Source organism: Ruminiclostridium cellobioparum subsp. termitidis CT1112 (genome assembly GCF_000350485.1).
GTDB classification, from domain to species: domain Bacteria; phylum Bacillota; class Clostridia; order Acetivibrionales; family DSM-1351; genus Ruminiclostridium; species Ruminiclostridium termitidis.
Genome location: NZ_AORV01000031.1, coordinates 57,672 through 115,342 on the forward strand (window position 1 = coordinate 57,672; position 57,671 = coordinate 115,342).

39 protein-coding genes and 1 pseudogene (2 of these 40 cut by a window edge) are annotated in these 57,671 nt (G+C 43.4%); 2 read left to right on the forward strand and 38 right to left on the reverse strand.

Going from position 1 to position 57,671, the window contains the following annotated elements; genetic code table 11:
• From CTER_RS10860 to CTER_RS10990, 27 genes are all read right to left on the reverse strand, one after another.
• Positions 1-366, reverse strand: partial view of a D-alanine--D-alanine ligase family protein gene (locus CTER_RS10860; protein WP_004625522.1) — the 5' portion only. The gene continues 798 nt to the left of window position 1, outside the view; 366 of the gene's 1,164 nt are visible here — the first part of the coding sequence; its start codon is at positions 364-366; its stop codon lies off the left edge, out of view.
• Between the two features lie 257 nt (positions 367-623).
• Entirely contained in the window at positions 624-1,130 is a 507-nt protein-coding gene (locus tag CTER_RS10865; protein WP_004625580.1) for a ferritin family protein, read from the reverse strand.
• Positions 1,131-1,550: 420 nt separating this feature from the next.
• Positions 1,551-2,348 carry a M23 family metallopeptidase gene (locus CTER_RS10870; RefSeq protein ID WP_004625546.1) on the reverse strand — a complete coding sequence of 266 codons (798 nt, stop codon included), beginning with the start codon at positions 2,346-2,348 and terminating at the stop codon, positions 1,551-1,553.
• Between the two features lie 87 nt (positions 2,349-2,435).
• The gene (gene spoIID / locus CTER_RS10875; protein WP_004625560.1) at positions 2,436-3,449 is read right to left on the reverse strand and encodes a stage II sporulation protein D; all 1,014 of its coding nucleotides are present in this window, start codon (positions 3,447-3,449) and stop codon (positions 2,436-2,438) included.
• A gap of 141 nt (positions 3,450-3,590) precedes the next feature.
• Positions 3,591-5,309 (reverse strand): dihydroxy-acid dehydratase, encoded by a 1,719-nt coding sequence (gene ilvD / locus CTER_RS10880; protein WP_004625635.1) that lies wholly within the window; start codon positions 5,307-5,309, stop codon positions 3,591-3,593.
• Positions 5,310-5,346: 37 nt separating this feature from the next.
• Entirely contained in the window at positions 5,347-6,354 is a 1,008-nt protein-coding gene (locus tag CTER_RS10885) for a glycoside hydrolase family 130 protein (RefSeq protein WP_004625615.1), read from the reverse strand.
• A gap of 16 nt (positions 6,355-6,370) precedes the next feature.
• Positions 6,371-7,705 carry a GH1 family beta-glucosidase gene (locus CTER_RS10890; protein ID WP_004625490.1) on the reverse strand — a complete coding sequence of 445 codons (1,335 nt, stop codon included), beginning with the start codon at positions 7,703-7,705 and terminating at the stop codon, positions 6,371-6,373.
• Positions 7,706-7,767: 62 nt separating this feature from the next.
• Positions 7,768-8,631, reverse strand: a complete 864-nt coding sequence (locus CTER_RS10895) for a carbohydrate ABC transporter permease (RefSeq protein ID WP_004625476.1) — start codon at positions 8,629-8,631, stop codon at positions 7,768-7,770.
• 11 nt (positions 8,632-8,642) lie between these two features.
• Positions 8,643-9,521, reverse strand: coding sequence for a carbohydrate ABC transporter permease (locus tag CTER_RS10900; protein WP_004625657.1), 879 nt, complete (start codon positions 9,519-9,521; stop codon positions 8,643-8,645).
• A gap of 66 nt (positions 9,522-9,587) precedes the next feature.
• On the reverse strand, positions 9,588-10,949 hold the full coding sequence (locus CTER_RS10905) for an extracellular solute-binding protein (RefSeq protein ID WP_004625548.1): 1,362 nt from the start codon (positions 10,947-10,949) through the stop codon (positions 9,588-9,590).
• A 204-nt stretch (positions 10,950-11,153) separates the two neighbouring features.
• Positions 11,154-12,218, reverse strand: a complete 1,065-nt coding sequence (locus tag CTER_RS10910) for a response regulator transcription factor (protein ID WP_004625525.1) — start codon at positions 12,216-12,218, stop codon at positions 11,154-11,156.
• Positions 12,218-13,981, reverse strand: a complete 1,764-nt coding sequence (locus CTER_RS10915) for a sensor histidine kinase (protein ID WP_040760872.1) — start codon at positions 13,979-13,981, stop codon at positions 12,218-12,220. Before CTER_RS10915 ends, CTER_RS10910 begins: the two co-directional genes overlap by 1 nt.
• A 118-nt stretch (positions 13,982-14,099) precedes the next feature.
• Positions 14,100-15,362 (reverse strand): UDP-N-acetylglucosamine 1-carboxyvinyltransferase, encoded by a 1,263-nt coding sequence (gene murA, locus CTER_RS10920; protein WP_004625523.1) that lies wholly within the window; start codon positions 15,360-15,362, stop codon positions 14,100-14,102.
• Between the two features lie 42 nt (positions 15,363-15,404).
• On the reverse strand, positions 15,405-16,157 hold the full coding sequence (locus CTER_RS10925) for a YwmB family TATA-box binding protein (protein ID WP_004625633.1): 753 nt from the start codon (positions 16,155-16,157) through the stop codon (positions 15,405-15,407).
• A 126-nt stretch (positions 16,158-16,283) separates the two neighbouring features.
• Positions 16,284-20,348: an S-layer homology domain-containing protein gene (locus CTER_RS10930; protein WP_004625478.1), complete on the reverse strand. Its 4,065-nt coding sequence runs from the start codon at positions 20,346-20,348 to the stop codon at positions 16,284-16,286.
• Between the two features lie 68 nt (positions 20,349-20,416).
• Positions 20,417-25,333, reverse strand: coding sequence for an S-layer homology domain-containing protein (locus CTER_RS10935; RefSeq protein ID WP_004625570.1), 4,917 nt, complete (start codon positions 25,331-25,333; stop codon positions 20,417-20,419).
• A gap of 166 nt (positions 25,334-25,499) precedes the next feature.
• Entirely contained in the window at positions 25,500-35,879 is a 10,380-nt protein-coding gene (locus CTER_RS10940) for a BslA/BslB family hydrophobin (RefSeq protein WP_004625505.1), read from the reverse strand.
• A 40-nt stretch (positions 35,880-35,919) separates the two neighbouring features.
• The gene (locus CTER_RS10945) at positions 35,920-38,283 is read right to left on the reverse strand and encodes an S-layer homology domain-containing protein (RefSeq protein ID WP_004625584.1); all 2,364 of its coding nucleotides are present in this window, start codon (positions 38,281-38,283) and stop codon (positions 35,920-35,922) included.
• Positions 38,284-38,482: 199 nt separating this feature from the next.
• Positions 38,483-38,884, reverse strand: coding sequence for an ATP synthase F1 subunit epsilon (atpC, locus tag CTER_RS10950; RefSeq protein WP_004625535.1), 402 nt, complete (start codon positions 38,882-38,884; stop codon positions 38,483-38,485).
• A gap of 283 nt (positions 38,885-39,167) precedes the next feature.
• Complete coding sequence (atpD, locus tag CTER_RS10955) at positions 39,168-40,577, reverse strand: F0F1 ATP synthase subunit beta (protein ID WP_004625590.1); 1,410 nt, start codon at positions 40,575-40,577, stop codon at positions 39,168-39,170.
• Positions 40,578-40,719: 142 nt separating this feature from the next.
• On the reverse strand, positions 40,720-41,604 hold the full coding sequence (gene atpG / locus CTER_RS10960; RefSeq protein WP_004625562.1) for an ATP synthase F1 subunit gamma: 885 nt from the start codon (positions 41,602-41,604) through the stop codon (positions 40,720-40,722).
• 98 nt (positions 41,605-41,702) lie between these two features.
• Positions 41,703-43,211, reverse strand: a complete 1,509-nt coding sequence (gene atpA, locus CTER_RS10965; protein ID WP_004625640.1) for a F0F1 ATP synthase subunit alpha — start codon at positions 43,209-43,211, stop codon at positions 41,703-41,705.
• A 33-nt stretch (positions 43,212-43,244) separates the two neighbouring features.
• On the reverse strand, positions 43,245-43,772 hold the full coding sequence (locus tag CTER_RS10970) for a F0F1 ATP synthase subunit delta (RefSeq protein WP_004625553.1): 528 nt from the start codon (positions 43,770-43,772) through the stop codon (positions 43,245-43,247).
• Entirely contained in the window at positions 43,772-44,257 is a 486-nt protein-coding gene (gene atpF, locus CTER_RS10975; RefSeq protein WP_004625606.1) for a F0F1 ATP synthase subunit B, read from the reverse strand. Before atpF ends, CTER_RS10970 begins: the two co-directional genes overlap by 1 nt.
• Before the next feature lie 495 nt (positions 44,258-44,752).
• Complete coding sequence (gene atpE / locus CTER_RS10980; protein WP_004625527.1) at positions 44,753-44,980, reverse strand: ATP synthase F0 subunit C; 228 nt, start codon at positions 44,978-44,980, stop codon at positions 44,753-44,755.
• Between the two features lie 15 nt (positions 44,981-44,995).
• Positions 44,996-45,718, reverse strand: a complete 723-nt coding sequence (locus tag CTER_RS10985) for a F0F1 ATP synthase subunit A (protein ID WP_004625532.1) — start codon at positions 45,716-45,718, stop codon at positions 44,996-44,998.
• A 1-nt stretch (position 45,719) separates the two neighbouring features.
• Positions 45,720-46,136 (reverse strand): hypothetical protein, encoded by a 417-nt coding sequence (locus CTER_RS10990; RefSeq protein ID WP_242834971.1) that lies wholly within the window; start codon positions 46,134-46,136, stop codon positions 45,720-45,722.
• A 222-nt stretch (positions 46,137-46,358) separates the two neighbouring features.
• On the opposite strand from CTER_RS10990, the gene CTER_RS10995 reads away from it, so the two are divergent.
• The gene (locus tag CTER_RS10995) at positions 46,359-47,174 is read left to right on the forward strand and encodes a motility protein A (protein ID WP_004625613.1); all 816 of its coding nucleotides are present in this window, start codon (positions 46,359-46,361) and stop codon (positions 47,172-47,174) included.
• Between the two features lie 2 nt (positions 47,175-47,176).
• Complete coding sequence (locus tag CTER_RS11000; protein ID WP_004625668.1) at positions 47,177-47,956, forward strand: OmpA/MotB family protein; 780 nt, start codon at positions 47,177-47,179, stop codon at positions 47,954-47,956.
• Positions 47,957-48,025: 69 nt separating this feature from the next.
• Here CTER_RS11000 and CTER_RS11005 read toward each other — a convergent pair whose 3' ends face one another.
• From CTER_RS11005 to prfA, 11 genes and pseudogenes are all read right to left on the reverse strand, one after another.
• On the reverse strand, positions 48,026-48,532 hold the full coding sequence (locus CTER_RS11005) for a ferritin family protein (RefSeq protein ID WP_040760875.1): 507 nt from the start codon (positions 48,530-48,532) through the stop codon (positions 48,026-48,028).
• 35 nt (positions 48,533-48,567) lie between these two features.
• Complete coding sequence (locus CTER_RS11010) at positions 48,568-50,361, reverse strand: methyl-accepting chemotaxis protein (protein WP_004625540.1); 1,794 nt, start codon at positions 50,359-50,361, stop codon at positions 48,568-48,570.
• A 171-nt stretch (positions 50,362-50,532) separates the two neighbouring features.
• Positions 50,533-51,684, reverse strand: a complete 1,152-nt coding sequence (gene wecB / locus CTER_RS28800; protein ID WP_278245923.1) for a non-hydrolyzing UDP-N-acetylglucosamine 2-epimerase — start codon at positions 51,682-51,684, stop codon at positions 50,533-50,535.
• A gap of 408 nt (positions 51,685-52,092) precedes the next feature.
• Positions 52,093-52,821: pseudogene (locus CTER_RS29165) on the reverse strand (glycosyltransferase family 4 protein); the annotation flags it as partial.
• Between the two features lie 183 nt (positions 52,822-53,004).
• Entirely contained in the window at positions 53,005-53,442 is a 438-nt protein-coding gene (locus CTER_RS11020; protein WP_004625561.1) for a deoxycytidylate deaminase, read from the reverse strand.
• Positions 53,443-53,489: 47 nt separating this feature from the next.
• A complete protein-coding gene (upp, locus tag CTER_RS11025; RefSeq protein WP_004625622.1) occupies positions 53,490-54,119 on the reverse strand; it encodes a uracil phosphoribosyltransferase in 630 nt (209 codons plus the stop codon).
• A gap of 11 nt (positions 54,120-54,130) precedes the next feature.
• Positions 54,131-54,580 (reverse strand): ribose 5-phosphate isomerase B, encoded by a 450-nt coding sequence (gene rpiB / locus CTER_RS11030; RefSeq protein WP_004625472.1) that lies wholly within the window; start codon positions 54,578-54,580, stop codon positions 54,131-54,133.
• Positions 54,581-54,789: 209 nt separating this feature from the next.
• Entirely contained in the window at positions 54,790-55,293 is a 504-nt protein-coding gene (locus CTER_RS11035) for a low molecular weight protein arginine phosphatase (protein ID WP_004625582.1), read from the reverse strand.
• A 65-nt stretch (positions 55,294-55,358) separates the two neighbouring features.
• The gene (locus CTER_RS11040) at positions 55,359-56,417 is read right to left on the reverse strand and encodes an L-threonylcarbamoyladenylate synthase (protein ID WP_004625484.1); all 1,059 of its coding nucleotides are present in this window, start codon (positions 56,415-56,417) and stop codon (positions 55,359-55,361) included.
• A 91-nt stretch (positions 56,418-56,508) separates the two neighbouring features.
• On the reverse strand, positions 56,509-57,252 hold the full coding sequence (locus tag CTER_RS11045) for a ZIP family metal transporter (RefSeq protein WP_004625547.1): 744 nt from the start codon (positions 57,250-57,252) through the stop codon (positions 56,509-56,511).
• Positions 57,253-57,332: 80 nt separating this feature from the next.
• Positions 57,333-57,671, reverse strand: the final stretch of a protein-coding gene (prfA, locus tag CTER_RS11050; protein ID WP_004625578.1) for a peptide chain release factor 1. The gene runs 741 nt beyond the window's last position; 339 of the gene's 1,080 nt are visible here — the last part of the coding sequence; the start codon falls outside the window, past its right edge; the stop codon is at positions 57,333-57,335.

Consider the following 57,671-nt stretch of genomic DNA (forward strand, 5'->3'; position numbering starts at 1 on the left):
AGGAAATACAACATCTATCGGCTCGGCCGAGCTTTCGGTAAAAATAGCTCTTGCCGTATTGCTGACGGTTATATCATTGAAATTCCGGGATGCAGTATCAGCCTGCTGATTTTGAGCCGCTAAAAGCAGGGCATTTTGCTTCTTCTCCTTAAGGTCGGCCTGCGCAAGCTGCAGCCATTCGCCGCTTCCGATTTTGTTTGCGGGCCCGTCATATGTAAGCCACTGTCCCTCTTTTGTAATGCCGATCATAATAACATCATATTTTGATTTATCTATATTCTCAATTACCGACTGAGCCGAGACTCTGGATACCTCATGCTCCGAAGATTGTCCTCCGAATATTACAGCTACTCTTTTCTTTGCCATAATTACCTCCGCACGCATGTGAAGCCAAGTGTTTGACTTCATGTTTTTATTGGTATCTGCCAACTTACAGATGCCATTTAAATTATATTTAACATTTTACTATTTAAGTACCAATAATACAAGAAAATACAGCGCTCAAAGCAAAAAGAGCCGTTCCGGCTCTTTTTGCGATAAATCCCTATTTTATATTTATATATTAATAACACCCTACGGGTATCATTCATGAACCATGGACATTATTGCTCCGGAAAACAGGCTTATTTAAATATGAATCCGGCAACATCTTTCCAGCTCTGCTTGAGAAGCTTTTCATACCTCACCTTGAACATGACCTCATGCTTCTTTTCCCAGTCTGCAAGTTCGAGGAGAAATCTCTTGGCCTCTTCATCCTCCACCTGGCCTGCCGCATTAAAATAAAACAGTGCAAAATCACTTTCCATCAGGTAGGCCATTCTTATTATTGCCAGGTCGGACAAAGCATTTTTATCAGAAATAAGTTCAGAGTTGTCAGGTATTATTGCGACATTTTTTTCTCTTGAAGTGTCATCAACTACCCAGGACATTACTATGGGAGGAGGCGTTACCTTGAGCAGGTCATAAATACTGCTCAGTACCGCATAATGGGTTTTTTCCATTTCGGCCAACTCCTCAAAGAGTTTTTTATGTTCAGCCGACTGAACCCTCTCCATATTGTAACTGTAAAATTCCTCCGCATCATTTTCCATTCTCATGGCATATTCAATAATCTCTTTTAATTTGCTCATAATTGGCTCTCCTTCTGTATGTAATCAAGAATATTTTGTGGCAGCGCCCCCGGAAGTACAATCTATATAAAATATACCCTGCAGTTTATGCTTAAAACATTAATTTAACCCGTTGTGCCAATTAAAATTTTATTTTTGCTTTACAGATAGATTTAATCAGAATCAACTGGTACGCGAGTACAACTTCATGAAATAAGATGCACAGTTAAAAACAATTTTCGCAATTGTTTTGGGGCATCCTTATTTCATGAAGTTAGTACGGAAGTTACCATTTGATATAAAAAAATTACAGGGTAAAGCAAAAATTAAACTAACCGGCACAACGCGTTAATTTAACTGGTTAATTATTTTACTCACGAAAAGAACGGAGTCCTTTTAAGACTCCGTTCCAGTTTATGTCAGGAATATTTGTTTTTTTCGTTATTTAGCCTTGTCCGAAGTTGAAGCCGCCTTCAAATATGGCACAGGATCAACTGCCTTGCCATTTTTCAAAACTTCAAAATGCAGATGTGCGCCATCTTCACATTCACTTTGAATGGGATCACCTACAAGGCCTATTATTTCATTGGCCTTGACCTTAAGGCCGCAGCTTATATCCTCCAGGCCCTGCTTTGAAAGACCTGCGTATCTGGTCTTCAAACCGCTGGTGCCGTGAGTGATTTCTACGGTGATGCCACTTGTATTATCCTCAACCAGTGACACTGTTCCATCAGCTACAGCCCTGACCTTTGTCAGCTTGTCCACTTTAAAATCAAGACCTGTATGAGCTCTTATGTCCCCCAGTGTCTTTGACTCTGAAAAAGTATTTACGTCTCTGGTGTAGTCCTTCATAATCGACCCATCAACAGGACGGATAAATGTAATGGCTGCATTGGAAGCAGTACTTTTGCCCTTGGCAGGAGAACTCTTGGCCGGTTCTTTTGAAGTATTTGCCGACGGTGTCTGGTTGGCAGGTACTTGCTTGCCCGAAGTGTTGGCTGCAACTGCTTTAGCAGGATCTTCCTGGCTTGATTGATTTGCATTGGCATCATCCGGAATTATTTTTCCTTCGCTGCTGATGCCGGTATCAGGAGAGTTCATGTTTTGAGTAGTTACAAATATCGCCGTGGCTGCCACAATGACTATGCAAACTGCAAGAATTACATAAAATCCCTTATTATTAAAGAATTTTGACAGTTTGTTTTTCCAATTCTTTTCGTCTGGAATAAGTTTCTTCATAATTAATATTCCACCTCCATTAAATATTGTTTCCTTTATTGCCAACAATATACATAGAGGTGGAATGATTTATATAAATCATTTATATTAATTGTTATCATTTATATTATCGCCAAGTTTGTTAAGAGTTACTCCTTTATAATAATACTTCAGGATGTCGGAATAGGAGTATCCCTCCTTTGCCAGATAATCGGCTCCGCACTGGCTCATCCCCACGCCGTGCCCATAGCCCAGGGTGGTAATGTCTATTTTGCCGTCTGAAAGTTTTGACAGCTTGAAGTTTGCGGATTTCAGCTGAAATATTTTCCTGAAATCCGTTCCCTTGATTTTTATATTGCCAATCTCCATTTCCATAACACGGTCACCGGAAGAATACTTTTTTATTTTAATTGCAGAAAAAAGATCCTTGGTCTTTAGTTGGAAGTCAGGGTTGAATTCTTTCAGTTTTTTGACCATTTCCTCCTGGTCAAAAACCACCTGGGTTTTATACTCTGAAAAAGTGTCCTCACCGGGGCTTTCCACTCCCCTAAGGTAAGGTTCCGCCGTTCCATCCCATACATCTTCGGAATTTTCGGTATGCCCCCCGCTGTTGGAGTGGAAAAGAGGATTTATTACAACACCGTTGTATTCAATAATCTGTCCCGAGGTTTCACTTACTGCCTTACAAATCTTATTCCAGTATTTAAAGGCTGAGAACAGGCCCCACCGTTTCATTGCCGTTTCCTTGCTGATCCACGCCTGGCAGTGGGCCGGGTTTGTGCAAACATCGGCTCCGTTATGCGCCGTCTCAGAGGAACCATACAGCTTGGCGGCCCGTCCCATGGCATATGTCCTGGCCGCAACCGCCTGCGCTTTAAGTGCCTCCATTTCAAAAGAAGCCGGCATTTCGGCGGCAACCACCCCGATCAGGTAGTCTTCCAGATTCATTTTAACTATCTTTTTCTGGTCTGAAAGGTAAACATTTATGGTCAGCGGCTTATCGGTACTCTCCTTTGCTGTTTTCTCCTGCTCCTGGATTATGCTGAAATTGCGGACCATTAATAAAGGTATAAAAACAATTAATATAACCATGAAAATTATGTAAATACAAAGTTTCTTCATTTTACCTCCATGCCCCAAATATCAATTCCTCACATAAAACTAAGGACATGTTTTAGTATATTCATATATAAACATAATTTATGATTTACTCAGTCATTTTTATATGTATTTTTAATCCTTCCGGCATTTTCCCGTCGGCTGCTACTCCATATATCCGCCCTTCATAGGTGAAACCGCAAGCTTTGAATATATTTTCAATATGCCTGTTTTTTCCTTCAATACAGGGGGCCGCATGGTCCGTCTTCTTTCAGAAAGGCAGCCGTTTACCTCCTCAGCGGTTTTTTCCTCTCCGGCAATACCTACTATATCTATTCTTCTTGAGGGAATGTCAACTCGGATCAAATCTCCCTCCTGTACAAGAGATATAGGACCTCCCTCAACAGCTTCGGGGGAAACGTGGCCTATTGCCGGACCCCTGGTCGCACCTGAAAACCGTCCGTCGGTTATAAGGCATACCGAGCCTGACAATTGGTCATCACAGGCTATGGCTTCTGTGGTGTAAAACATTTCAGGCATCCCCGACCCCTTTGGCCCTTCATAGCGGATAATCACCACATCCCCGGGCTGTATCCTCTTCCGGACCACCGACTGGTAAGCCTCCTCTTCGCTGTCAAAGGGGCGGGCCCTTCCCGTGAAAACAAGCATCTCCTTTTTCAGGGCGGAGTGCTTGACTACCGCACCCTCTGGAGCAAGATTCCCCTTTAGGACTGCCACTGCTCCGTGTTCTGATATCGGAGAAGAGCTGCTTTTAATAACATCATTTCTATCAATCTTTCTTTCAGATAAATAGTCCTTGCACTTTTCATAATAGCCTTCTTTTTTCAGGCCCTCCAGGTTTTCGCCCAGAGTTTTGCCTGTTACCGTCATTACATCCAGATTGAGATGTTCTTTTATCTGCTCCATTACATAGGGTGTTCCTCCGGCATACCAATAGTATTCTGCAGGATGCACCCCGCTCGGACGGATATTGCACAAATGCGGGATTTGCCTGTGAATCCTGTCAAACATCCCGGCGTCTATTTCAATGCCAAGCTGATGGGCTATTGCAGGCAGATGCAGAAGTGTATTGGAAGAACCCGCTATGGCCGCATGTACCATTATGGCATTTTCAAAAGCTTCACAGGTCATTATCCTGTCCGGTGTCAAATTGCTGTTAACCAGATCAACAACGGCATTACCGGCAGCTTTGGACCAATTCCCAATTTCATCACCCCAAGCCGGGATAAGGGCGGCTCCCGGAAGTGCCATACCAAGGGCTTCAGCCATTATCTGCATTGTGCTTGCAGTGCCCATGAACTGGCAGGCTCCGCAGCTGGGGCACGCATTGTGCTTATAATATGTATACTCCTCCAGGGTTATCTCATTTCTTAAATATTTGGCATGATAGGCACCAATCTGCTCAAGTGTCAGGTTGTCCACCCCTGTTTTCATCACTCCTCCCGGAACAAAAACCGAGGGTATGTTGCAGCGCGCCATTGCCATCAAATGTCCTGGTACCGATTTGTCACAGGAGGATATGAATACTGCTCCGTCAAAGGGCGTAGCCTTCAGCTGAACCTCTATTGTGTAGGCTATCATTTCTCTTGATATAAGTGAGTAGTTCATGCCGTCATGTCCCTGCGCAATACCGTCGCAGATATCTGTCACGGTATACCGGGCGGCCTTGGCACCCCTTCGGTCAATTTCGGTTTTCACCGTATGGACAAGCTCTCCAAGATGTACACTTCCGGGGTGACTGTCCCCCCAGGAGCTGTTAACCATGATCTGCGCCTTTCCGAGATCCTCCGTACTCCAGCCCGCCCCCAGTTTCAAAGAGTCTATTTCAGCAGCTATTCCTCTCATTTCCTGACTTCGCAACATGTTCTTCTCTCCTATGCCGTATTGTATATTTATGACATTACCGCTGTTCCATAACAAAATCAATCAATTCCTCAGTTGGAACCGTAGCCAGACTGATGGCGGTATCCGTACATCCATAGTATATATGCAATATACCTTCCTTTTCAACAGTTGCCGTAGGAAAAATCACATCAGGTATATACAAGCCGAATTTCTCATAATACTCTTCCGGCTCCATAATGAAGCTCTTTGCCCTGGCTATGACCTTCCCGGGATTTTCAATATCCAGCAGCATTGCCCCTGCACGGTAGACATTATGGTCATCTACTCCGTGATACAAGGTCAGCCAGCCTTTATCGGTCCTGATGGGCGGAGCCGAGCCTCCGATTTTTTTGGATTCCCAGGACTGTTCCGGAACAGCAAGAAGTTTCGGTTCGGTCCAATCAACCAGGTTATCGGAATAGCAAATCCACATGCCGGCCTTTTCTGTTCCGAATTCTTCTCCTATATATTCCTCCGGCCTTCTCAGCAATGCAAATTTTCCGTTTATTTTTTCGGGGAACAGTATATTGTCCCTGTCATTAATTTCAAACGGCGTTGTATATGCCACCTGTTCAAAATGTATCATATCATCCGATACCATAATTCCCGAGCGGGTCATGAAGCTTTCCTTCCTTGACCAGCCGTCGGGATATTCGGGGCTGACTTCTATGGGCTTTCCCACTCCTGTGGGATAATAGCCGTAGGATGAAGGGCGTAATGCATATGTAAGATAAAACCTGCCCTCTATTTTTACTATTCTCGGGTCCTGAACACTTCCATACGGAAAGCCAAAGGTACCTGGTGTTATTATTGGTTCGTCGGTCACATGAGTAAAGTGTATGCCATCATCACTTTCCAGCAGACCTATATAACAGTGAAAAGGCATCAGAGACCCGGCTGCCCTTTCATACATGTAGAACCTGCCCTTTTCCAGTATTACAGCCGGATTGAAAACCGTGGCCTTTCTCCAGTCAAATATGCCGGGCCTCACTATGGGATTTTCCTTGCATCTTGTTATCTTCATCTGTTCATACCTGCCATTATTTAATATTTTTTAAAAATTCCTTATACCACAAAGAGCTTTTCTTCCATAATCTTTGCTGCGTCTTATAATCAACATGGAACAGGCCGAATCTTTTGCTGTATCCCCAGGCCCATTCGAAATTGTCCAGCAGGGACCAGGCATAATAGCCCTCTACTCTGCAGCCGTCCTTTTTAGCCTGCAGCATTGCAGCTATATGGTCCTTCAGATATTCAACCCTGTCATCGTCCTGGATAATGCCTTCTGAAACAACGTCATCAGCATAGGCTGCTCCGTTTTCAGTGACAAAGACCCGGGGATCATCATATTCATTTTTTAATCTTAAAAGCAATTCGTGCATGCCCTCCTGGTAAACCTCCCAGTTAAATGCCGTATAAGGTCTTCCCGCCGGCTTTACCTCCTCAAATCCTAATACAGGATCTGCATCCGAGCGCTTTACAACTTTTCTGAAGTAATAATTTACACCCAGAAAATCCCCGGGATTGCCGGCAATCACATGCATATCTCCGGTTTGTATGACAGGTGCGGCGCCGGCTTTGTTGTATATATCAAGAATGTCTTCAGGGTAAGCCCCTTTAAATATGGGATCCAAAAACCATCTGTTGTGGTATCCGTCAACAATCCTGGCGGTTTCGGCATCCTCCTGCAAGTCCGAGGCAGGGTGAACCGGATACAGATTTAAAGTGATTCCGATATCATCATCTTTTTTGCTGCTGCTCCTGAAGGCCTGAACGGTCTTTGCATGGGATAATATTAAATGATGGGACACCTGAACCGCTGTGGGAAGGTCGGTTATTCCAGGGGCATGCCTGCCCTGCCTGTGTCCTGCAAATGCTGCCACCCAGGGTTCATTGTGGGTAATCCACTTATTAACCGAACCGCCAAAGCTTTTAAACATCGCCTGGGCATATTCAACAAAATAATCCACTGTTTCCCGGTTTGCCCAACCGCCTGTTTTCTGGATCGCCTGCGGCAGATCCCAATGGTACAGGGTTATAATCGGTTCAATGTCATTTTTCAGCAATTCTTCAATCAGTTTTTTATAGAAGTCCATGCCTTTTTGATTGAGCTTTCCTCTTCCCTCCGGCATGATTCTCGCCCAGCCTGTGGAAAACCTGTAGGAGTTTATCCCCAGCTCCTTCATAAGGCCCACATCTTCCTTGAATTTATGATAATGGTCGCAGGCAATTTCTCCGGTATCTCCATTGTGTACCTTACCCGGTATTTTGCAAAATTCGTCCCAGATATTCAGGCCCTTACCATCCTCAAGATAAGCCCCTTCAATTTGATAAGCCGCTGTTGCCGCGCCCCACAAGAATCGTCTGTCTTCCATATCCGCCCTCCGATTTATCATTATATAAAATTAATTCCATTTCTGCTTGCCGCCAATACGGGTTATCCCTTCACAGCCCCCGCTGTCATACCGTCTATTACCTGCTTCTGCAATAAAAGGTATATTGCAATGACAGGGATTGAAGATATTACCAGCGCCGCCATAAGACCGGCATAATTACTGGTTTCTGCACCAAGAAAGTTGTATAGTCCCAATGGAAGTGTCTTTTTCTGTTCTACCGATATAAAAATAAGCGCAAAAGAAAATTCCTTCCAGTTATTTAAAAAGTTCAGTATAACTACCGAGGCAATTGCCGGCTTTGTCATAGGAAGTATTATTTTTAAAAACATCTTGTATATGGGGCTGCCGTCAATAATGGAAGCTTCCAGAATTTCATCGGGAAAAGCCCGCATGAAGCTCTCCATAATGAATATGGTTATGGGCAGGCCAAAAGCCGTATATGTTAAAATCAAGGACCAAAGGGAGTCCAGCAGCCGCAGAGTCCTCATCTGGATAAAAAGCGGTACAAGAATTGACTGCAGCGGTATCAGCATACCCACAATAAAAATGGAATAAACACCTTTTTGCATGCTGAACCTGAATTTGGACAGTATAAAGGCGGCAGCCGCGCCAATAAATACTGTAAAAATTATAGCAGTTACAGAGACAATAATGCTGTTTATAAAATATGTCCCTATATTTGCCTGCTTCCATGCATTTGCATAATTCTCAAAGTGCAATGTTGTAGGCAGTGCAAATGTGCTCATGGATATATCCTTATTGCTTTTCAGCGAGGTATAAAGCATCCAGATCAATGGATAAAGGGTAATAATGGATGCCATACCCAGCACAAAGCAGAGTGCTATTTTTGAAATCGATCTGTTTGAAGTGCCATGCTTCAAACTGATTTCGGTATTTTCATTCATGCCATATCCCCCTAATCCGATAAATTCCGGCTCATAAGACTTCTGCTGATAATTATCAGACCGAAGCTGATAACTGAGATTACCAGTGAAACAGCGCTGCCGTAGCCGTATTGATATATTGCAAAGGTTTTGTTATACATATATGTCGCCATAAGTTCGGTTGCGTTGGCAGGTCCCCCTCCTGTCATAACAAACACAAGATCAAAGGATCTCATGCTTCCTGAAATACAAAGTACAACCGCGGTCATCACAGTGGGCCAAAGCATCGGCAAAATAATATTTGTAAGCTTTTTAAGCTCACCTGCACCATCTATATCCGCAGCTTCCAGGATTTCTTCCGGAATATTTTGAATTGCGGCCAGGAATATAATCATGTAATAGCCGAAGCACTGCCACACAATCACGGCACATATACTGAGCATGGCCAGCTTTGGGTCTCCCAGCCAGTTTTGGGTAAGCTCCTCAAGACCTATAGCCTCCAATATGCTGTTGATAATACCAACCTGGGAGTTTAATATGGTTGACCATAAAAGACCTACAACTACTGTTGACAGCATCATGGGGATAAAAAATGCTGTTCTGAAAAATCCGGCACCCTTGATATTTCTGCTTAATATGACTGCCAGTATCAGACCGATTGGTACCTGACCGAAAATTGAGAAAAGTACTATAAAAATATTATTTTTAAACGATTGCCAGAATACTTCATCTGTTAATATGATTTTAAAGTTATTTAATCCGGTATAAATTGGCTCGCTTAATCCGTTCCAATCATAAAACCCATAAATAAAAGATCTCACTATGGGATATAAAACAAATATAAAATAGATCAACAGTGCAGGAAGCAGACCGGCTATGATGTATTTGACATTCTTTCTGATAATGTCCATTCGCTCACTCCTTTTACTGTGCAATGGAATAAGAGAATTAAATTCTCCTATTCCATTGCAGATAAACTACTTCACTGCTGCCTGCAGTTGTTCTGCTATCTGTTCAGGTGTCTTCTGATTTGACATAATAGCCTGTAAGCCATTATTAACTATATCGGCCTGTTCCGAATTCAGGGCCGAATCATACACAGTTACCAGCGGATGATCGCTGATCAGCTTTGTAAGCTTTGTATAAATAGGATCGGAAGTACTGCTGTCTATATCCACATCCTTGTAGCTGACAGGAATATTTGATTTGGCATAAAGCTTCTGGGCATCACTGTTTGTTGTAAACATGATAAGGTTTTCGACAGCCGCCTTTTGCTCGGGACTTGCCTTTGCATTTATAGCTATACCGGTGGCACTTACTCCGGACATAACATTAGCATCTCCCTTGCCGCCCTCAAAAGCGGGTAAAATTCCAAGTTCAATATTGGGCTTCATTTCAGGTGTAAGCTTTTCAATCAAGTCAGGAACCGCCCAGGAACCCTCTATCATCATAGCTGCATCTCCCCTGTAGAAATAATCCCTGGCCTGAACGTTGTCTATACTTGAAAAGTCTTTATTGAACGCGCCCATATCCGTTATTTCCTTGAAGGTAGTCAGTGCGGCTACAAACTCCGGATCAGTAAATTTGGCTCCATTTTTAGCAAGTACATTGTCAAGCCATTCACTGCCTGTATATCTGTTTGCCAGGCAGCTGATAATGGAGGATTGTGCGGGCCATTTTGCCTTGTTTCCGTGTGCTATTGGAATTACCTTATTTTCCTTGAAGGTGGTTATGGCCTTTTTAAGCTCGGCATAATTGGTGGGATATGTAAGATTGTATTTTTCAAATAACGCCTTGTTGTAGAAAACAATGGACGTTACCGATACACCCAAACCGGCCGAATAAGTCTTTCCATCCACTGTAAACTCTTCCAGCGCTCTGCCGATGAACTTATCCTTCCACTCAGTTTCTCTGCTCAGCAAGTCATTTATATCTGCCAGAAGACCGGCCTTTGAAAATTCTATGGTCATTGCATTGGGCCAAATTACAAAGGCATCGGGCAATTGTCCGGCAGCGGCCTGAGTCTTCAATTTTGTCTGATATTGATCTCTTGGGATCTGCTGTTCATCTATTTCATAATTTGTATATTTTGCTCTGAACTGTGTCATTATTTCCTTCATAAATTCGGTACGTTGGTCAGAGCCCACATAAGAATGCCAAAGAGTGAATTTTGCACTTTGGGCTTCATTATCATTTACAGCACTTTTTGTTTCTTCTGACTGTGCAGCACTTGCCGAATTTGAACTGCTGCCGGTATGGGCAGGCTTGGAAGCACCACAAGCTGCGAAGCTTAATAACATGATTACTGCCAATAGTAGACATAATACTCTTCTATTCATATTTCCTCCTAATAATAATTCAGTAATATTGTACAGAAATAGCGCCATTTCCAACTGCATTTTTATTATATATCTACAACCCGCTTTATAAAATCCATAATTCTTTGATTGTATCCGAAATTCTTAGAAGTTCCTTATAAAAAAAGGATTTGTTTCGAAACAAATCCTTTTACTGTAATTAATTGTCTAAAACTGCCTGAAACACTACTTTCCAAGCTTGTTATACTCTGTGGGCGATACTCCCACGAGCTTTTTGAATACGCTGCTGAAATATTTGTAGTCGCTGTAGCCAACCATATCTGACACCTCATATACTTTGTATATATTCTCTGAAAGCAGGCTTTTGGCTTTTTCAATCCGCACCTTGTTCAAATAATCGGTAAAGCTTTCCTTTCTTATCTTTTTAAATAGGTGACTGAAGTAATTTGAGTTCAGATATACATTTTGAGCAACCCTCTGGACTGACAAATCCTCATAATAATGGTTATCAATAAAATCAATTGCCTTTGATATGACCATTTTATAGTTTTCACCGTTATTATCGTCAAATAGAATAATGATTTTTTTGGTAAACTCCTGCATCCATTCACTCAATTCCTGAACTGATGTTATATTTAAAAGCTCGAGATAATGGCCGGGATACGATTCGTTCACCGTATTCTCAAGCTCTACCCCGTACTTCTCCAGCATCAGGCAAATGGTATTGACAATATCAACGCTCAATTTGTGATATTTTTCAATTGGCAGGTTCTTAATTGTCTCTTTTCCGAAAATACCGCTTATTGTACTTAATGCCGCCTGATTTTTTCCCGCACGGATTGCAACAATATATTTTTCAAGTTCATCCTCTATTTCCCTCTGGAAATAAAGTTTATCTTTATCAAAAGTCAGATCCTCCTGCAGCGAATCCCCGATTCTCTCCATCAGCTGTGTCAGTTCATCGGCGTCCACAGGTTTGACCAGATAGTCCACCACACCTGATTTAAGGGCCTTCTGAGCATATTGGAAATCATCATAGCCGCTGAGAATTACAACCTTGATATTCGGAATTTCCGCTTTAATAATTTCAAGAAGCTCAAGTCCGTTCATTTCAGGCATCATAATGTCGGTCAAAACCACCTGGGGCTTCTTCTCTCTGATTATCTCCAATGCAGCTTTCCCGTTTGCTGCCGCTCCAACCACCTCAATGCCCAGCTCTTTCCATGGCATTGTGTAAACCAGTCCATCCCGAACCATTTTTTCATCATCAACAATCAGAACCTTGATCATTATTTATGACCTCCCGAATCCAATTTGAAAATAACTTTTGGTATTGTTATAACAACTTTAGTACCCGAGGCTGTTTTACTGAAAATTTCAACTCCATAGTCCTGGCCAAAGTATAATTTAATACGTTTATGAACATTTCTGACACCATATCCCTTCTGGTCGCTTTCAAAATTTTCCTCGAAGATTTCCCGGATACGGTCCTCTTCCATTCCCTTTCCGTTATCTATTACCTCAAAGCATATGTTTTTACCCTGATCTCTTCCCAGAATTTCAACTCTTCCCCTGCCGCCCATTTCAGCAATTCCATGTACAAGAGCATTTTCCACAAAGGGCTGCAGTATCAGCTTTATGGTTGAATGCTCCAGAATGCTTTCATCCACATCTATACGGAACTCGGGTATTTCATCATATCTGTACTTTTGTATGGTTAAATAACTCTGTACATGCTCTACTTCCTTTTTTATGGTAGTTATCTCACTGCCCTTGTTCAAGCCAAGCTTGAAAAGCTTTGCCAGCGCACTGACTATTTCTCCCGTCCTGGGCGCATTCTCCAGTCTTGAGGTCCAATAGATAACGTCCAGTGTATTATACAGGAAATGAGGGTTAATCTGGGCCTGTAAGGTTTTTAATTCTGCTTCCTTTCTGGAAAGCTGTATTTTATATACCTCTTCTATCAATATTTTAAGCTTTCGGGTCATACTGTTAAAGCTTCTCCCCAGTGTGCCGATTTCATCTTTCCGGTCGGTATTTATAAGCACATCCAGATTTCCCTGCTCAACCTTCTTCATCAGGACCGTCATTTTTTTTATGGGTTTGGTAATTTTCATTGTCAGAAACGACAGGGCTATAAAGGCCAATGCTATAACCACGGCCACTATACTCAGTGTAACCTTCAGCGAAGTATTCAATTCCCTGGTGATCTCCTTGAAGGGTACAACACTTATATAAGTCATATCCTGTATGTTGGATTCATAATATGTAACAAGCATGTCCTGTCCGGAATATTTCTCCCTGTAGAAACCGTTCTCACCGGTAAATACCTTCTTAAACAGCTCTTCATTCCTTATGTTTTTATTAATCATTTCCACATTTGAGTGAGAAAGGATAACTCCGTCCTTGTTGGTAATAAAAACATATCCTGTTTCTCCGAGCTGTATATCTCTGTATATCCTGTTTATTTCACGTTCACTGAGATCTATTCTGATGATTCCCAGACGTTTTGTCAAATTATTTATGTCGTTGAGCTGCCTGTACAGGGATAAGACATATTTATCCCCGATCTGCTGGTACTTTCTCCGGTAAGTGTATGTCAATAAATTTTTTCCATCGGCAGGTATCTGACTTTCCCGCTCTTTGAGCTGGGGCTCCTTTTCAGCATGTGATATCCCCGCCGACTCAAATTTCAGGCCCTTGTCGGAGTATACGTTCACCGCCAGTATATATGATTTTGTATTTGTCAGATTGGCATAGGTTTCATCCAATTGGGCAATCAGCTCACCGATTTGGGGAAATTGCCCCACCTCGGTATTTGTTAACTTTTTTATATTTTTGTCAGAAATAATAAAAAGTGAGAGATCATCAACCCCGCCAAAAACAGTATACATATTTCGGTCCAACTGCTTTAAGGTTTCAACGGTAGATTGAGTCACTCTCTTTTCCACTGTATTCTTGGTGGATATATACGAAAAAAAACCAACGGATGTAACTATAATTATTATAACGATACCAAAATAGATCATTAGTTTGGATCCAAGACTTTTCATTGCAGCACCCCACGCGTATACTATTGTTCATCCGGCCCGTCATATTCAGTTATCATTTTTTTGTAATACCTTTATTATATATGATTATATATGCATTTTACACTTTCCGATATCTTTTTTATTCCTCCACCCTTTCAATTTTAGCTCCAAGTGCCTTAAGCTTTTGATCCAGCTTGCAATAGCCCCTGTCAATATGCTGTATCTCCCCGATCTCAGTCGCTCCGTCAGCTGCCAGCCCGGCCAATACCAACGCCGCACCCGCCCTCAGATCAGTGGCTTTTACCGTTGCACCTGTCAAACACTGCTTTCCCTCGATTACTGCCGTTCTTCCATCAATTTTGATACTTGCACCCATCCTTTTCAATTCACTTACATGCATGAACCTGTTTTCAAATATGGTTTCGGTCACAATGCTTGTCCCCTGCGAACAGCTCAGGAGTGAAGTCATCTGTGCCTGCATATCTGTGGGAAAGCCAGGATACGGAAGGGTCTTCACGTCAACAGGCTTCAGCGGGCCATTTCCCTTGATCCTTATTGACGTCAATTCCTCACTGATCTCCAGCCCTGTTTCCTTAAGCTTGGCAATTATTGGCTTGAGATGATCCGGTACCACGTTCTGAATTTCCACATCGCCATTGGTTATTGCCGCGGCTACCATAAATGTACCTGCTTCGATCCTGTCGGGAATTATAGTGTGTGTACAGCCCTGGAGCCTGTCAACCCCCATAATCCTGATGGTATCGGTGCCGGCGCCTTTTATGCATGCGCCCATTTCATTCAAATAGTTGGCAAGGTCAACTATCTCAGGTTCTATAGCAGCATTTTCAATACTGGTCTGCCCTTCTGCCAGCACAGCCGCCATCAGAATATTTTCGGTAGCGCCGACACTTGGAAAATCAAGATAGATTTTATTGCCTGTCAACTTTTTGATTCTTCTCGCTTCGATATAACCATGTCCCTGGGTTATTTCGGCACCTAGTGCCGTAAATCCCTTTAAATGCAAATCTACAGGCCTGGATCCGATGGCGCAGCCTCCCGGCAAAGCAACCCTGACATATCCCGTTTTGGCCAGCATGGGTCCCATTATTAAAAAAGAAGCCCTTAGTTTATTAACTAATTCATAGGGTGCGGTTGAATTAGTGATGTTTTTTGCGTAAAAGCTGATCGAATTGTTTCCGGGCTGTGTTTCAACCTCTGCCCCCAGTGATCTGATCAGCTCACACATCATTTTGACATCATATAAATCCGGGACTTCTTCAATAATACTTTCCGACTCACCTAACAGGGATGCAGCCATTATTGGAAGAACTGAATTTTTAGCACCATCTACTCTTACTTTGCCTTTTAAAGGTACACCTTCTCTTATAACATATTTAGCCAAGTGAGCTCTTCCCTTCTCTTTGATATTTTTGTATTGCTTCACTTAGTATTCGGTGTTCACCACAGGTGTTGCCACCCAAAGGTAAGTCTTGTTTTCGATTTTATTGTACCGGATGGCAAGACTCAGGTTAATGTTCTTCCCATCGATACTCAGCTTATCTTCAATCATAGGTGAGAAAGCCGATACGCTGATGATGTTTTCCTGCCTTGTGCTGTCAACCTTTTTTGCATCACTGTCGTCCAGAATTTTTCTGCAGATATTTTCCAGCTGCGAATCCTGCAAATTACCTTCATAGGTTCCGGTAATGCATGAGTTGACAACGGTTTTAAGCCCGTATTTACCAAAAACGCCTTCTATTTTATCCCTCAAACGCAACGCTGAACCATTGACTGTTTCAGTTGCATCTATAGTTATATATTTGTCTCCGTCACCGGATTTATTCCCTACAATACTTGCCATTGCAGATATTTTAACCCCATCTTTAGTTGTTCCTGACAATTCTCTTTTTATAAGAGTATCTGTACTGGCAGAATTCTTTGAATAATTGGCTATTTCAAGGGATTTAAACACATCTTCGCAAACAGCTGTCAGATCATCCAGATTTTTCATACTCTTATCTGCCCTTGAAAAAAAGTAAAGCTCATTTATTACCATTTTTGCTCCGGATGATTTAAAAGCATCTGAAATTGAAATTTTACCGGTTTCAGCACTCCTGGAATTGTTTATGTAATAAGTTGTTCCGATGATTGCAGCAGCCAGTACAAGTGCAATTAATACAAAAAGTGTCTTTTTCATAAGTCCTCCTGTCCATAAAAAAACAATAATTTTATTTGATAATAAAATTATTGCCTTTTTAAAAAGGTCATATACATTTTTAAAATGTCTATTTCCCGGGAGAACCGTGGATTCCGGCAATGCTGCCTATTCAATCTCACCTGCTAAAACAAGTGCTTTTTCCAGCATATACATAAACTCTCCTCTGGAAATATTTTCAGCAGGATTAAGTTTTGTTTCGGTCACATTAGGCACAAATCCATTTTCTACCGCAAAGGCCACCCTGTTCTGGATGGATTTGTCAACCTTTCCGTAGTCGCTATAGCTTGAAATTATATTAACATTTCCCTTGGTACGCGTGCCTGACTTGATTTCATACAGGACAGTTGCCATGCAGGCCGCTTCCTGTCTGGTCAGCATGCCGGTTGCCAGCTTGTTTGTGTTGACAAGCCCAAGTTTTGCTGCCGTCTGCATAAAGCCGCTGTCATACTTGTAATCATCTATTGTATCAAATAAAATTTTAACCGCATCTCCGGCAGTGATGGTTTTGTCTGGATTGAAGCTCCTGCCTGTCACACTCTTCAGCTTATGCTTATATGCCACATTTGTTATGGAACTTTCATACTTGCTTCCATAAATATCATCAAAAAGATTGCCGGTTCTATTGGCTATTGCAAACAATCCCGGTGTCCGGCTTTTAAAACTCATCACTCCGGCACTGTTATCGGTATCATAGTCTGCTGAGGTAACCTGCTGCTCCCAGTTGCTCAATACCGGATTGTAATAGTAACCGTAGGTTTTGCTCTCGGTATAATCCTTAACATTGGTATAAGGATACCTGATCACCAGCGGAATACTGAATTGTGAAACAGTTATGACATCTGCTCCTGTCTCCAGTTTCACACCGATCTGGGCCAGAGGCTGCTTTAACACCAGCTCGTTGGCGTTGGCAACAGGCTTCTGGGGAGTCAGGACAATATCCAGGATATATATCTGCTCTCTTTTTGTGTCGGTGGTTGATATATCCGATAGTATGCCCGCTTTGAAGTCATATGTTACTATTGTGGTCTTAAAAGCAACATTTTCCTTCAATTGTTCCAGATTGTCAAACACTCTTTTTGCCACCCAAACCGAAATCCGCGTAGCAGTTGCGGGCGGCTTGGAAAGGTCAACGGTATAATCCAGGACCCTGTCGGTCTTCATTCTCTCAATGAGCCTGTCGGCATTGACTCCTATGATCTTTACAGTCCATACGCCCCCGATGACGTTGGTTCCCTTCTCTACATAATCTCCTGTTATGACATGGTCCACATCCTGATCCGAGTCATAGTCATCCGAACTTGACCTGGTCCTCACATTAATGCTCTGTGTAGGCTGGGAACGCAGTTTCTTTACAGGATCATAGGCATATAATCTTGCAAAATATCTGTGGTTGGATATAAGTCCCTCAACCTTGAACTCCGCCACACTTCCGGCGGTGTATTCCTTGGCGTCGGTATAATCTATATCACTGGCAATTTCAAGGATATACTCCAAATTATCTTCTTTTATCCATTCGAAGATAATACTGTTTTTGGTGACTGCATCGGGTGTATTTTTAACGCCAAACCCCCTCGGCGTGGCCGGCGGCAGATCTTTCAGCGTCTTGACCAGCAGGGAGTCGCTCCAGACAGACTTTTCACTGAGGGAATGATCCGGGCTGAAGGATTCGGCCTGTATCCAGAAATAATACTGTGTGTCCGGCTTCAGGCCCGGTACACGCAAATAATTCAAACCTGAACTAATCAGCTCTTCAGTAGTAATTTCAATGGTATTGCCTGCTCTGTCAGGATTATCTACCGTTCCGTATTTAATGTAGTACTTGTTTCCTTCCTTGTAATCCCACACCAGATCTACAAAGGTGTCCGAAACGTAGTTATAGCTGAGTTCCGGAACAGTAGGCTTTTCAACCACCTGGGTATCCGACGGCAGGGTGGTAAATATAATTGGATTTGATACATCCGACAGCAGCATCTGCCCGGGATGCTCGGGATCCGGTCTTACAGCCCTCACCCAGATAACGTAGGTAGTATTCGGCTTGAGTGTATTTACAGGTATCACTATATTATGCTTTGATGTTACTGTGTTTGTGCCTGTAACACTATCCGGAGCGTTAAGCTCGGGAATTTCATATTGGTCAAGATTTTGCTGTGCAATTGGATTTGCAGGAACATTTCCAACCTTGTAGCCATCTATGGGATATTTGGTTGTGTCGGCAAGATTTGGTTCAATACCTTCGTAATATTCCTCACAGCCCACATATAGTGAAACGCCCTCTCCATACTCAACTTTACGGTAGTTTTTATTGTCCACCGGTGTATCCGGATCATAAGGATTATACTCTATAGTGCTGGAAGGATCATTATAATCCACTCTATCGGTCTTGACATAATACCATCTGCCGGTATCGGGCACTTTGTTATACTGCTCGTACCACCTGTTTTTCAGCTGTACGGTAACACTTTTGTCTGTGATCATCTTCTTATCGCTGTCAGGCTGCTTCTTTATTTCAAGAGGCGGATTGGACGGGATAAGGGGTGTGTCGATACCGCCCCCCGGCAATGTTATTACTACCTTTATGGCAGGCACCGAGGAATGTGTGACATTTTGAATTATTCCGTCCTTTTCCTCTGCAAAAGTTTTTTTTGCTACCAGCTTAAAATAATATGTATGGTTTGGTTTCAGTCCGGTTAATTTGTATTTATAACCAATTATCTGGTTGCCGTTTGTGGCATCCCTCACAAAATTTGTTTCACCCGGTTGAAAGGATTCCCTTATAAGTGTACCGGACGGCGGACTGTCTATAGTATCCGGATCTTCTATCAGCCAGATATCATAGAGTATGCGGTCGTCTATGGTGCCGTCGGCTTTTTTGGGAACCTCCCAGAGTATGGTTGCAGTGTCTTTGCCAAGCTCACCTTTGTGTGTAACAACCCCATCTGACACAATATCTTCGTAGGATATTACCACTTTGCCTGTCGAGTCCTTAATGCTTGGTACTATTACAGGCATGGGAGGTGTTGTGGGAACTTCCATTTCCAAAAGAGCAAATTTTTCAGACTCTATTTTTATTTTCAGTTCAGGCGGATAATAGGGCAGACCGTCCTTCGTAATATTCGCCCTTATCTGATAAAATCTGGCAGTGGAATTATCGGGCACCGTTATTACATGCATCGTACTTTCTTTTACCGCCAGAGTTGTTTGCTTGTTCTCGTCATCGAAACTGATTATTTCATATTCGACCTTTACATTGCTTTCGGCACCCGACAAACTGGTCAGAACAGGACTCCATTCCAGTTTCCATACGGTACCGGAATCATTTTTAAACATTTTTGTGGTCTTTACCAGTATATTGGTTGAAGTGGCATAAGTTTTTACCTGAGTGCTCTTAACTATGGTAGGGTCAGTAATGACCGGCACTATTTTAACGTAATAAACACGTCCGGAGTTTTTTACGTTCTGAACATATTCAAGAGTCCCGTCGGTCTGATTCAGAACGACCGGACCATTTTCACCGATAAGATCCTCGGTAATGCTGATTGGGAAGGTATTCTTGAATTCCTTGTCCTCCGAGACATACAGCTGATAGCTGATTCTCTTTCCATCAACCCAGACATCATCCCATATAACTTTTACTTTTCCTGTTCCGGCCGTAAAACATTGTACATTGATATCGGTCATGAATTTTACAGAATTGGAAGCGGCCGATTCGTCAGATTTCGCCACCTGGCTGTTTGGTATGTTTGTATTGATATATTCGTAGTAAGCCTTTGCGTTAGCCTTGTACACAGTTCCTGATTTAAGATTTTTCATCCTTATTGGTTTTGTTTCGGCAGCCAGACCTTTTTCCTGGGCATAAGCCGGTCTGGTAGGTCTATAGCCTTTAGGGGATTCCTCAAGATATATATTCAGATATTTCCCCAATATGTTTATACCGGCAGAACCTGAAGGGTTGGCCAGATTACCCCAGCCTATATCGGCATAAAAACCTGATTCCCCTCCGTCGGTGAGGCTGAAGCCTATGGCAGGTTCCGGTGTATTTGTAGGCGTTATGGCCAGTCCGGTTGGCGCGGGCTGAACCGGGATATCGGCGCCATATACGCCGTACATCCCGTATGATGTCAATATGAATGCAATTGATAATATTGCCGCCAGAATTCTTCTTGTTCTCATATAACTGTTAACCTCCAGCTGCAGCTGCAGCGATCAAAATAAACTATCCCTCAACAAGCTTTGATTTCTCAGCTTTCCAGCATCTTCTCAACCGCCATGGTAAATTCGGCCCTGCTTACAGTATTTGAAGGATTGAATTTGGAATTGGAATCCAAACTCATAATATCCATCTGCAGACATGCGTAGACAGGTATTGCATATTTGTCGGTGATGCCGCTGTCATCCTTTATAAGCTTATTATACGATACCTTTAGCAGACCGTAGTCAGCTCCGGTTTTCTGGCAGTACAGTTTTATTATGACTGCTGCGGTCTCCTGCTTTGTAATATTCCTGTTTAAATTTGTGGTATTGATAATCTTGTCAATACCATACACCTTTGCCTTATCCTTGACATTCTTCTGGCTGTCGACCCTCGACTCGGAAATCAGCTCATAAAACAGTACTGCTTCCCTGACGGTTACGGTAAGTTTCGTATTGAACGAATTGTCGGCCCCGGGAAATACCGATGCCAAATCATAGTTTGCGGCAAGCCTGGTGATATACTCCTTGGCGGGATTATCATCGGCTATGGCAGATACCACATCTTTTCCCGAGAATATCATGTATTTGCCGGTACCTGTTACAACATAATTCAAAAAGCCTGTTTCCCGCTTTATGTTCTGTGAAAGTTTCTGCCAGTTCCCGCTGCCGCTGTATAAAACATATGGATTGGCAAGGGTGCTTCCCTTGTACTCCATCTTTACCGCCATCGGTGAACTGAACTTTGTAATACTGTATTTCTGTATGAACAGGCCGTTGGAATATCCCGTACCGTTAATGGTATCCTCAATATAATATGAGAGCTCGCTTTTTATCTCGTCAATAAGCTGGAGCAGGTATTCGTTTACTTTCTGCTCGTCGCCCTTGGTTTTAGAGTTATTGGGATTTTTAAGTACATCCAGCTTTTTCTGTATGATTCCCGTTTTGTCATTATACAGCTTGTTTTTAATCATATCCTTTATTGCAGTACTGGTGGCACTGCTGGCAACCACCTGGGCCGAAAGGGAATTCATTTTCGAGGCTGCTGTGGCATCGGCCGGACCTGCCGGCTGTACACCCGTACTCTGAATATTGTCAAGCTGCAGGTAAACATCCTTTGAACGGTCCAGCTCAGCAGCTTTTTTAAACTCTTCCATGTTTTCCAGATCAAAGGTTTCAGGTCTGATGGTATACTCTATTTCCCTGGTCTTTATGATCACGCTCTTGTTTGTGCTCTTCATGGCGTTCAATACACTTTTGGCCAGATATATTTCATCACTGTTCACATAGCCGGGGCTTTGTGATATATCAATGGTAAAAGTATAGTTGCCCGGGGATTCCAGTATATTTACTATCCTCTCATCCTTGACATAAATTTTATTCATTGAACCGGTGGCCTTGTCCACTTCCCAGTACACGTTCTCTTCAAGCTTATCCAGCATATCCAGGAATTTGTCCGTGATATTGGTATTATCATCTTCATCGTCATAGTCATCCTGGTTGAACTCCGTCCTTGTATCAACAGGACCGGCATATTTTGACCGGGCCACGGCCTCAAAATTTATGGCATCAGTCTTTTTGGTCCTGACTTTGATATAATACTTTGTATTTGCTTTTAGAGGTTTATGTTCCTTTGTACCATCCGGCAATGTCACTTCAACCGACTTAATCCTTGCATTGTATGTAAAGTAGCTGCTGCTTAAATTATTTATGCTCTTTTCAATATAATAAGGATATGTATGGGTCGAAACATCAACATACTGCTCCAGATCCTCACTGTTGTCCAAAACAGTATAGTCTGCATCATCCTCTGTTTTTATGGCTATTTCGAATTCGGTATAGGGATCCATGGCAATACCCTGCCACCTGACATCTATCTCGTGATAATCATCCCTGGTCTCATAATAGCCATTTGATGAATATTTTACTATATCAATAACGCTTTCCACTCCGTTGACCCTGGTTACAACCTGTATATTGTACGGTGTATCGGGCTTGAGCTTTATGTCCTTTGTGGTTCTGGCATAATTGTAGTATCTGGAATCCTGTACTATGGTGTACTGTGACTTTGTCAGTACCGTATAATCAATTTCACCCACAGGTTTCAGTCTGATCTGGTAATTTTGGGTAGGCAGGGTTCCATACCAGTTAAAGGCCAGCGCACAGTCATTGACCACCTGAAGCATAGTTGGGCTCTCTATTAAGGTTGTGGTAACAGGTATTGAAATCCACACGCTGGATTTTATATTGTTGCCTGCATCCTCGTTTTCCGACCTTAAACTGAAGTAGTACACCTTATTGGGAAATAGCCAGGTATCAATGGTATATCTGCATTTTGAGGTTCCCGGACGAGTCCCCGGAATGATTTCAAATTTTGCCGGCAGCGGATCAATGTTGGGATTCATAATAAGATTTGTACCGTCACCGTCATTGCCCTTGTTACCGAATGCAGTTATAAAACTTATATATGTCGGGTCCGAAAGGATACTTCCCCCGGCTGCAAGTGTGGCATCAGGGGCCACTCTTGACGAAGTTGCAATCAGATTATAGGCAGAGTCGCTGTCCCTTATGGTCCATTCAAAGGTTACACTTTGACCTGTCAGCATCAGATCTCCATTTTTGTCTACAGCTATGGCAAAATCCTCCGGTGCCTGAGGCTTTTTCTCCGAATCATCGGGAGTCGTGGGTTCTCCCCTTGGTATGGTCACCGGCAGCAGCGCGGATTTTATTGACTCCTTCGGTTCACTGTTGACCATGACCAGTCTGACCTTGACCATAAAGTAGTATGTGGAATTAGGCGCCAGCGAGCCCCCGAAAAAGTGCTCATTGATCCCGCTAAATTTATTTATTGTTGCATATACCCAGGTGACATTATTATTATCCACCTCAACTGTAAACTTAACATCATCCGGAAGTTCGGTGACGGCAGGATCCTGAGTTGAGGCAATTTTTATGAAGGTCGAGGTATCCGGGCTTGTACTCATGTAAAGATCATAATATACCGCGTCCTGTCCCTGAACTGGCTCAGGGGTATAATTTTTCCAGTCGGCGTCATTCATTTTTATTTGGTCAAACCTGATTTTTGCTGACGCTTCCTTCGGAATTGCACTGTCGCTTGGAATTACAGTGGTCTCCACCAATTGCAGGAATTTTGGTATGGATATATCCCTGGACGCAGGAGAAAGTGTTGTAAAGCTGGTTATCAGTGACTTTTCTGAAAAGGAATCACCGACTACATATCCAACATCCTTTTGTTCTTTAGTACTTGTGTACATTTGCAGATAATAGGTTTTATTCGGAAGCAGGTAATTGGGATACGGCTGCTCCCCCTGGTAAGCGTTTGCGGGCTCCAGATTCGGCAGTGGGAAGGTATCCCAGTTACCGTCACCGTCCAGATCCTCATTTTCTACGCCCTTGAAGAGCTCATAGCCATCCATGACATATTTCAGCCTCGGCCTGCTTCCGGACTTATCCACTTCTATCCTGTTTGCATTGACACTCTTTACATCCCTGTATTTAATTTCAAAGAACTTCTCCTGTCCGTCCACCATAAGCTTTTGAGGTGAACTGACCGGATCCTCCGCAAGGCTCAAGTTGAAATGGAAGTAATAGTTCTGATCCTTTATCTGATTCCACAGTTCATCACCCGGATAATCCCAGGTTATTGTCACCTTTGAGGAGGTCTCTTTTACTGTAGTTGCCGAAGTCGGATACTCCAGCTCCACATTTGTAAGTATATTATTGGGCACAGGAGGCTTTACAAGATCATCCTGCATATTGTACTCCATAACCGGAGATTGAATCCTGTTTTCAATTACAACTATTCTATATTTAACCGGATTGTTTTCACCTTTGATGATATCTATAATAGGAGCGGGATCGGTACCCAAATCCCTGTCATTAATAACATTTTCACTTGGCCTCCACGATCCTCCATAACTGGTCTGAATATCATATGTCAGATTCAACAGTGCAATTCCTTTTTGATTGACACGGAAAACACGCACATACAGATTGCCCAAGGTATCCTTTGTCAGCTGAAATCTGACACTTGTACATATGTAATCCAAATCTATGGGGCTTTGAGTGATCCCGGTAACTACACCCGAGTCATCTCCCGTACCTTCATCAAATATAGTTATCATTGATATCCTGTAAATAGTACTGGGGTAAAGCTCCTGATACGGCAGAACACAGCCCAGGTCTCCGGCAGGTATGCCCTTCGGAGTGGGCATGGCAGCTATCTCGGTATCTGAGTCCTTCCTCCCGAGGAGATAAAATTCAAATTTTCCGGTGGCAGAATTATATTTAACATCGTATTTTGTGCCGTCATCTATTGAAACCTTGTAATCACTGCTGGCCGGACTTAATTTTTTAACTACTACATCTTTAAGCATGGTGTCAAGCTGTATTTTAAATTTAAAATATATCTGATTTGCGTTAAATATAGCCGGTACGGCATCTGCGTTGACCATATCACCGCCGAAATATACCTTGGGCATGTTCCAGGAAAGCTTTACAGCAGGATATATACCGGTTTCCATTCCGCCGCCGTCCATCTTCTCGGCCTGCTGATCCACATTGGCGGCAGTTACGGTGGTTCCTGCCAGAAAATACTTGTTTCCAACGTATGCAGTGCCGCTATCGTCGATCAGTTCCAAACTGAAATCATATATGATGTCCTTTTTTATCTTTGTTATTGAAAGGGAATTTTTTGTAATATCTATCGGTACTTCTACTTCGGTAACTCCGGTACCCGTTCCGTTCGGTACATGATATACCAGCTTCCCGTTGTCCACATTGGGAACAGCTCTCCAACTGATCGTTGCAGTAGCAGTACTCTCGCTGTATGTAACCTTGATATCTTGAAGGTCAGCGGCAAATACCGGCTGGATTATCCCCGAAAATACGGGAAAAATCATACTTATCAAAAGAATAGTTGCTATCAATCTTAATTTTTTCTTCATTTCAGAATACCCCCGGAAGTTAGAATACTAGCTATCATCCAAAATATCGGCATATTGGCACAATTTACTTATATATTATACATACTTGTAAAGAAAACGTAAAATAAAACAAACTGCCGTACAATGAATAAAATTTTATTGTACGGCAGTTCCTCTTTTTAACATTTTAATTTAAAACGATCTGAACTTCTATGTCTTTTCCTACAGCTTGAATTCCTCCATCCGCATCCATTATATCCGCTGATGCGTCCAATGTCAGCCAGTCACCCGAAGCAAGGGTAACTCCTGTTGTATTGCTGATTGTTACAGTCAGTACCTTTCCATCGGCATCCCAGAAGATTCCTGACTCGTCCTGATAGCCCCAGCTGTGTGTTGTCTTCTTATCGGAAGATAAAATTTTAAAATAGCTCCTGAGCAATGCCTGCGTTATTACCTTTTTGTCGGTAGGCTGACTGAAGGTGATTTTTACGGTATCCCCTGCCGATAACCCCGCAGTGCCGTCACTGTGAATATTAACACCGGTAATCTCAGGTGCCGATGTAAAGCTTCCGGTTATGAGGGAGCTGGCATTGCAGGGATCCGTGGTACCGTCTATATCCGTCAATTTCCATGCGGTTTCTACAGTTATTTTATCCGATGCAGCAAGCAGTGAAGCCAGCGGAGCAGTGACATTGTCAAATACAATAGTCAGTATGGTATCAGAGTTCCAAATTATGGATGCATCGTTTGTAACTGCTGTCCATGGGGAGTTCTTCTTTTTACCATCCTTGTCCTTAACTGTGAGGAAGGTACCGATATTGCCTTTTGTCAGTGGAGTGCCCTGCATGACAGGCTGATCAAAAGTAATCACTATACTGTCGTTGTTGTTTAATCCTACACCATTTCCGGTATTCATGGCTTTAATACTCACAATTGAAGGCACCGGATTGAAGCTGCCCGTCAGTATACCTTTTACCGAATAGCTTGCGGAGGTTCCGGCGGCATTCTTTATATTTGCATCAGGAGTAATCTTAACTATATTACCAATCTTCATTGTTGCTCCTGACATTGTATTGTATACCAGTGTAATGGTATTTGCCGCTGTCCAGCTGGCGGTAAAATCCGTACCCCAGCTGAGAGAAGTCGTTATAGTACCTGTATTTATGTCTCCCTCACCAACCAGCAGCCAATCCTTAATATTGGTGAGCGGTGCCTTATTTGTATTTTCCTCAAAGGTTATTGTTACCGCTTTCTTACCCGCTGCATTTTTAGGAACTGCCGCTATTGTTATAGCTCCGGCTGTAAAATGTAAAATCTTTGAATTGCTTGCAAGAGCTCTGTTTGTGGCTTTTTTCCTTACCTCCACATCCTTCGTTCCGGACAAATCGCTCTTTATACTGCCATCTATCCAGCTGCCTGTTCCGATCCGGTATTCATGTGAACCCAGCAGACCTGTAATGACATTTGCATCATCATCACTGCTGACCTCCGGAGGAGCCTCCTGAACAGGTATATCATCCACAGATTCCGCATCTGACGGCAATGCAGTTTTTGTCACCGCTGTCCTGACCTCCAACTTGCCCGGTACAAAATTAACGGTTGCAGAACCTGGTACACCGGAAGCCTGTGCGTTCAGTGCCGACCAGCTGCCTCCATTAATCCTGAACTGGAGGTTTATGGCTGAAGCATTATATATTTTCCCTTGAGCAACATTATAGCTTATCAAACCCAAATTGATGGTATTTTTATCAGCTTTCAGGAATACTCCCAGCTGCTCCTTGTTTATTGCCGGATTGGCCTTTTCCCTTACATATATTGTAAGATCAGCGGCATTATCATCAAATGTGAATGTTGTAGTACCATTTGAACAATCTTTCCAGTCAATGCCGTCAAGACTATATTCCATCAGCGTCGTGGTGTTGGATAACTGTTTCTTGGAAAGATCCACCGCAACTACTTTCAGGTTAAGCATTGAAGTTTCTGCCGGAATCATGGCAGGAGCTGTTAAATTTCCCGCCAGGTCCTTGCATACTACATATATATCGTAATGTGATGATACCGTAAGCCCGGTTAATGTCAATGTAACCTCACCGGTGGCAGGTATTGTACCTGTTGCTTTAAGGTTGCTGGCAACTGTCACACCGCTTGCATTTTTATATGCAAGCACCTGCTCCCCGGTCGGTTGGGCTGCCCCAACCGGCAGCGCTACCAGGTATGCGGTACCAGGTTCATTTATCTTTACGTCTATCTCGATCTTGTTATCCGAAAGCGGTGTCTTCTGTCTAGGATAGCCGCTGCCGAACTCAGGAGGTGTATCATCTTTCGTTGTAAAATCAAATTTTACTACCGCAGCCCTGTTGCCAGGGATATCCTCCGCAACAATGTACACAGAATAACTTGTATTCTCACTCAGGCCCGATATGGATAAAGTACCCTCGGTATTGGCCGCAACTGCCGTAATACCTGAATCAATTGATGTAGCCGGTACTGTTCCCTTTGATTCATCAACCACCTGATCAGCCGAAGGAGCTGTACTGCCGCTTGGCACTACCACATAGTATATATTTGCAGCCTCACCGGTCTTTACGAGTACAGTCGCCGATTCCTTCTCAATTGTACCTTTTTTAGGATAAGATGCGGCATACTTAGGTGCAGCAGTATCCACAACTATCGGAGTTTTAAGCGGGTCGCCCAGCGAACCGGTTTTTCCCGGTGCCGGTAATGTAATTTTAGCAGGTACACTGGTGCCGCTGTTAACTATGGCTGTACCGGTGGGCAGTACCAGTGAGCTGGTTTTCTTGTAATCCAGTTTCGAAGCAGCATCTCCCGCCTGAACCTTATATTCGAAGGTAAGGATGTTTGCTGCGGTTTTGATCTTGTACACGGCATCCCTGTTTGTATTCAGGTTGATTACCGGTGTTCCGCTGACATCAACAGCCGTATCAAACTCCACATTAATTGTAATGGTATCATCCGTCTTAAACTTATAAACTGTCCCCGATACACTTACATCTTTTACAGCAGCAGCTACTGCTGGAGCAACATTGGTTATTTTAATACTTTGCGGAGCTGAAAGCTTGTCTTTTATCCCTCCGGCAATGCACGCCGACGGTATATTCAGTACAATACCCTGATCTGCGCCTATTTCATAGCCGGTCACCGGCGGCATTGTTATTTCTATAACAGTATCACTGGTCCTTGTGATGACTGTCTGACCGGTGAGCTTTGCTGCCGCCTGTAAAGCAGGAATGACTTTTTTTGTCCACGCCTCGGTGTCCTTGGCGGCTACGACCGGAGATACGGTCAAACCCGCAAACAGTGCATTCCTTGCGGTTTCATTTGAAACAATATCTGATACCCATTTCCCGTCGGTTAATGTTACCACCAGTGTCTTTCCACCTGCCACTATATCCGGCTCGGCAACAGGTGCCGAAACCAGTGTCCCGGACAGTACTGCAGATATATCGGAGTAAATGGTTATTTTGCTTGCAGCTGCGGCGTCATTAACAGCTCCTGCCATTATTGGTTCACCAGATGAAGTCTTATACGGAACAGTTACAGTTATAACTTCATTCCCAAGAGGTTTATAGTCAACTGCCTGCAGTGTAATTGTTATTTTGTTTTCAGAATTCAGGTTTATCGCTGTCTTTCCAGCACTCACAAGTGCATTGATGACCTCCGTCCAGGCAGCGGTATTATAAGTAGCCTTCAAACCGTTAAATATCGCATCCCGTTTTACCGCGTTGGTATCCACGTCACTGGCAAATTTACCGTCTTTGAGTGTAATGACTATCTTAAATGAACCTGCCTTGATGTCACCCTGGCTGAAGCTTGTCACATCCGCGTTGGCCGGCGACTTCAGAGCTATTACGACACTTGATAAGGCTGCTATGGTTATTGTATTATTTGCTGCTATAGGCTTTACGGCTCCTTTGACCAGCTCGGCAGGTATTGTTAATGTTATTTCCTGATTTGCTGTTATGTCATAGGCCACTTCACTCAACCTGATCTGAATGGTTTTATTATTAACCTTTTCAACAAGTGTAACCTTGTTCATAACCGCGGTCCACTTGGCTGCCTCTGTTCCCGATGCCTTAAATCCGCCCAGCAGCAGGCTCCTCTTTGCAGCAATGGCATCATCTGTCCACTCTGCCGAATCAAGTGTTATGGTAATTGTCTCACCGCCGCCGGCAATCCTGGTTTCATCCACCGGTGAAGCAATAAGCGAACCGCCAAGTGTGGCTATAATACTTCTGAGATCGGTACTGTTTACAGTTATATCGGCGTAGGCTTTTATCAAACCGCCGCCATCAGTTGCCGCCAGTATGAGATGCTGTTCTTCCAGTGCCTGAATATCCGAACCCGTAGTATACACATTCCAGTCTGCCGATGGGCTGTCTTTCAAAACAGTACCAATAGCACTGCTTCTGACAATATATTTTAAGACATTTGATCCTGACGGCTTTGTAATTAATGCTTCATCTATCCTTGTGGTATTAAGGGCAGATCCTGGTTTCAGTACCTGTCCGCTGTACTGAAGCAGAGGAGCAACGCCTCTCACCACACCTGGTTTCACTTCTAAAACAGCATAGCCTTTAACCTTTCCGGTAGCCTTCTCAACGGCATACAGTATTACATACTCCCCTTCATTGGCAAATATATCCTTGCCTGCAACATAACTGTTCTGGGTTGTTACCTGTATTATGGAATCCATTTCAACCGCAGCAGGTGTGGTGCTCTGAACCTTGAATGCCCACTCCTTTTCACCGGTGGGCAGGCCGAAGAAGTCAAGGAATGCTATCTTTACAGTATTTATACCTGTTCCGGCCTCCAATTCGGAATAGTTCTGCGGAGTTTTCAGCAGGGTTGCATCGCCCTTTCTCAGACTGCTCTCAACTACCTGAATATTCTGGTAGGCCAGAGCCTTGCCCGTACTGTCTACCGCAACAACCAAAATATACTTGCCCACTTCAGCTTTAATATTTGTACCTGAAATGTACGCACTGTAATTTGAATAATCATAACCGGCTCCCGGAGCTGCCGCATAGTTGATGGTACTTCCTGCGGCAATATTTTGAGCACTGTCGGCCACTTTGACTACATATTTCGTGCTGTCAGGAGCTACGTATAGAGAAGTCGTCTGCAATACCGTACCAGGCTTCAGTGCGGTGTAGTTTGCTCCTGCCGTGAGAGCCGGGGCATTGACGGTTCCCTCTTCAACCTTGATGGTTTTGTATGCCCTGACTATTCCGCTTGTTTTATCAACAGCAGCAAGAATTACATATTGATTCAACATTGCAGTTATGTCTCCTGAAGTGTAGTTGCTTATGTCAGGACTCATAAATCTGCTGTTTGCCATTATCACTTCATTAGTGCTAACTACCTTTATCTGCCATACACAGTTTTCAGAACCCGTTACGTTCATATACGTCAAGCCGGTAATTTTTGTAGTTCCGGGCTGGCTTCCGGGAACCGGAGCTGCAAAGTTTTTATCTTTTTCAAGTAAAGGCGCTTCCGAAGGCTTGATTTGAGAAGCATCTATATTAATTACCGCATAGGCCTTGATCTTATCCTCTATAGTTGCTGCAAGCAGCCAGTAACCGGGTTCTACTTTCATATCCTCATTGGTTTTGCACACTGTGAACTCGGCGCCCGAGGAATCATCATTGAAATGCGCCTTGTAACCGTAAACGGATTTCTTATACTTCCAGACTATTGTCTCTCCGGTAGCCTTAGGAATATTAGTTTCCTGCAGGACCATTCTGACTGTGCCTGCATCATTTCCAGGCGCCGGAACAGTATAGTTCTCGTTCAGCTTCAATTCTTTTGCAAATGGTGCCTGGATTTCATCCGAGCCGACGGTGATATCCGCAAAGGCCTTGACATAACCCGAGGTATCCGTTGCAAGCAACAATATATGGTCTCCAACATTTACAGGGATATTTTTATCGGTACCGTTGAAAGGATACCATAATGCTCCCGAAACCTTTGTATTTTTCGGCAGGGCACTTGCAAACTGTCCTGACTGGACTTTTACCATCCATTTGCTGGCCTGTGAATCAAGTCCTACCATAACCAGTTTATCAAAGCTGGTGGTCCCTTCCACAGTTCCTTTGGTAAGATGATAATTATCAGTCGGGATACTCTCGGCATCTCCAGGATTAATGGCTTCCTGGTTAACCAATATATTGGCATAACCCTTTATAAATCCGTTTTTATCGACAGCCAGCAACAAAACATATTGTCTTGCCGTTACCTGGATATTAGTTGTGGTTGTTAATGCCTGTACGCCGCTTATTGTATTAATATCGGTACCCATAGCAGGCGGGGTGAAAATACTATTTCCCACAACATACTTCCATGTCCAGCCGGTATAGTCGGCCGTGCTGTCCAGATCTCTGAAGGACAGGTAGGGTATCATTGTTGAGCCTGCAGCAGTTCCGGGCACAGGAGCCGAATAGTTGACTGATGTAAGAACTTTGGCATCCTGTGGTCTTATCTGATCGGCACTGATCTTAATATTCTTAAATGCCAATATCTGATTCTGGTTATCCACCAAATACAGTACGAGATATTTTCCTGCATCCACCGTGACACTGAGCTGGGCGGCATATCCGTTCAAGCCGCTGGCTGAACTGAATTTTACAGGCACGGCAACCGGAGCAGCTGATATGGTATATTTCCAGCTGCTTCCGCCGTTATATCCCCAGAAGCCCAGTGTCCTTATCTTGGTTTGTCCACCCTTGTCTCCGGGTTCAGGAACCGAATAGTTGAAGTTGACACTGTCCTCGGCACTGGATATCAGTGTGCCCGCATCCGCCTGTCTGATCTGATTGTACTGTATCTGTTCCTTCAGGTATGCAACAGTTTTACCGTCAACGTCAACAGCTATTATCAGCAGATACTGCTTTGGAGCTACATTTAAAATATCGGTTCCGGAGGTATACACCGCTGTCATATTGCCGGTAATCTTGCTTCCGGTATATGGTATTTCAAAATCATTACTTGCAAGCTTGTACCACCACTGGGAGATGGACTTGCCTGTATCATTCTCTATCTTGGCTTTTGCCAGATTCACAGTAATTGCTCCGCTGGTAGTTCCCGGCACAATTGAATAGTCGTTATTGGTAGTCTTGAGTAAATAAGCATTATCCGGCCTGATCAGACTTTCATCAACTTCTATATTAATGTATGCCTTAATAAGGCCGCTGTTATCCGTAGCAACCAGAACCAGATATTTTCCTGTGACCTTCAAGTCTTTTCCCAGTTCACTGTATATATCCGATTTGCTGTTTATTTGAGGAGCAGGCTTCAACTCAGTATCCTGGAATCTGTATTTGTACTTGGTAGCACCTGCTATCGGGGTACTAAAGTTGGTTGTAATGCTGATCGTACCTGCTGTTGAGCCCATAACCGGTCCGATTATATTGGACGGAGGTATGGCGGCTGCATCTTCCCGGCGGACAGCTCCGGACTCTACAAGTATATCGGCATATGCCAATATCTTGCTGTCTGCATCTGTTGTTCCAACAAGCAGGATGTGCTTGCCGTCAGCGGCAAGTATGTCTTCCTTGGCACTATAGATATTAAACTCCTGATTACCGGTGTATTTCTTAAATTCTGACGTTGTAACGTTAATTGCAGGTATAACCGCAGGATTGCCGAGTATTACATACTGCCAGACGGCTATGCCGTAATCGCCCGGAGTCAGGCTTTGTATGGAAATTGTTCCGACAGTACTGCCATTTGCCGGCTTACTGTAATTTGTGCCTTCGACAAGCGTCCCGGCAGGTTGGCTTACCTTGCCCGCAACAGGTATGCTCGCATATGCCTTTACTTTTTTATTTTCTGCGTTTTCAACAGCCGCAAGTACAATATACTGGTTGCTGGATACTTTAATGTCATCGCCAGGGTTGTACTTATCAGTCCCGTCGAATACGCTGTCGATCAATATTGCAGGCGAAGGTGCATTCTGTACCTTGATCATCCATTCGGCTGCACCATTTACCGGATTCAGGCCGTTTAATCTGACAGAACCTGCCTGTATACCCGGTTCAACGCTGATCGTTGCAGGGTCCAGAGCTGTCGCATCATCGGGTCTTATCATGGAAGCATCAATTGTAATCACAGCATAGCCCTTGACCTTGTTGGCCGCATCAACGGCAGCCAGCATTATCTGCTGTCCGGCAGCAGCCTCTATATCCTGTCCGGCCGAGTAATTGGTTCCGGTCAATACCTGATCATATACAGGATCTGCAACCACATCGCCTATGACCCACCCGGTGACTCCCGGGATGCCGATAGACGAGAGCTTGGAAATCTTTGTAGTACCTGTTACAGAGCCATATTCGGGAGTTGAGTAGTTCACACCGTTGCCCTGCAGTATCTTCAGACTGTCACAGGTAAATATGGTGCTTATTTCTGCCGGCAGCTTCGGTCCTATACCGTCTGCGTCAACCACGGCGGCAAATTCGAGCTGTCCTCCTGCCGGTATTTCCTTCTTCTTCAATGTGACTTGAAGAGTATCATCGGCAGCAAGGGCAATATTATTGAAGGACAAGGTTCCGGGATCAATTATATGCGCTTTTGTCAGAGCCGTTCCGGCACCTGAATTAATGCTGAAGGTATCGCTTTCCGATGCTGTGAAGCCTGCCGGCAGCTTGAATACGATTCTGCCGCTCGTCATATTTTCTCCGGCTGTATAAGTGATGACAACATCAATTATTTCACCTGCCTTACCGCCTGACGGTGATACCGAAAGAGTACCCGACGAGGTTGTATTGCCGGAAATTACATTGACTGTGATTGTTGAAATTGCAGGAGCATATCCCTCTTTGACGGCCGATATGTATACATTTGTTTTTCCGACTGAAACTCCGGTTAACTGGCCTTTCTCGCCCACAGTTACAATTGAACTGTCGGCAGAACTGTAGAAGATCTCTGCTCCGTTTGAAGCACGGGCATCCAGTTTCTGATTATTGCTGCCCACCATAATGGTTTTGTTGTACACATTCGAAATTGTTATTTTCGGCAGTGTGGGATCTGTAACGGTGCCGCCCGGAGTTGTTTCGGTTCCGCCTCTGATATAATCTCCGCCTGGCCTTATGCTCATACTTACATTGGGAGCATATATGTAGGCATTGGTAATAGAACCGCTGCCCGTTATGGTGGCGGCCGCATTAGCCGTAATATTCTTAAGATATGCACCGCTTGATATATTCAGCTTCGACCCTTCCGAAGCAGACTCCAGTATAAGCTTATCCACTGTTCCCTTAACCAGTGAAATGTCTGTGTTTTCCTTGACATTGACATTGCTTACCGTTGCAGTTCCGTTTACGGTCAGTTTATTGCCTATTGCTCCGGTGTCAATATTTAAGGTTGTTACCGTACCTCCCAGTATTTCAATCATATTTTGGGATGCTTTGGTGGTTATGGTCTTAACACTGCCTCCGCTTATAGTCAGATTACCGGCAGTGCCCTTTGATATATCGATTGAATCTGCATTGCCGTTTAAATTTACAGCCAGATTGCTTTCATTTACCGATATTTTATTATAATTACCCTTAAGGTCGATTTTCTGATTTTCAACGGCCGATCTCTCTGCCGTAATGTCAACAAAACCCTGTCCGGAGGTTAAGCCGCTTTCTTCAAGGATGCACCCGGATTTTATATAGGTCTTGTTGATTGTTGTAGTTCCAAAGGTCTTTACACGTACATTGCCCGCGCTTTTTTCTATTACCAGGATGTCATTGACCCTTGTATTGGTCAGGGTGACACTGTTGGGGCCCCCACCCCTTATTATCAGCTTTCCGTTTATCGAAACGCCGTCCAGCCTCACATCACCTTCACCGGCGCCTTCCCCTACAGTCAGGTCTCCCGCCACATTCATATCTTTTAGTGTGACGGCTCCCGTGTTTATCATCATATTTCCGTAAACATTGTCCGATATTGTTCCTGGCTTTGTAACCACCTGTCCCACACAAATATCCAGCATTTTCAGTGCATCGGAAAGCTTCAGTACTCCGTAAGGAACATATCTGCCTTCAGCCACCTGGTTTAGACAGCCTTTCTCTATGACTGCTGCAAACTCTTCCAGCTGTTTGCTCTCCACTGCCTCGGCATCGGTTATTTTGCTGATTAACCTTTTATCTTTCAGTTCAAGTCCGAAAACACGCTTAACCATTATGGCTGCTTCCAGCCTGGTTATTTCCGAGAATGGATTGAATTTAGCCTTATCCTTATTGTCTATGTATCCTGCGGCTGCGGCCTTTGCGATCTCCTCACCGTACCAGGTCCCTCCCGGTACGTCGGAAAAGCTGATATTGGCTTTATTGGTGGGCTTCATTATCCCATTTATGAGAGAAATAAAGTCAATCTTCTGAACAGCCTTATTAAGGTCACTGTTTGTCAAACTTTTGTCCACCAATCCGTAGCCCTGCCATTTGCCCAGCAGCGGATCGGTGACATTGGCACTGACCGCACCTGCCGCCGCCAGTGAATTAAGCGGTATTAAAAGCAGGTATGCCATTGTCAGCATAATTGATATGAGTTTTATTAATCTCTTCATCGGTTCTCGCTCCTCAATATAACCATAATTGTATCAACCATCAAAGACTAAGCGCCTTATACATCATGACAGCAGCTTCGGCTCTTGTAACATTGCTTGTAATACGTAAATATACCTTGTCCTTCTCCTGTCTTCCTGTGATAATTCCCGCACCGCACACTGCCGATATCCTTTCAGCAGAGCCTTCCGAAATCTGCTGGTAATCGGCAAATTGCTTAAGTATGCTGCTGTCCTGCTCAGGAAGCGGTCTCCCGCTGATCTTTAGTGCCAGCGCAAGCATTACTCCGGCCTGTTCCCTTGTAATAAGCTGGTCGGGGTAAATTTTGTTATTCTTGTCGTTGGATACTATACCAAGCTTTGCTGCTATCATTATTTCCTTATAATATTTGTGCTTTGAGGTGACGTCTGCATACCGCCCTGCTGCCACATCGCCAAGTTCAAGGCTCCTGACAATGATGGCACAGTACTCGCCCCTTGTAATACTCTGTTCGGGATAAAATTTTGTGCCCGGCTTCGCATCGAATACCTTTTTGCCGGTCAGGCCCTCAATGGCTTCAACAGCCCACTTTACCCCTCCCAGATCGGTATAGCTGGCCTTTTTGCCTCCCGAAGCCATGGCCTCATTTGAATATGCACTCTGTACAATACCGTTTACAGCTTTTACACGGTATGTAAACGTACCTTCCGACAGAGTTCCCTTGTGTATGAAAGTGGTGGTATTCGCGCCGACCCTGCCTATCTCCCTGAAGGAAGTGAACTGCTTGACTTCTATGACAAATTCCTTCTCCTGATAGGAATTGTCCTTCCAGGTCAGCTGAATCTCATTTGCAGAAATATTTCTGGCCTCAAGCTCGGTGGGCTTTCCAGGTATCTGGAACGATACTTCCACTTCATTGCTGTAACTTGTCGAATTAGCGGCATCATAGACTTGAATCCTGTAGTAGTACACTTTTGTGTTGTTAAGCCGTTTATCGGTATATTTGACGGTGTTGGGATTCAGCTGTGCTATTTGCTGCCATTTCCCCAACTCCCCTTCTTTTCTTTCCACCTTGAAGCCGGTTTCCGATCCGCTGGAATCCTGCCAGCTCAATTCTATTTCATTCTGCTGCAAAATGGTGTAGTCCAGGTTCAAAGGCGAGCTGATGCTGCTGACCCAGATATTCACCTGATTTGAAAAGTCAGAAAAAACACTGTAGTCATTAATTTTGGCTCTTATCCTGTATGTATACGACACCTGCGGTGATACCCCTATATCGGTGTAGCTTGTCGCATTCCTGCCCACACTGTCATACAGCGTCCAGTCGGCATCCGAAGCCGCCCTTCGCCATATCTCAAAACCTGTTTCCCCGTCACTGTAATCCTTCCAGGACAGATTGACCCTTGTGCCGTCAACACATGAAGCTGTCAGAGTGGACGGGCTGTTAAGAAATGTGCTTGTCACATTCAGCAGATCGGAATACTCCGAGCTGCTGCTGCCTGATATAGCCTGAATTCTATAGGTATATACAGTGTTGGGCTTAATGGGACTGGCACTGTCGTTTATATCAACATATACATTTACACTGTTGGGAACCACGGCAATGGTCTTGAAGGTGCTTTCATCGGGAGATTTCCTCTGAATCACATACGTTGCCGCATTATAACTGTCAGTCCATTCAATCTGTATTGAATATGGAGATTTTGCAAATCCATACAGATCTGTGGGTTTATATAACAGAGGGCTGGAACTGTAGCCTTTGTCCTCATCCGGAAAGGATGTGGATTTGACTCTTTCGCTGAAAATCGAACGGACCTTGTAATAATAAGTGACACCCGACACTACATTTTTATCACTGTAGGTAAATTGTCCCGACGGAACAGTTGCAACCTTATACCATTCGGTATCACCGGCTTCCCGTCTCTCAATCAACGTGGTAAAGGACTTGTCGTCGGCATAACTCCACTTCAGGTCTATCTGGTCACTGGATACAGCGCTGACCTTTAAGGAATTGGGTTTCTGTACGTCAATGGTGCTGAAGGTAACTTCGTCAGTATAAATAGAGGTTATGTTTGAAGAATCTACGACTTTTATCCTGTAAGTGTATGTATGTCCCGAGTTGACGGAATAGTCTGTATAGTCCTCGGAATCCCGGTATCTCGATATCTGCGTAAAGGATCCGTTGTCCACCTTTTTTTCTACAATATATCTTAACTCGTCGGAATAATTGTCAGTCCACTGCAGCTTGACCTGATTATTGTTTATAACTGTAACGGTAAGCTCCGACATAGCCTCACAGCGGGCTACATTGATCAATACCAAACTCTGGAGAAGAATTGAAAATACCAGTAAAAAAGCAAATCTTCTCAATAGTTTTGCATATCTGTTTCTTTCTTTATTTTGTTTGTCATTCATGTGTAAAATCAATGTCCAATACCTCCCGCAGAATTTAGCCTCTATTTCAAACCTCTATTTCAAATATTTCTCCCGTATTTATCAAAACGCTTTTACAGCGCATAAAGGTTCTTTATTAACGTATATCGGCAAAATGCAGCAATGATTTAACCCAAAAACACCCCGTCTTTCGGCGGGGTGTTTTTGGGTCTGCAAACCTCTATATTGATTTTTACTTGCTTGTGGCTTTAATTCGGGCCATCGCTCTTGCAAGGGCCGTTTTGGAGCGCATGTATTCCAGTTGGCTCAGCTGCTTCTGAAGCCTTTCTTCGGCACGCTGCTTTGCTGCCCTGGCACGGTTTATATCTATTTCTTCAGGATACTCTGCGGTATCAGTCATAATAACAACCCTGTCCGGCATAATTTTAGCAAAGCCGTCGGTTACAACAGCTTCCGTCCATTTACCCTCGGCATTCTTTATCCTGAGAGGTCCGACATTGACAGTGGTTACCGTAGGTGCATGCTTTGCAAGAACTCCCATTTCACCGTCAATAGACTTAAAGATAACGCATTCTGCTTCCCCCGAATAGAAATTTCTTTCAGGTGTGATTACTTCCAAAAAAAATGTGGACATACTCATTAGCCTCCATGAGCCGCAAGTGCGGCCACAAAAAATATCCTATAATTAACCTCTCTATTAATGCCGCATAAGGCGAATAAAGGAGGCTAATTAGCCATGCGCGCTTTTAAAGCATTTGAAGTCATTTTTAACCAGCATTTTAAATCAATGCTTTAAATATATCGCGCGGCGACTAGTTCTACAGGTTAACTTGAGAGACAAGCAAAGCGGGGCTTTCAAGTTAATCTCCATGAAACGCCGCAGGTGCGGCGACTACAAATATCTGAGCGGCAAGAAATTATTCTTCCATTTCTTTTGCTGCTTCATATACTTCGTCAATATTTCCCTTCATGAAGAAGGCAGTTTCAGGTATATGATCCATCTTACCGTCAATGATTTCCTTGAAACCTCTGATTGTTTCCTTCAGAGGAACGTACTTGCCCTTATAACCGGTAAACTGTTCTCCGACAAAGAACGGCTGAGACAGGTATCTCTGTATCTTTCTTGCTCTGAATACTGTCAGCTTGTCTTCTTCCGGTAATTCGTCCATACCGAGGATTGCTATAATATCCTGTAATTCCTTATTTCTCTGTAATATTTCCTGAACTCTTCTTGCCACTGAATAATGCTCTTCACCGATTATCTTAGGATCAAGAATTCTTGAGGTGGAATCCAGAGGATCAACCGCAGGATATATACCCATTGCAACTATATCTCTGTTTAAAACCGTGGTAGCATCCAAATGGGCAAAAGTAGTGGCAGGCGCCGGGTCGGTCAGGTCATCGGCAGGCACGTAAACTGCCTGGACCGAGGTGATCGACCCCTTGGCTGTGGATGCGATTCTTTCCTGAAGTGCTCCCACGTCTGTGGCAAGGGTAGGCTGATAACCAACCGCCGAAGGAATTCTGCCCAACAGCGCCGAAACCTCCGAACCAGCCTGTACAAATCTGAATATATTATCTATGAACAGAAGTACGTCCTGTCCCATCTGATCTCTGAAGTATTCCGCCATGGTAAGGCCTGTGAGACCAACTCTCATTCTGGCTCCCGGCGGTTCATTCATCTGTCCGAAAACCATTGCGGTCTTCTCAATAACACCTGTGTCATTCATATCATGCCAGAGGTCGTTACCTTCTCTTGTTCTTTCACCAACACCTGTGAATACAGAATATCCGCCATGCTCGGTAGCGATATTTCTAATCAGCTCCATTATCAGAACTGTCTTTCCAACTCCGGCTCCGCCGAACAGTCCGATTTTACCGCCCTTTGCATATGGTGCAAGGAGGTCCACAACCTTTATACCCGTTTCCAGAATCTCTGTCGAAGGTCTCTGCTCTTCAAAAGAAGGTGCAGGCCTATGTATGGGGTAATAATCCGTCGGCTTTATATCGCCTTGCTTATCAACTGTTTCACCCAATACATTGAATATTCTTCCTAAAACTTCTTTTCCAACAGGTACTTTGATGGCATCTCCCGTATCTATAGCCTCCATACCTCTTACAAGTCCATCTGTAGAAGACATGGCAACACATCTCACAGTATCGTTTCCGAGATGCTGCATTACCTCAGCAGTTATAACACTATCCCCTGAATCAGTCTTTGTGGGAATTCTGATTGCATTATATATGTTGGGCAATATGCTATTTTCAAATCTGATGTCAAGTACCGGTCCGATAACCTGTACAATGACTCCTGTACTTCCAGCCATACTATCACTCCCATCTGCGCGTGTATACGCGGCTATTTTCCTCTCAAACATTAAAAAGAATATCTGTTTTTTCAATCAATCGATATAAATCAATCATCCAATATCTGCTGTATCTGCTGTTGCAAATAAATTTGCTTATTCTCTATTTCAAAGCAGCAGCTCCGCCCACTATTTCGGATATTTCCTGAGTGATGGCAGCCTGTCTGGCTCTGTTTTTATACAGGTTTAATTTTTGCAGCATTTCATCCGCATTTTTTGTTGCACTGTCCATTGCGGTCATACGGGCATTTTGTTCACTGGTAAAGGCTTCCACAAACGCACCGTACATGATGCCCTTAATATACTTTGGTATCAGTACATCCAGAACGACAGAAGGTGAAGGTTCGTATTTTATCTGCTCATCAATTTTAATATCATCAGCATTTACATCGTCGCGCAGCGCACCGATTTCCAGAGGCAGGAGCTTCAGTACCTTAGGCTCCTGGGAAATGGCCGACAGCATCTGTGTGAAAATTATATATACTTCATCCACCTGCTTTTTGTTATACAGGTCGAGAATAATATCTGCAATCTCCCTTGCTCTGAATACTGTCGGATTCTGCACTGCATAGTCAAATTCAGTGTGAACATTATAATTTTTCTTGATAAAATATGATCTTCCTGAATTTCCGGCTATGAGCAGCAGTGCATTTTCTTTATCCTCACCCACCGCATGCTCCGCAAGCTTTTTGATATTGCTGTTATAGCCGCCTGCCAGCCCCTTGTCTCCGGTAATGACTATATAGGCCTTTTTACTGCCCAGCCTGGTATCTCTGATATCGAAATATTTGCTCTCAACATCTCCGCTATGTGCAAGAATGTCTGCAATAGTTTCTCTTACCTTGTTAAAATACGGAAGGGTTTCTTCCAGTTGCGCTCTTGCCTTCTTTAGTTTTGACGCTGATATCAACTTCATGGCCTTAGTTATTTGCCGCATCTGATTTACACTTTTGATACGCAATTTTATTTCACGCATATTATTTGCCATATGATAACCCGCCGTTTCCGTCCCACAGCCCGACAAACAATTGATAACCCGTACTTATCTGCTGTGTATAATGAATGATAAGCACAGAATAATATTTTTTATACAAACTGAGCTTTAAATTCCTCAGTAGCCGTCTTCATCTGCTGCATCATTTCGTCGTTGATGTCACCTGTTTCAGCAATGCTGGTCAATATCTTCGGATATTTTTCCTTAACAAATCTGACCAGTTCCTGATTAAATTTGCTGACCTTGTTGACAGGCAGATCCATAAGGTATTTGTTTGTTGCGGCGTACAATATCATGACCTGTTCTTCTACCGGCAAAGTGGAATATAAAGGCTGTTTCAAGGTTTCAACCAATCTTCCGCCCTGTACCAGCTTGTCTCTTGTGGCTTTGTCCAGATCGGAGCCAAACTGTGCAAAAGCTTCAAGCTCTCTGAACTGTGCAAGATTTATTCTCAAAGGACCTGCTATTTTTCTCATGGCTTTGATCTGCGCCGAACCACCAACGCGGGATACCGACAAACCAACGTTTACAGCCGGTCTTTGGCCTGAGAAGAACAACTCTGACTCGAGATATATCTGACCGTCGGTTATGGATATGACATTGGTCGGGATATATGCCGAAACGTCTCCTGCAAGTGTTTCTATTATGGGGAGTGCGGTAATCGAGCCTCCGCCCAGTTCATCGCTGAGTTTTGCCGCTCTTTCAAGCAGTCTTGAATGCAAATAGAATACATCACCGGGATAAGCTTCTCTTCCTGGCGGTCTTTTAAGAAGTAATGACATTGCCCTGTAAGCAACGGCATGTTTTGACAGATCATCATAAATTATTAAAACATCCTTGTGCTGTCTGTACATAAAATCTTCGGCCATAGCACAGCCGGCATAGGGTGCAAGGTACTGAACCGAAGCCGTATCGCTGGCAGTTGAGGAAACAACTATGGTATATTCCATGGCTCCGAATCTTTCAAGTGTATTGACTATGCCTGAAACTGTGGATGCCTTCTGCCCTATGGCAACGTAAACACATATTACATCCTTGCCTTTTTGGTTGATAATAGTGTCAACAGCTATTGCAGTCTTACCGGTCTGCCTGTCGCCTATTATAAGCTCTCTCTGACCTCTTCCTATTGGTATAAGTGCATCCAGAGCCATTATACCCGTTTGAAGCGGCGTATTTACGCCCTTTCTGTCAATTACACCCGGAGCTGTAAAGTCTACAGGCCTGTAAGTATCCGCCTTAATGTCACCCTTTCCGTCGAGAGGTTTTCCCAACGGATTGACTACTCTTCCTATAAGGGATTGTCCTGCTGGCACCTGAACTGTTGTTCCTGTTCTTTTTACAGTTGAACCCTCTCTGATCTCTCTGTCGTCTCCCAGTACAACACAGCCGACATTGTCTTCTTCAAGGTTAAGAGCCATACCATAAACATTATTGTCAAACTGTAAAAGCTCTCCCGACATACATGACTGTAAGCCGTATATTCTTGCAATACCATCACCTGACTGAAGTACATAACCTACATCATCAGTTTTTACCGCAGCTCCGTAACTTTCTATCTGCTGCTTTATAATTGAGCTAATTTCTTCCGGTCTAAGACTCATCCTTTTCTCACCCCATATGCTCTGACACCGGCTCTACATAGTAACCAGTTCAGTTAATGATTCAATCCTGCCCTTAATACTTCCGTCGTAGACTTTGTCCCCGATAATTACCTTTATTCCTCCAATTATCGAAGGATCCACAACTTCTGTAACCTTTACCGCACTTGCATTATATTTTTTCCGGAACTTTTCTTTCAAAGAGCCGGTTTGACTTTCTTCAAGCGGAGCAGCCGTGATAATTTTCATATCCAGTATATTTGCCCTCTGGTCGGCAAGCCGCACAAACTGTTCAAAAATGCCGGGAAGTTCAACCACTCTCTGCTTTGCTATCAATAGCAGCATAAAGTTCAGCATTTTTGAGCTTAATTCGCCGTAGAATACATTTCTGACCAACCCCTGCTTTTTATCCAGCTTGACCCTTGGATCAGTTAAAAAACTCCGGAATTGCATATCAGAATTAAATATTTCCACAAGCTGTTCAAATTCCTGCCTGACACTACCTATATCGTCAAGTGAAAGCTCCAATAATGCCTGGGCATATCTTTTCTCTACAAGCGGCATTATGCTGCACCTGCCTCATCTATAAATTTGTCAACCATACTCTTGTTTGATTCGGTATCCATATTGGCCTGAACAACCTTTGTAGCAGCGGTAATAGCCAGTGCGGCAATCTGCTGTCTTACCTGACGAAGCATTTCCGCCCTTTCGCGCTCTACATCCTGACGGCCTTTTTCAACAATAACCAGCGCATCTTTTTTGGCATTTACAATTATCTCGTCATATTCACGTGTAGCTTTAATTCTTGCTTCATTCAAAAGCTTATCGCTTTCTTCCCTGATTTTCTTTATCTGCTCTTCATAATTTTTTCTTGACTCCGCCGCTTCAAGTTTTGCCTGGTCCGCATCCTTCAAAGCCTGCTCTATGGAATTTTTCCTGTTTTCCATGAACTCTGTGACAGGTTTAAACAAAAACTTTTTCATGAAGAAGAACAATATCAACAGGTTTAATGCAACAAAAATAAATGTATATTTTTCAGGCATTAACATATAATTATCATTCGCCTTTCTGGCTCACAGAAATTTAATATGCACGCACCTATAGCGAGCCGTATAGGGTGGTAAATATACTTCACTCCGCATATATTCCGCATAATCATCTATACGATATAACGGCGTCATTATATTCGTGGAGGCTGGAGGACAAATCGTCTCGGTGTGATCATTGATCGATATTGTCATATATATAATAGCAAGGAATATCAACCATGCTTTATAAACACTGCCATATCTGTGAAAGGCGTTAGACTGCCGAAGTATATGTACTCATATCCCCTGGTATTTTAATACCTTTCACAGATATCCTCAGAGCCTGTTTAAGATTTCATTGTGCCCGTCATTTTGGCGGATTTTGCGCCATGCCACGTTAAATTTTCTTGCAATAAACAAATTATTACCTCGAAAATTTGCCTTGCCTGACACAAAATCTACCTATAATGCCAGACACAAGCAGATATTAAACAGGCTCTTACACTGTAGACCATATTATCCCATCTTTAAGAATACGAGTACCAAAGCAACTACAAGACCATAGATGGCTGTGGCTTCTGCAAGAACCGCTCCGAGAAGCATAACATTTCTTATCTGGCCGGCAGCTTCAGGCTGTCTTGCAATACCCTCAACAGCTTTACCTGTTGCCAAACTGATACCTACTCCGGCGCCAATACCTGTAAAAACTGCTATCGCTGCTGCTATAGCTATTATTCCTGTCATTATTTATTCACCCCCTTATTCTAATACCTCTGCAATATATAGTGAAGTTAAAAACATAAACACATATGCTTGAAGTATCCCGTCAAACAAATCAAAATAAATACTTAGTGCTGCCGGTACTACCGGAGGCATTGCCATGTAAATCAGCTCCATTACTATGAACGCACCCAGTATGTTGCCAAAAAGACGCAAAGCGAGAGATAAAGGTTTTATACCATAATCCAGTATCTTGAAGGGTAACATCATTGGGATAGGTTCAACAAAGCTTTTCAGCCACCCGCTCATCTTCTTGTACCTGATGCCTGCATAAATAACCACACAAATTGACATAATTGCCATACATGCAGTTACATTGATGTTTCTGGTAGGAGGTCTGAATTTAAAACCTTCTCCCGGAATAACATTAAATATGGAAACTGTGTTGGCAAAAATAAGGAACAAAAAGATAGTACCCAAATACGGTGCAAATGCCTTCCAATGATGTTCTCCGATTGCATCTTTTGCAATATTATTTATCAATTCCACTATGATTTCTGCAACATTTTGTTTCTTGTTCGGTACGGCTGAAAGCTTACGGGTAAGGAATATGCTGAAAAATATCAGTACCGCCATTATAACCCACATCACAACTACAACATCAGATACCGGTATTTCCAGACCCGGCAGTTTTATTGTAAACACATTATGTGGCTCCATTGCCTCTACAAGCCTGTCGCTCATACTTACTTCTTCATGCATTCTATTTCACCTTCTGTCCATAGTGATTTTGTGTAATTCCAAAAGCCTCTGTTATGGCATTTACCATAATCACAAACAGGATTGAAAGTATTCCGCCCAGTACAGCCAGAAAGGCATGCACTCCAAATTGCATGGCAAAAACTACTGTTATTCCTATTATGACTAAGTTTAGCAAATATATTACAATATTTATTGCTATTGCTTTCTTTTTATTCGCCCCACTTAGTAAATGCCCGAGCACGGATTCAAGAACTGCAAATCTTAACAACGATATTAATACGCCGATAGTGAGAGCTGCAATCATTATAATCCGATGACCGCTGAATATCATACATATTATAAGAGCAATTGCATAAAAAATACAAACTCTTTTTACAAAAAATTTTAAAATGTTACTCATTATCGTTTTTTTATACAATCTCCGCAATTAGTTGTTAAGTTTCTACTTAAAAATTACGATACTTATTTAGGTTTATTTCTAACCATGCTATGTTGGGAAATTGTACATAGCATAAATTAGTTCAATAATAGCACAGTGAAAAAGGTAAATCAATGGCCCTTTGACGAAAAGTGCATAAGTCAGCTTCGAATTATTAGTATAACTTGCACAAAAGAATTTACAATCAGGAGTGGTTAAAATATGGATATTACAACCATTATAGGTTTGATTTTAGGTTTAGGCGGAGTAGTTATGGGATATCTTGAAGAAGGTCATTTCGACCTGTCCCTTCTTGGCGGGCTATGGGGTCCGGGTCCCTTTCTAATTGTTTTTGTCGGAGGTTTCGGAGCGACTCTCGTGGGCTTTCCCTTATCTGAGTTCAAGAAAATGTTATCTACTCTTTCCATGTTGTTTACTCAAAAGAATTACAATGAAATCGATATCATCAACGAGTTGGCCGATCTTTCCGAAAAAGCAAGAAAAGACGGATTGCTGAGTTTGGAGCAGGATGCTCAAACCAACAAAAATGATTTGATACGGAAAGGCCTGGCTTTGGTTGTGGATGGTATAGAAACCGAAGTAATTAAAGATATACTGGCCAGAGAAACCGAACTGCAGGGCGAAATATACGAATCAGGCGCAAAGATTTTTGAAGCCATGGGTGGAACGTGGCCTGCCATGGGTGTTTGCGGAACAGTTATGGGAATGCTGAGCATATTGAAGGATCTTAGCGACCCTCTGGCTCTGGGGCCTAAAATTGCAGGTGCGTTCATTGCCACCATGTACGGTGTTGCTTTCGCCAATCTTTTATGGCTGCCTTTCGGCAATAAGATCAAAGTTAAGGCAGCCCGTGAAACTATGATAAATGAACTGATCATAGAAGGCCTCTTATCAATTCAGGCCGGTGAAAATCCACGTATAATTAAGGAAAAGCTCAACCTTAACCTTATGGAAAAACTGAACGGTAAGAAGGAAAAAGAGGATGCTGCAATTGCTGAAGAAGGAGTTGAGGCATAGGTATGGCAAAGGAGAAGGTAGTAAAAGACAATAACGAACGATGGCTTTTGACTTATGCAGACTTGATGAACCTCTTACTTATCCTCTTCATAATCTTATTTGCCATGAGCCAGGTGGATACGCAAAAGTTCCAGCAGCTGTCCCAGTCATTCAGTTCTATATTCGGTACCGGTTCCAATTCAGTTCTGCAGGGCAGCGGACAGGGTAACTCCCTGGTTGATTTTCCGGCTACAATGCCTTCGCCTGTGATTCCCTCTGAGATGGAAGACAAGCAAATAGAAGGTATAACCCGGGAAGTTAAGGAAATGGTTCAGGGTCAGGGGCTTGCAGGAAGCATTGATGTCAGGAAGCAGGAGCGCGGCGTCGTAATTTCGATAAATGAAAGACTTATTTTTAAATCGGGCAGATCTGACATAGAGAAGGAATCGGAAGACAAAGTGCTTAAAATAGGCAGGGATATCCTGGCTAATATACCAAACAAGCATATCCGAATTGAAGGACACACCGATAATATACCTATCAAAAGTCCTCTTTATCCGTCAAACTGGGAGCTGTCAAGTGCAAGAGCCACCAATGTTCTAAGAATTCTGGTGGAAAAGGCAGGTATTGATCCCAAGCTGATCTCGGCCGTCGGCTACGGCGAATTTACTCCTCTGGTTCCAAACGATTCAGATGCGAATCGTCAAAAGAACAGAAGAGTGGATATTGTAATCCTGACAGACGTCTCAAGCCAGGGTGAAGCAAGCAACGATGACAATACCGCAGCGAATTTCAACAAGTAGTAGATACGGGATTAAAATAACACAGTTACCGGCATGCTGATATGCCGGTCTATAGGAAAACCTTGAAGCTCACATGAAAGCTTCAAGGTTTTTTACATGTTTTTGTTCTTCAGAAATAATTTCAGAGATAAGCTTAATATTTACTGCGTTTGTATCAGTTTCAGCCTTTGAGAATATATCCTGTATGCTTAAAAGTAAAGCAAGATTGTCCTTTTCAAAGTTCAGACAAAATTCCAGCAGGCTTTTCGGACTTTCGGTCCCAACTACCCGGCTGATCCCGGCATATTGAAATATTGCCGCCGATATCTTGTCATAAATAAAAAAGTCGATTTCTGTTTCAGGTTCTTTTTCCAGTTTGGCTTTGAGGGTCTGATATATTTCAATATGTTTTTTCTCCTGATTGGCAAATATTTTTGCCATGGTTTTTATCTTATGCTGTACATCCTTCCTCCCGGTTATCCCCATAAACATGTCCTGCCCTGCCTGTTCAAGGGAAATGAACTTATCCAGCAAATCAACTATAGTGTACGCCATGCCTACTGCACCTCTCTCAATTCTTTCCTGATTCTTTCTCAATTCTCTCGATTATATCTCTTTTACAACTCTTCCGTCTACTGTTCCAGTTTGAATTTAGAAACATAGTTCATGAGATTCTCCGAATACTTCTTGGATTTATTGGCCTGTACCAGAAGTTCGTTTGCTCTTTCCTTTACCTGTACCGATCTTTGTGCTATATTGCTGGTACCTTCCGCTTCTTCGCTATTGGCGGAGGTTATTTCATTTATGGCTTTTATCATATTTGATATTGAAACATTGAGCTCCTCGGAGGTCCTGCTGAAGTCGGCTACCAGAAGGCTGAGATTTTCCGAATCCCTCTCATATTCACCCGATGCGTTCAGTATCATATCAAAGTCGCGCTTGACAGTGGTGTCGATAAAATCCAGCAGCTCTGAGGAGTTGTCCGACAAATTGGAGACCGAACCTGTAACCTGCCTGATTATACCGGTTATTTTATTTGCCGTATTTTTTGAATCCTCCGCAAGCACTCTTATTTCATCGGCAACAACGGCAAAGCCCTTGCCCGCTTCTCCCGCTCTGACAGCTTCAATGGAAGCATTGAGCGCTAAAAGATTTGTCTGGCTTGTAATCTGCAGTATCACATCAGCCAATTCATTGATTCTCTTAACTGATTCAGCTTCCAGGAGAGCCTTCTCAAGGTTTTTTCTCGACTTGCCTATTATTTGTGTTCCGTCTATTATAGCATTGCTGATATTTTCTTTCAAATCTTTTGCCCTTTTACTGATTTCTATTACGTGTCTCTCGCTCTCCTGGGCTTTACCGGCTATCAAATCCACGGCTGTTCCTATTTCTACAGCGGTGGCATACATCTCCTGGGTCGACGCTGCCGTCTCCTCCATGCCGGCCGATAATTCCTCAGTTGTCTCTGAAACTTCCTCTATCAATTTGTTCATCATGGTCATCTGCTCTCTTACATTGTCGGCTGAGGCGTCAATATTTGCAGATTCGCTCATTACACCGTTAATAAAGCCTTTGACCTGCATAGACATCTCATTTAAGGTATTGGCGAGGATTCCGATTTCATCCCTGGACTTCAGCCGGATTTCCTGTATGCTTATCTGTCCGTCTTCATCCTTTTCAAAGGCTTTGACAATTTTGACAATAGGCTCCGAAAGTTTTCTGCTGAGTGCCAGCCCTACAAAAATCATAGCTATTATTGAAAGCCCCAGGAATATAAGTATACCTAAAATATTTTCGGTAAGGTTCCTGTTCAGTTCGACACCCTTTTCACTTACAATGTTCTGGATATCATCCACGTAATTTCCTGTGCTCACTATCCAATTCCATGGCTTGAACAATTTTGAGTAAGCCCTTTTTTGAGTCAGCCTGTCGGTACCCGCATCCTCCGGCTTTTCCCACATGTAATCGGTATATCCCGACCTTTGGTTGTCGGCAGCCGCTTCAATAATCTCCCGTATAAGCTTCACACCATTGGGATCGGTTATGTCAAGCCTGTTTTTTCCCTCGTCTTCAGGCTTAACGGGGTGAGCAACAAGAACTCCCGAAGTGTCGTCTATCCAAAAATAGCCGTCATTGCCGTATTTCAATTTCTTGATTATTCTTTTTGCAGTTTCCTGTGCCTCCTTTTCCGGCATTAAACCTTCTTTATAGGCATCATGATATGATTCAAGTATAGTTATTGCAGCCTCTACTTCATTTTTAATCATATTGTCGTAATCACTGAACAGCATTTTTTCAACCGCTGCTGTTTCCGATTTATTCAGTTGAATTAAATTAAAAATAACATATGTACTTAAAAAAACAATGAAAAGTGTGGATGTAATCAAAAATGTACCCAGTATCCTGTATTTAATTTTTTTAGTCATTTAAAGGACCTCCCGATAATGATATTATAAATATGGCCACTATATTAGTTACCACAGTATGTTAAATTTTAAACACTTTACGACAAAATTCGTCATAATCAGATTTTCACGCAAAAAAAAGAAGCTGTTTTTGAAGCAGCCTCTTTTTTTTCCGTAATTTAATATTTCTTTCTAAACATTAAATTCATCAGGCTTTTCATCTGTTAAGCCGAAATGAAACAGCAGCACCTGAACAATTCTTTCGGAAGCATGCCCATCACCATACGGATTAACAGCTTTGGCCATTTTCTCATAGTCGTCTTTATCATCAAGCAGCTTGGAGGCATGCTCCACGATCTCCTCCTGAACCGTTCCGGCAAGTCTCACCGTTCCGGCCTTGACAGCCTCCGGCCTCTCTGTTTCCTTTCTCAGTACAAGCACAGGCTTGCCGAGGGTGGGAGCTTCCTCCTGGATTCCTCCGGAGTCTGTCATTATCATATACGAGCGGGCCATAAGGTTATGCATGTCCTGCACGTCCAGGGGCGGGATAAGATGAACTCTTTCCTTGCCTCCCAGGATATCTTTTGCCGTCTCCTGAACAGCAGGGTTCAGGTGCACTGTGTAAACAACCTCCACATCCTTATAATTGTTCACAATGGTGGAGATGGCACGGCAAATGTTTCGCAGGGGTTCGCCAAGGTTTTCCCTTCTGTGGGCGGTTACGGCTATCACTCTTTTATTCTTAAAGTCAATATTTCTCAGAGCTTCACACTCAAAGGTATAATTATCCTTTACAGTGGTCTTTAAAGCATCGTTGACAGTGTTTCCTGTCACATATATGGTATCTGCGCTTACACCTTCATTCAGAAGATTGGTTTTGTTTGTCCCAGTGGGTGCAAGGTGGATATCAGCCATTGCTCCCGTAAGTTTCCTGTTCATTTCCTCAGGATATGGAGAATATTTGTCAAAGGTCCTCAAACCTGCCTCTACATGGCCTACCGCTACTTGTTTGTAGAAAGCGGCAAGACTTCCCACAAAACAGGTTGTGGTATCACCATGGACCAGTACAATGTCAGGCTTTTCCTTATCAATTACATTCTCCAGGCCCTCCAGCGCCCTTGTGGTTATACCTGTCAGAGTCTGTTTGCTCTGCATTATATTAAGGTCGTGTTCAGGAGTGATCTCAAACATCTTAAGCACCTGATCCAGCATTTCCCTGTGCTGGGCAGTTACACATACCACCGAATCTATCTTTTCACACTTTTCCAGTTCCTTGACCAAAGGAGCCATTTTTACTGCATCCGGTCTGGTACCGAATACAGTCATTACTTTTAATTTATCCAATTTCCTTCCTCCAATTGCAGCCAATCTTGCCGGATTTTGAAGATGATGATTTTCTTTTGCCTTGCTGGCATTGTTCATTTCATTCATATACATCGATCCTACTATAACAAAAACCGCTACGGCTATTACAAGTATTATTGCACTTACAGGCCCTTTATAATCCAGCACCACCGCACATAAGCCCAATGCGGCACTGGCAACATATATCAATGATACCGACTGCCTCTGGGTGAGCCCCATATCTACCAGCCTGTGATGGAGATGGCCCCTGTCGGCTGTCATGGGTGATTTGCCGCTTGCCACTCTTCTCAATATGGCGAAAACGGTATCAAACAGTGGCAGTGCCAGCACAAGTATGGGCACAGCTATTGCAATTGCGGTATAGGCCTTGTATGTACCCTGAATTGATATGGTTCCAAGCATGAAGCCCAAAAAGGTCGCTCCCGTATCTCCCATGAATATTTTTGCAGGGTTGAAATTATAGGGCAGGAAACCAAGCGCCGAACCGGCAAGTATGGCAGCCAGAACTGCAGTATGTATATCCGGCTCAGGTCTGATGACCGAAACGAAAAACAGAGACAGCGAGCCTATGGAGGACACGCCGGCAGCCAAACCGTCAAGACCGTCAATGAAGTTGATGGCATTTGTTATTCCAACAATCCACAATATGGTGATGGGGTATGAAATCCAGGGTCCAAAAGTTGATATTCCTATATCCGAGAACGGATTTGTTATAAAGTCGATTCTCGTACCTGTAACAGCAACAATAAGTGCCGCAATTATCTGAATCGGAAATTTCAGTTTGGCACTCAATGCCTTAATATCGTCTATTACTCCCAGGATTGCAATAATTGAACTTCCCAGGAGCATTCCTATGAATTGCCAGTCAAAAACAATAGCTGTTCCCACATTCAAAAGTTTGGAAGTTACGATACTGAAAAGTATTGAAACGAAAAATCCTGCTATAATTGCAAAACCGCCCAGTCTTGCGATGGGCTGCTTATGCATTCTCCTGTCATCCTTTGGGATATCAACCGCTCCAATTTTAAAAGCCAGGCTTTTAACTACCGGAGTTGCAGAAAATGCTACTATAAAAGCAAGCGTGAAAGAAATAAAATACTCATATACACTAGACATTTATACACCTTCCGTTCTTAGAGAAATCCCAGCTTCGAGCTTCTTAGGCTATTCTCCAAACTTTCAGGAAATTAAAAAACTATAACTTCCCATACATCAAAATAGAGGGAGGTATTTAAACTCCCTCTGAATTTAAATCTTGTTACCCTCTATTAACAATATACAATACGTTTTCGAGCGGTATTACACTTTAACTATCTCAAGCCCTGCTTCTTCAAGCAAAGCCATGGAAAGCTCATCCGGATAATCTCCGTTAAACACTATGCGTGTTATTCCTGCGTTGATGGCAAGCTTGGCACATAAAACACAGGGCTGGGTAGTCACATACAAGGTGGCCCCATTAACGCTTGTTCCGCTGCAGGCAGCCTGCACTATGGCGTTCTGCTCGGCATGGATCGCTCTGCACAGTTCATGTCTCTGGCCGGAGGGGATATTGAGCTTTTCTCTTAGGCAGCCTACCTCGGAACAGTGCCTGCACCCCACCGGTGCACCGTTATAACCGGTTGCAAGTATTCTTTTATCCTTGACAATGATTGCTCCAACCTGTCTTCTCAAACAGGTGGATCTGGTTTTTATCAAATCTACAATCTGCATAAAGTACTCATCCCAAGACGGCCTCATAAATACCCCCTACCAAAACTAAAAACAGGAAACCCTGTAAAATATCATTACTTGGTTCCAAACAACCTGTCGCCAGCATCACCCAATCCCGGAACAATATAGGCGTGATCGTTCAAAACCTCATCCACAGCGGCACAGTAAATCTCAACGTCAGGATGATCCTTGCGGATTCTTTCTATACCTGTCTTTGCAGCCACAAGACACATCAGTTTAATATTTGCAACTCCCCTGTTCTTGATGAACTGGATAGCTGCCGATGCCGAACCCCCGGTTGCAAGCATGGGATCGAGAACAACTATTTCCCTCTCCTCTACATCTACCGGCAGCTTGCAGTAGTATTCAACAGGTTCATGTGTTTCAGGATCTCTATATAACCCTATATGTCCAACCTTTGCCATAGGCAGCAGGCTCAGCATGCCGTCAACCATTCCAAGGCCGGCTCTCAATATGGGAACTATTCCTAATTTCTTGCCTGATATTACTTTTGTTTTGGCGATCCCAACAGGTGTTTCAATCTCCACTTCCTTCAGAGGCATATTTCTAGTTACTTCATAACCCATAAGCATTGCTATCTCTGAAACCAGCTCCCTAAATTCCTTGGTGTTTGTATTCTTGTCCCTGAGTAAAGATACCTTGTGCTGTATAAGGGGATGATCAAAAACAAATACGCTTTCCATTATTTAATTCCTCACTTTGTAAAATATTTTTTTTCAATATTTGAAATTTTTTCAACTCTATTGCCGTGCCTGCCACCTAAAAACTCGGTTTCAAGCCAGGTTTCAATAATATCAAATGCTACTCCGGGTCCAACCACTCTTTCTCCTATGGCAAGTATATTTGCATCATTGTGCTGTCTGCTCATTTTAGCCATATAGCTGTCGGTGCATAAAGCCGCCCTTATGCCGGGAACTTTGTTGCATGCTATTGAAATCCCTATTCCGGTACCGCAAATAACGATACCTTTTTCACATTCTTTTTTGCTTACAGCTTCGGCTACGGCTTGTCCATAATCCGGATAATCCACCGAATCGGGACAGTTGGTACCAAAATCCTTTACTTCAAGTCCCTTAGCCTGAAGTAATTTTATGATATCTGCCTTGAGCAGGTATCCTGCATGATCACTACCTATTGCTATCAAATTTATCTCCATTTCCGGCCCAGGACAGCCAATTTACCCCGTTTTAACAACTATATGCGTTTAAGCTTGTCGGTCAGGGAAAATTGCCGGTGCCATTTTTCATTAATTATTACGTATTGTTTCTCAATGTTTTTCCTATGCCGTTCTTTATTATTTTATAGTATAAACTATTACATGTCAAAAAAAAGTGCCTTATAAACCTGCATATTTTAGCTGTCCCCGGTCAGTTTTTTTATAAGGGTCCGAACACTCTCAAAGATATCTTTTGCACAGGTTTCATAGCTTTGATAAGGCATTCCGAAGGGATCGGTTATGTCCAGGTCACTGCTCTCAGTCAAAACCTCCCTGCATGCATATTCCTTCAACGTGAAAATGGAAGCTTTTTTGTCGGGAAATCTGCTCTTAAGATAGTCCCTGTGCTGTCTGGTCATTGTCAGCACCAGTTCTGCCCCGTCCATATCCGCCCTGTCCAGAAGCTTTGCCTTATGAATGGATATGTCAATATCCCACAGCTTTTTCAACGCGGCAACCGAATGCTCTGAAGCCGGCTCTCCGTCAAAGGCCTGTATCCCCCTTGAGGAAACCGCTGATTCCTTCAAAGCCACCTCCTGCTGTGAAAAAGCCCTGAAAATACCCTCTGCCATACAGCTTCTGCAAGTATTGCCGGTGCAGACAAATAAAACATTAGTGGTCTTATGATTTTTTACTTCCATGTTTTCCTCCAATACAGCCGTTCTCTTCATTCAGGTTTCCAATATTCGGATATCCGGATGTTTCCTTACTCTGCTTGAATGATATCATAGCCCGCGGCCTTTACCATCCTGTTCATGATGGCAAGCCCTACCTCATGCTCGTCCACAGCTTCGGCAAAAATAATATCCACGCCTTTGTCATCAAACTCTCTCAGCAGTGAAAACAGCCTGGCCGCAATAGTCTCCGGCTTGTACCTGTCCCCCATAGACAGGGTTTCAAAACCGTGATATTCCGCCTTTGTTTGATCTGTAGCACATATGCCCACCTTTTTGCCTTCCCTTTCACTTGCTTGTGCAAGCGCTGTGATCCTGTACACCTGCTTTTGCCGGTCTTCACTTCTCACTATTACAACATGTGCCTTGGGCGAGTAATGGGTATATTTCATTCCCGGGGATTTAGGCGTATTTTCTGAGCTTATTTTCCCCAAAATAGTCTTATCAATGTCTATGGGACCGATAATTTTCTCGATCTGTCCGGGTGTCACTCCTCCGGGCCTCAGCAGTACCGGTGGTTCAACCGTAACATCCAGCACTGTTGACTCCAGACCCACGCGGCAGCTTCCTGCATCAACCACCATTTCTATCTTTCCGTCCATATCGTCCAGAACGTGCTGCGCCGTGGTGGTACTTGGCCTGCCCGAGACATTTGCGCTGGGCGCAGCCACAGGTACCGCTGCCAGCCGGATAAGTTCCCGTGCCACAGGATGCTCCGGCATGCGGATTGCTACAGTTTCCAGCCCGGCCGTTATTATGCCGGGTATTATGGAGCTTTTTTTAAGCACCAGGGTAAGAGGGCCGGGCCACAGCTTGTCCATCAGCAGCAGGGCCTTTTCAGGAATGTTCTCTGTCAGCTCATATACCTTTTCCTTATCTGCTATATGTACTATCAGCGGATTATCCGAAGGTCGGCCCTTGGCCCTGAAGATACTTTCAACAGCCCCGGGGTCAAGGGCATTGGCACCCAGTCCGTAAACAGTCTCGGTGGGAATTGCCACAACCCTCCCGGCGCGCAAGGCTTCGGCAGCCTCTTTGAGTTCCTGCATGTCTATATTTAACGGGTTGATTTTTATAACTTTTGTTTTCATTCCGGTACAGCCTTTCCAGCTCAAAAATAATTATATGCGGTTAATCCGCACGCCTGCCGAAGACAGGGCAGGGCGCAGCTTAACCCGGGTACTAATTAAGCATTGTTACTATTATACCACATAAAATACCAAATACATTTCCTACCGAGGACATTCTACCCAGATAAATCCTCTTTGATTCGGGTATCAGCTCACCGTATACCACATACAGCATTGCTCCCCCCGCAAAACCCAGGCACAAGCCTATAAACTGCTCCGAAACATGACCGAGTGCAGCCCCTGCCAGCGCTCCGATACCCATCGGCACACCTGACAGTATTGTAAGCGTAAAGGCTTTGACGGCCGAGAAACCTCCAACCTTCATTGGCAGTGCCATTGCAATACCCTCGGGAATATCGTGTATGGCAATTATCAGTGTCAGTGTGATTCCCAGGCTCAATGAGGCCTCAAAACCCGAACCCACTGCGAAACCTTCCGGCAGGTTGTGCATTGCAAGGCCTATGGAAACGAGTATCCCCGCCCTCAGCAGGTTTGAATTCCCATTTGCATTCTTGACTGCATCAAGCTGCTTGACAAAATCATCAATTACAATTACAATCAATATTCCTGAAAGCACACCGATAAGCGTCAGGTTGAGTCCGGCTATCTCAACCGCCTCGGGTACAAGTTCAAAGCAAACAACAGAGGTCATAAGACCTGCTGAAAATTCCAGGATTGAGCTCAATATTCTGTTACTTATATTTTTGCCCACAAAAAAGGCTATCAATCCACCAATACCTGTCCCGGTAATTCCTGATATCAAGCCTATAATTCCAATCTTCAAAATGTGTTCCACGGCAATTCCATCCTTTGATAGTAAGTCTATATGACATAATATTCATAAAACCCGTGGATTATTAATAATTCGTCCAATTTTTAATCTTCGTCCTCACTGCCGCCGCCCAGCTTTTCGGATTGGTCAGTGGTTATGAGCGCATCGATTATTTCATCAAGATCTCCGTCAAGCACCTGATCAAGCTTGTAAAGAGTAAGATTTATCCTGTGGTCTGTAACTCTTCCCTGGGGATAGTTGTAGGTTCTGATCCTTTCGCTTCTGTCGCCTGTTCCGACCTGGCTTTTCCTGTCCTGGGCAACCTCGTTTGCCTGCTGCTGCTGTGCTATTTCATAGAGCTTTGACCTCAATATCTTCATAGCCCTGTCCTTATTCTTGTGCTGTGAGCGTTCGTCCTGACATGCGACGACCAGGCCGGTGGG

Excerpts from the sequence above, each read along its gene's own strand:
- CTER_RS10865 (WP_004625580.1), bottom strand. The coding sequence starts at position 1,130 with ATGAGCAAATTAAAAGAGATTATTGAATATGCCATGAGAATGGAAAAT.
- CTER_RS10870 (WP_004625546.1), bottom strand. The coding sequence starts at position 2,348 with ATGAAGAAACTTATTCCAGACGAAAAGAATTGGAAAAACAAACTGTCA.
- spoIID (WP_004625560.1), bottom strand. The coding sequence starts at position 3,449 with ATGAAGAAACTTTGTATTTACATAATTTTCATGGTTATATTAATTGTT.
- ilvD (WP_004625635.1), bottom strand. The coding sequence starts at position 5,309 with ATGTTGCGAAGTCAGGAAATGAGAGGAATAGCTGCTGAAATAGACTCT.
- CTER_RS10885 (WP_004625615.1), bottom strand. The coding sequence starts at position 6,354 with ATGAAGATAACAAGATGCAAGGAAAATCCCATAGTGAGGCCCGGCATA.
- CTER_RS10890 (WP_004625490.1), bottom strand. The coding sequence starts at position 7,705 with ATGGAAGACAGACGATTCTTGTGGGGCGCGGCAACAGCGGCTTATCAA.
- CTER_RS10895 (WP_004625476.1), bottom strand. The coding sequence starts at position 8,631 with ATGAATGAAAATACCGAAATCAGTTTGAAGCATGGCACTTCAAACAGA.
- CTER_RS10900 (WP_004625657.1), bottom strand. The coding sequence starts at position 9,521 with ATGGACATTATCAGAAAGAATGTCAAATACATCATAGCCGGTCTGCTT.
- CTER_RS10905 (WP_004625548.1), bottom strand. The coding sequence starts at position 10,949 with ATGAATAGAAGAGTATTATGTCTACTATTGGCAGTAATCATGTTATTA.
- CTER_RS10910 (WP_004625525.1), bottom strand. The coding sequence starts at position 12,218 with ATGATCAAGGTTCTGATTGTTGATGATGAAAAAATGGTTCGGGATGGA.
- CTER_RS10915 (WP_040760872.1), bottom strand. The coding sequence starts at position 13,981 with ATGAAAAGTCTTGGATCCAAACTAATGATCTATTTTGGTATCGTTATA.
- CTER_RS10925 (WP_004625633.1), bottom strand. The coding sequence starts at position 16,157 with ATGAAAAAGACACTTTTTGTATTAATTGCACTTGTACTGGCTGCTGCA.
- CTER_RS10930 (WP_004625478.1), bottom strand. The coding sequence starts at position 20,348 with ATGAGAACAAGAAGAATTCTGGCGGCAATATTATCAATTGCATTCATA.
- CTER_RS10935 (WP_004625570.1), bottom strand. The coding sequence starts at position 25,333 with ATGAAGAAAAAATTAAGATTGATAGCAACTATTCTTTTGATAAGTATG.
- CTER_RS10940 (WP_004625505.1), bottom strand. The coding sequence starts at position 35,879 with ATGAAGAGATTAATAAAACTCATATCAATTATGCTGACAATGGCATAC.
- atpC (WP_004625535.1), bottom strand. The coding sequence starts at position 38,884 with ATGTCCACATTTTTTTTGGAAGTAATCACACCTGAAAGAAATTTCTAT.
- atpD (WP_004625590.1), bottom strand. The coding sequence starts at position 40,577 with ATGGCTGGAAGTACAGGAGTCATTGTACAGGTTATCGGACCGGTACTT.
- atpG (WP_004625562.1), bottom strand. The coding sequence starts at position 41,604 with ATGGCAAATAATATGCGTGAAATAAAATTGCGTATCAAAAGTGTAAAT.
- atpA (WP_004625640.1), bottom strand. The coding sequence starts at position 43,211 with ATGAGTCTTAGACCGGAAGAAATTAGCTCAATTATAAAGCAGCAGATA.
- CTER_RS10970 (WP_004625553.1), bottom strand. The coding sequence starts at position 43,772 with ATGCCGCTTGTAGAGAAAAGATATGCCCAGGCATTATTGGAGCTTTCA.
- atpF (WP_004625606.1), bottom strand. The coding sequence starts at position 44,257 with ATGTTAATGCCTGAAAAATATACATTTATTTTTGTTGCATTAAACCTG.
- atpE (WP_004625527.1), bottom strand. The coding sequence starts at position 44,980 with ATGACAGGAATAATAGCTATAGCAGCAGCGATAGCAGTTTTTACAGGT.
- CTER_RS10985 (WP_004625532.1), bottom strand. The coding sequence starts at position 45,718 with ATGCATGAAGAAGTAAGTATGAGCGACAGGCTTGTAGAGGCAATGGAG.
- CTER_RS10995 (WP_004625613.1), top strand. The coding sequence starts at position 46,359 with ATGGATATTACAACCATTATAGGTTTGATTTTAGGTTTAGGCGGAGTA.
- CTER_RS11000 (WP_004625668.1), top strand. The coding sequence starts at position 47,177 with ATGGCAAAGGAGAAGGTAGTAAAAGACAATAACGAACGATGGCTTTTG.
- CTER_RS11010 (WP_004625540.1), bottom strand. The coding sequence starts at position 50,361 with ATGACTAAAAAAATTAAATACAGGATACTGGGTACATTTTTGATTACA.
- CTER_RS11020 (WP_004625561.1), bottom strand. The coding sequence starts at position 53,442 with ATGAGGCCGTCTTGGGATGAGTACTTTATGCAGATTGTAGATTTGATA.
- upp (WP_004625622.1), bottom strand. The coding sequence starts at position 54,119 with ATGGAAAGCGTATTTGTTTTTGATCATCCCCTTATACAGCACAAGGTA.
- CTER_RS11035 (WP_004625582.1), bottom strand. The coding sequence starts at position 55,293 with ATGGAAGTAAAAAATCATAAGACCACTAATGTTTTATTTGTCTGCACC.
- CTER_RS11040 (WP_004625484.1), bottom strand. The coding sequence starts at position 56,417 with ATGAAAACAAAAGTTATAAAAATCAACCCGTTAAATATAGACATGCAG.